Origin of the sequence: Allobosea sp. MMO-172 (assembly GCF_037147855.1) — a bacterium.
GTDB lineage: Bacteria > Pseudomonadota > Alphaproteobacteria > Rhizobiales > Beijerinckiaceae > Allobosea.
In genome coordinates this window covers 56,137-112,354 of record NZ_JBBCUM010000002.1, presented here as the reverse complement: position 1 = coordinate 112,354, position 56,218 = coordinate 56,137, and the positions used below count along the sequence as shown (strand labels likewise).

General features: G+C 64.2%; 54 protein-coding genes and 3 pseudogenes (2 of these 57 running past the window's edge). 18 read left to right on the top strand and 39 right to left on the bottom strand.

The genetic code is table 11. The features are described 5' to 3' along the window. From sdhA to WFK61_RS03755, 5 genes are all read right to left on the bottom strand, one after another. Positions 1–481 carry the start of a succinate dehydrogenase flavoprotein subunit gene (gene sdhA, locus WFK61_RS03775; RefSeq protein ID WP_336810199.1) on the bottom strand. 1,352 nt of this gene lie to the left of the window's left edge, so only the first 481 of its 1,833 coding nucleotides appear in the window; the start codon lies at positions 479–481; its stop codon lies beyond the left edge, outside the window. 4 nt (positions 482–485) lie between these two features. Continuing rightward, positions 486–878 (bottom strand): succinate dehydrogenase, hydrophobic membrane anchor protein, encoded by a 393-nt coding sequence (gene sdhD, locus WFK61_RS03770; protein WP_336810198.1) that lies wholly within the window; start codon positions 876–878, stop codon positions 486–488. A gap of 11 nt (positions 879–889) precedes the next feature. Continuing rightward, a complete protein-coding gene (gene sdhC / locus WFK61_RS03765) occupies positions 890–1,291 on the bottom strand; it encodes a succinate dehydrogenase, cytochrome b556 subunit (protein ID WP_336810197.1) in 402 nt (133 codons plus the stop codon). A 152-nt stretch (positions 1,292–1,443) separates the two neighbouring features. Then, positions 1,444–2,505, bottom strand: a complete 1,062-nt coding sequence (locus tag WFK61_RS03760) for a MaoC family dehydratase (RefSeq protein WP_336810196.1) — start codon at positions 2,503–2,505, stop codon at positions 1,444–1,446. Positions 2,506–2,581: 76 nt separating this feature from the next. Then, positions 2,582–4,294: a serine/threonine dehydratase gene (locus WFK61_RS03755; RefSeq protein ID WP_336810195.1), complete on the bottom strand. Its 1,713-nt coding sequence runs from the start codon at positions 4,292–4,294 to the stop codon at positions 2,582–2,584. 92 nt (positions 4,295–4,386) lie between these two features. Here WFK61_RS03755 and WFK61_RS03750 point away from each other — a divergent pair, with 92 nt between their 5' ends. Next, positions 4,387–5,262, top strand: coding sequence for an HpcH/HpaI aldolase/citrate lyase family protein (locus WFK61_RS03750; RefSeq protein WP_336810194.1), 876 nt, complete (start codon positions 4,387–4,389; stop codon positions 5,260–5,262). Between the two features lie 180 nt (positions 5,263–5,442). Here the strand turns inward: WFK61_RS03750 and ppa are convergent, their stop codons facing one another. Next, positions 5,443–5,979, bottom strand: a complete 537-nt coding sequence (gene ppa / locus WFK61_RS03745) for an inorganic diphosphatase (protein ID WP_336810193.1) — start codon at positions 5,977–5,979, stop codon at positions 5,443–5,445. Positions 5,980–6,131: 152 nt separating this feature from the next. Between ppa and WFK61_RS03740 the strand changes: the two genes are divergently transcribed. Next, entirely contained in the window at positions 6,132–6,854 is a 723-nt protein-coding gene (locus WFK61_RS03740) for a fused DSP-PTPase phosphatase/NAD kinase-like protein (protein ID WP_336810192.1), read from the top strand. A 2-nt stretch (positions 6,855–6,856) separates the two neighbouring features. On the opposite strand, the gene WFK61_RS03735 is transcribed toward WFK61_RS03740, so the two are convergent. The 3 genes from WFK61_RS03735 to hmuQ form a co-directional block, all read right to left on the bottom strand. Continuing rightward, complete coding sequence (locus WFK61_RS03735) at positions 6,857–8,224, bottom strand: hypothetical protein (RefSeq protein ID WP_336810191.1); 1,368 nt, start codon at positions 8,222–8,224, stop codon at positions 6,857–6,859. 232 nt (positions 8,225–8,456) lie between these two features. Next, on the bottom strand, positions 8,457–8,978 hold the full coding sequence (hutX, locus tag WFK61_RS03730; RefSeq protein ID WP_336810190.1) for a heme utilization cystosolic carrier protein HutX: 522 nt from the start codon (positions 8,976–8,978) through the stop codon (positions 8,457–8,459). Positions 8,979–8,990: 12 nt separating this feature from the next. Then, the gene (gene hmuQ / locus WFK61_RS03725) at positions 8,991–9,338 is read right to left on the bottom strand and encodes a heme-degrading protein HmuQ (RefSeq protein WP_336810488.1); all 348 of its coding nucleotides are present in this window, start codon (positions 9,336–9,338) and stop codon (positions 8,991–8,993) included. A gap of 363 nt (positions 9,339–9,701) precedes the next feature. On the opposite strand from hmuQ, the gene WFK61_RS03720 reads away from it, so the two are divergent. The 4 genes from WFK61_RS03720 (at position 9,702) to WFK61_RS03705 (ending at position 13,197) form a co-directional block, all read left to right on the top strand. Then, on the top strand, positions 9,702–10,652 hold the full coding sequence (locus WFK61_RS03720) for a heme/hemin ABC transporter substrate-binding protein (RefSeq protein ID WP_336810189.1): 951 nt from the start codon (positions 9,702–9,704) through the stop codon (positions 10,650–10,652). Positions 10,653–10,675: 23 nt separating this feature from the next. Continuing rightward, on the top strand, positions 10,676–11,755 hold the full coding sequence (locus WFK61_RS03715) for a FecCD family ABC transporter permease (protein WP_336810188.1): 1,080 nt from the start codon (positions 10,676–10,678) through the stop codon (positions 11,753–11,755). Further along, positions 11,748–12,572, top strand: coding sequence for a heme ABC transporter ATP-binding protein (locus tag WFK61_RS03710; protein ID WP_336810187.1), 825 nt, complete (start codon positions 11,748–11,750; stop codon positions 12,570–12,572). The genes WFK61_RS03715 and WFK61_RS03710 overlap by 8 nt, the downstream gene beginning before the upstream one ends. Before the next feature lie 112 nt (positions 12,573–12,684). After that, complete coding sequence (locus tag WFK61_RS03705; RefSeq protein ID WP_336810186.1) at positions 12,685–13,197, top strand: L,D-transpeptidase; 513 nt, start codon at positions 12,685–12,687, stop codon at positions 13,195–13,197. Between the two features lie 4 nt (positions 13,198–13,201). Here WFK61_RS03705 and WFK61_RS03700 read toward each other — a convergent pair whose 3' ends face one another. Next, the gene (locus WFK61_RS03700) at positions 13,202–14,152 is read right to left on the bottom strand and encodes a 2-hydroxyacid dehydrogenase (RefSeq protein WP_336810185.1); all 951 of its coding nucleotides are present in this window, start codon (positions 14,150–14,152) and stop codon (positions 13,202–13,204) included. Between the two features lie 237 nt (positions 14,153–14,389). On the opposite strand from WFK61_RS03700, the gene WFK61_RS03695 reads away from it, so the two are divergent. Beyond that, positions 14,390–14,707, top strand: a complete 318-nt coding sequence (locus WFK61_RS03695; protein ID WP_047574507.1) for a DUF2853 family protein — start codon at positions 14,390–14,392, stop codon at positions 14,705–14,707. An 80-nt stretch (positions 14,708–14,787) separates the two neighbouring features. On the opposite strand, the gene WFK61_RS03690 is transcribed toward WFK61_RS03695, so the two are convergent. Together WFK61_RS03690 and WFK61_RS03685 are read right to left on the bottom strand one after the other, a co-directional pair. Next, positions 14,788–16,092, bottom strand: a complete 1,305-nt coding sequence (locus tag WFK61_RS03690; RefSeq protein ID WP_336810184.1) for a class I SAM-dependent methyltransferase — start codon at positions 16,090–16,092, stop codon at positions 14,788–14,790. A gap of 85 nt (positions 16,093–16,177) precedes the next feature. Next, positions 16,178–16,399, bottom strand: coding sequence for a DUF1674 domain-containing protein (locus WFK61_RS03685; protein WP_336810183.1), 222 nt, complete (start codon positions 16,397–16,399; stop codon positions 16,178–16,180). Between the two features lie 116 nt (positions 16,400–16,515). Between WFK61_RS03685 and htpX the strand changes: the two genes are divergently transcribed. The 7 genes from htpX (at position 16,516) to WFK61_RS03650 (ending at position 24,460) form a co-directional block, all read left to right on the top strand. Further along, positions 16,516–17,445 carry a zinc metalloprotease HtpX gene (gene htpX, locus WFK61_RS03680; RefSeq protein ID WP_336810182.1) on the top strand — a complete coding sequence of 310 codons (930 nt, stop codon included), beginning with the start codon at positions 16,516–16,518 and terminating at the stop codon, positions 17,443–17,445. Position 17,446: 1 nt separating this feature from the next. Then, complete coding sequence (locus WFK61_RS03675; protein ID WP_336810181.1) at positions 17,447–18,811, top strand: RsmB/NOP family class I SAM-dependent RNA methyltransferase; 1,365 nt, start codon at positions 17,447–17,449, stop codon at positions 18,809–18,811. Between the two features lie 84 nt (positions 18,812–18,895). Continuing rightward, positions 18,896–20,614, top strand: a complete 1,719-nt coding sequence (locus WFK61_RS03670; RefSeq protein ID WP_336810180.1) for a heparinase II/III family protein — start codon at positions 18,896–18,898, stop codon at positions 20,612–20,614. Positions 20,615–20,715: 101 nt separating this feature from the next. After that, positions 20,716–22,308 carry a bifunctional phosphoribosylaminoimidazolecarboxamide formyltransferase/IMP cyclohydrolase gene (gene purH / locus WFK61_RS03665; protein ID WP_336810179.1) on the top strand — a complete coding sequence of 531 codons (1,593 nt, stop codon included), beginning with the start codon at positions 20,716–20,718 and terminating at the stop codon, positions 22,306–22,308. 207 nt (positions 22,309–22,515) lie between these two features. Next, on the top strand, positions 22,516–23,694 hold the full coding sequence (locus WFK61_RS03660) for a low temperature requirement protein A (RefSeq protein WP_336810178.1): 1,179 nt from the start codon (positions 22,516–22,518) through the stop codon (positions 23,692–23,694). Positions 23,695–23,696: 2 nt separating this feature from the next. After that, positions 23,697–23,975, top strand: coding sequence for a hypothetical protein (locus tag WFK61_RS03655; RefSeq protein ID WP_257733475.1), 279 nt, complete (start codon positions 23,697–23,699; stop codon positions 23,973–23,975). Then, positions 23,972–24,460: a YbaK/EbsC family protein gene (locus WFK61_RS03650; protein ID WP_336810177.1), complete on the top strand. Its 489-nt coding sequence runs from the start codon at positions 23,972–23,974 to the stop codon at positions 24,458–24,460. Before WFK61_RS03655 ends, WFK61_RS03650 begins: the two co-directional genes overlap by 4 nt. A 2-nt stretch (positions 24,461–24,462) precedes the next feature. Here WFK61_RS03650 and WFK61_RS03645 read toward each other — a convergent pair whose 3' ends face one another. After that, positions 24,463–25,266: a DUF72 domain-containing protein gene (locus WFK61_RS03645; protein ID WP_336810176.1), complete on the bottom strand. Its 804-nt coding sequence runs from the start codon at positions 25,264–25,266 to the stop codon at positions 24,463–24,465. A gap of 356 nt (positions 25,267–25,622) precedes the next feature. On the opposite strand from WFK61_RS03645, the gene WFK61_RS03640 reads away from it, so the two are divergent. Beyond that, positions 25,623–26,894: a tyrosine-type recombinase/integrase gene (locus WFK61_RS03640; protein ID WP_336810175.1), complete on the top strand. Its 1,272-nt coding sequence runs from the start codon at positions 25,623–25,625 to the stop codon at positions 26,892–26,894. 88 nt (positions 26,895–26,982) lie between these two features. Here WFK61_RS03640 and WFK61_RS03635 read toward each other — a convergent pair whose 3' ends face one another. Then, positions 26,983–28,218 carry an MFS transporter gene (locus tag WFK61_RS03635; RefSeq protein WP_336810174.1) on the bottom strand — a complete coding sequence of 412 codons (1,236 nt, stop codon included), beginning with the start codon at positions 28,216–28,218 and terminating at the stop codon, positions 26,983–26,985. Between the two features lie 126 nt (positions 28,219–28,344). Here WFK61_RS03635 and WFK61_RS03630 point away from each other — a divergent pair, with 126 nt between their 5' ends. After that, on the top strand, positions 28,345–29,265 hold the full coding sequence (locus WFK61_RS03630) for a LysR family transcriptional regulator (protein ID WP_336810173.1): 921 nt from the start codon (positions 28,345–28,347) through the stop codon (positions 29,263–29,265). Positions 29,266–29,496: 231 nt separating this feature from the next. Here the strand turns inward: WFK61_RS03630 and WFK61_RS03625 are convergent, their stop codons facing one another. The 17 genes and pseudogenes from WFK61_RS03625 to WFK61_RS03555 all read right to left on the bottom strand — a co-directional run bounded on the left by WFK61_RS03625 (position 29,497) and on the right by WFK61_RS03555 (position 47,638). Then, positions 29,497–30,135, bottom strand: coding sequence for a hypothetical protein (locus tag WFK61_RS03625; RefSeq protein WP_336810172.1), 639 nt, complete (start codon positions 30,133–30,135; stop codon positions 29,497–29,499). Further along, positions 30,122–33,223: an HsdM family class I SAM-dependent methyltransferase gene (locus tag WFK61_RS03620; protein ID WP_336810171.1), complete on the bottom strand. Its 3,102-nt coding sequence runs from the start codon at positions 33,221–33,223 to the stop codon at positions 30,122–30,124. Before WFK61_RS03620 ends, WFK61_RS03625 begins: the two co-directional genes overlap by 14 nt. 93 nt (positions 33,224–33,316) lie before the next feature. Then, positions 33,317–33,607: an XRE family transcriptional regulator gene (locus tag WFK61_RS03615; RefSeq protein WP_336810170.1), complete on the bottom strand. Its 291-nt coding sequence runs from the start codon at positions 33,605–33,607 to the stop codon at positions 33,317–33,319. Between the two features lie 174 nt (positions 33,608–33,781). After that, on the bottom strand, positions 33,782–35,932 hold the full coding sequence (locus tag WFK61_RS03610) for a beta strand repeat-containing protein (protein WP_336810169.1): 2,151 nt from the start codon (positions 35,930–35,932) through the stop codon (positions 33,782–33,784). A 52-nt stretch (positions 35,933–35,984) separates the two neighbouring features. Beyond that, the gene (locus WFK61_RS03605) at positions 35,985–36,950 is read right to left on the bottom strand and encodes a CsgG/HfaB family protein (protein ID WP_336810168.1); all 966 of its coding nucleotides are present in this window, start codon (positions 36,948–36,950) and stop codon (positions 35,985–35,987) included. After that, positions 36,947–37,492 carry a hypothetical protein gene (locus WFK61_RS03600; protein WP_336810167.1) on the bottom strand — a complete coding sequence of 182 codons (546 nt, stop codon included), beginning with the start codon at positions 37,490–37,492 and terminating at the stop codon, positions 36,947–36,949. Before WFK61_RS03600 ends, WFK61_RS03605 begins: the two co-directional genes overlap by 4 nt. 174 nt (positions 37,493–37,666) lie before the next feature. Continuing rightward, entirely contained in the window at positions 37,667–38,587 is a 921-nt protein-coding gene (locus WFK61_RS03595; RefSeq protein ID WP_336810166.1) for a LysR family transcriptional regulator, read from the bottom strand. 19 nt (positions 38,588–38,606) lie between these two features. Continuing rightward, complete coding sequence (locus tag WFK61_RS03590) at positions 38,607–39,074, bottom strand: Ros/MucR family transcriptional regulator (protein ID WP_336810165.1); 468 nt, start codon at positions 39,072–39,074, stop codon at positions 38,607–38,609. A gap of 64 nt (positions 39,075–39,138) precedes the next feature. Then, positions 39,139–41,382: pseudogene (locus WFK61_RS26110) on the bottom strand (autotransporter outer membrane beta-barrel domain-containing protein); the annotation flags it as partial. A 123-nt stretch (positions 41,383–41,505) separates the two neighbouring features. Continuing rightward, positions 41,506–42,123 (bottom strand): annotated as a pseudogene (locus WFK61_RS26105) (autotransporter outer membrane beta-barrel domain-containing protein); the annotation flags it as partial. A gap of 93 nt (positions 42,124–42,216) precedes the next feature. Further along, a pseudogene (locus WFK61_RS26100) lies at positions 42,217–43,812 on the bottom strand (beta strand repeat-containing protein); the annotation flags it as partial. A 47-nt stretch (positions 43,813–43,859) separates the two neighbouring features. Beyond that, positions 43,860–44,507, bottom strand: coding sequence for a hypothetical protein (locus WFK61_RS03580; RefSeq protein WP_336810164.1), 648 nt, complete (start codon positions 44,505–44,507; stop codon positions 43,860–43,862). A gap of 99 nt (positions 44,508–44,606) precedes the next feature. Next, complete coding sequence (locus WFK61_RS03575) at positions 44,607–45,224, bottom strand: helix-turn-helix domain-containing protein (RefSeq protein WP_336810163.1); 618 nt, start codon at positions 45,222–45,224, stop codon at positions 44,607–44,609. A gap of 53 nt (positions 45,225–45,277) precedes the next feature. Next, a complete protein-coding gene (locus WFK61_RS03570) occupies positions 45,278–45,733 on the bottom strand; it encodes a hypothetical protein (protein WP_336810162.1) in 456 nt (151 codons plus the stop codon). Further along, positions 45,730–46,197, bottom strand: coding sequence for a hypothetical protein (locus WFK61_RS03565; RefSeq protein WP_336810161.1), 468 nt, complete (start codon positions 46,195–46,197; stop codon positions 45,730–45,732). The genes WFK61_RS03570 and WFK61_RS03565 overlap by 4 nt, the downstream gene beginning before the upstream one ends. Then, positions 46,194–47,405 carry an EAL domain-containing protein gene (locus tag WFK61_RS03560; protein WP_336810160.1) on the bottom strand — a complete coding sequence of 404 codons (1,212 nt, stop codon included), beginning with the start codon at positions 47,403–47,405 and terminating at the stop codon, positions 46,194–46,196. Before WFK61_RS03560 ends, WFK61_RS03565 begins: the two co-directional genes overlap by 4 nt. Then, complete coding sequence (locus tag WFK61_RS03555) at positions 47,402–47,638, bottom strand: hypothetical protein (protein ID WP_336810159.1); 237 nt, start codon at positions 47,636–47,638, stop codon at positions 47,402–47,404. Before WFK61_RS03555 ends, WFK61_RS03560 begins: the two co-directional genes overlap by 4 nt. Positions 47,639–47,861: 223 nt before the next feature. Here WFK61_RS03555 and WFK61_RS03550 point away from each other — a divergent pair, with 223 nt between their 5' ends. After that, on the top strand, positions 47,862–48,437 hold the full coding sequence (locus tag WFK61_RS03550) for a recombinase family protein (RefSeq protein WP_336810158.1): 576 nt from the start codon (positions 47,862–47,864) through the stop codon (positions 48,435–48,437). Between the two features lie 413 nt (positions 48,438–48,850). Beyond that, entirely contained in the window at positions 48,851–49,429 is a 579-nt protein-coding gene (locus WFK61_RS03545) for a recombinase family protein (RefSeq protein ID WP_336810157.1), read from the top strand. 18 nt (positions 49,430–49,447) lie between these two features. Here the strand turns inward: WFK61_RS03545 and WFK61_RS03540 are convergent, their stop codons facing one another. The 8 genes in view from WFK61_RS03540 to trbE are tightly spaced (at most 12 nt apart) and all read right to left on the bottom strand, a layout consistent with a single transcriptional unit that may run on beyond the window. After that, positions 49,448–49,681, bottom strand: a complete 234-nt coding sequence (locus tag WFK61_RS03540) for a DUF2274 domain-containing protein (RefSeq protein WP_336810156.1) — start codon at positions 49,679–49,681, stop codon at positions 49,448–49,450. A gap of 1 nt (position 49,682) precedes the next feature. After that, positions 49,683–50,879 (bottom strand): TraB/TrbI/VirB10 family type IV secretion system protein, encoded by a 1,197-nt coding sequence (locus WFK61_RS03535; RefSeq protein ID WP_336810155.1) that lies wholly within the window; start codon positions 50,877–50,879, stop codon positions 49,683–49,685. Beyond that, a complete protein-coding gene (gene trbG / locus WFK61_RS03530; RefSeq protein WP_442896256.1) occupies positions 50,876–51,937 on the bottom strand; it encodes a P-type conjugative transfer protein TrbG in 1,062 nt (353 codons plus the stop codon). Before trbG ends, WFK61_RS03535 begins: the two co-directional genes overlap by 4 nt. Then, positions 51,934–52,623: a conjugal transfer protein TrbF gene (gene trbF, locus WFK61_RS03525; protein WP_336810154.1), complete on the bottom strand. Its 690-nt coding sequence runs from the start codon at positions 52,621–52,623 to the stop codon at positions 51,934–51,936. Before trbF ends, trbG begins: the two co-directional genes overlap by 4 nt. Beyond that, positions 52,620–53,987: a P-type conjugative transfer protein TrbL gene (trbL, locus tag WFK61_RS03520; RefSeq protein WP_336810153.1), complete on the bottom strand. Its 1,368-nt coding sequence runs from the start codon at positions 53,985–53,987 to the stop codon at positions 52,620–52,622. The genes trbF and trbL overlap by 4 nt, the downstream gene beginning before the upstream one ends. Positions 53,988–53,989: 2 nt before the next feature. Continuing rightward, complete coding sequence (gene trbK-alt / locus WFK61_RS03515) at positions 53,990–54,433, bottom strand: putative entry exclusion protein TrbK-alt (protein WP_336810152.1); 444 nt, start codon at positions 54,431–54,433, stop codon at positions 53,990–53,992. A 12-nt stretch (positions 54,434–54,445) separates the two neighbouring features. Next, a complete protein-coding gene (gene trbJ, locus WFK61_RS03510) occupies positions 54,446–55,210 on the bottom strand; it encodes a P-type conjugative transfer protein TrbJ (RefSeq protein WP_336810151.1) in 765 nt (254 codons plus the stop codon). Continuing rightward, positions 55,207–56,218: the end of a conjugal transfer protein TrbE gene (gene trbE / locus WFK61_RS03505; RefSeq protein ID WP_336810150.1), read on the bottom strand. 1,502 nt of this gene lie beyond the right edge of the window; 1,012 of the gene's 2,514 nt are visible here — the last part of the coding sequence; its start codon lies beyond the right edge, outside the window; it ends in the stop codon at positions 55,207–55,209. The genes trbJ and trbE overlap by 4 nt, the downstream gene beginning before the upstream one ends.

Genomic DNA, 56,218 nt, shown 5'->3' with positions numbered 1-56,218 from the left:
CGTGGCCGGTGCGGTCGGCCGCCGCACAGGTGCGCTGGGCCGGCGGGCCCTCGCCGAATTCGGTGGTCATGCCGCCGAAGGGACGCTGGTAGATGCGGCCGTCCTCGGTGCGCGAGAAGGGCACGCCCCAGTGCTCGAGCTCGTAGACGGCAGCCGGCGCATTGCGCACGAGATATTCGATGGCGTCCTGGTCGCCGAGCCAGTCCGACCCCTTCACGGTGTCGTACATGTGCCACTGCCAGGTGTCCTTGCCCATGTTGCCGAGCGAGGCGGCGACGCCGCCCTGGGCTGCGACGGTGTGCGAGCGGGTCGGGAACACCTTGGTGATGCAGGCGGTGCGCAGGCCGGCCTGCGAGCATCCGACCGTGGCGCGAAGGCCGGCGCCGCCGGCGCCGACGACGACGACGTCGAAGGTGTGGTCGGTGATCGGATAGGCGGTGCCGGTATAGGCCGGGACCGGGCGGGACTTGGTGATCGCCATCGGATCAGCCTCCAAAAGACAGCTTCAGCACCGCGTAGACGCTGGCGGCGCCGACGGCGATGGCGAAGAAGGTGTTGCCCATCACGGCGAGGATCTTGAGACCCTCGTTGGTGACGTAGTCCTCGATGACGACCTGCATGCCCAGCCGCATATGGACGCAGGCCGAGAGGATGAAGAGCAGCATCAGGATCGCGACGAGCGGATGCGACAGAAGCGCGACCGCGGCCGGATAGGGCCGGCCAACCAGCGCGATGACGATGCCGGTGAAAATGATCGTCAGGATCAGGTTCGAGACGGCGGTGACGCGCTGCAGCCAGAAATGGCCGGTGCCGGACTTGGCGGAGCCGAGGCCGCGAACGCGGCCGAGCGGGGTGCGCATCGAGGAATTGGACAGCATGGCGCGGCTCCTCAGCGCAGGACCAGGGCGACGATCCAGACCAGGACCGTCAGGCTCACCGAGGCGACGAGCGTGAACTTCGCCATGTTCATGCGGGTCTGCGGCTCATAGCCCTTGCCCATGTCCCAGACGAAATGGCGCAAGCCCCCGCACATGTGGTGGATCAGCGAGAAGCTGTAGAGGAAGAGCACGAGCCGGCCGAGGAAGGAGCCGGCGATCCACTGCGCGGTATCGAAGGCGGCCGGGCCGGAAGCGGCAGCGACCAGCCAGGCGGCGATCAGCACCGTGCCGAGATAGAGCCCCGTGCCGGTGACGCGATGGGCGACGGACATCGCCATCGTCCAGGACCAGCGATAGATCTGCAGGTGGGGCGAAAGCGGACGAGCCGCGGGCTTGACCTCGGCCAATATCATTCTCCGATCAAGCGGCCCGCTTGAAACGCGCGGACCCATTTGGGATCATTCTAGAGTGACTGGTTCTCTAACGAAACCGTTCCGACGCTGCAATGCGGCAGGCGCAGAACGAAGTTACAGATTCTGAAAATCGTCATTTTCTTACGAAAACCTTACCGGGGCAGCAGCGCCCAGTAGTCGAAATCGAGAATCACGCTGGAATCATACTGATCGCCGGCCTTCAGCGGGAAATCCGCGCAAGGCCGGTTCTTGGTCGCGACCAGCCTGAGTCGCAACGCGCCGACATCGCTACGCCCCGGAATCTCGGCGCTGCCCAGCACCTCGCTCCAGGCATAGACCGTGTCGCCGGCGAAGAGCGGCGCGACATGGCGCCCGCCATTGATCGCCGCGATGTGGAAGGCATTGCCGAGCCCGTTGAAGGAGAGCCCCCGCGCCAGGCTGATGACATGGCCGCCATAGATCAGGCGCTTGCCGAAGCGGGTGCCCTGCGCCGCATGCGCATCGAAATGCACCCGCGCCGTGTTCTGATAGAGCCGCGTCGCGAGCTGGTGCTCGGCCTCCTCGACGGTCATGCCGTCGACATGGTCGATCCGCTCGCCGACGGCATAATCGCTCCAGCGGAAGGTCGAGCCGGCGAGCGCGTCGTCATAGGCAGCAAGCTCGATCCGGGGGCAGCCCTCGCCGAGTTGCTCCGGCAGCACGGCCTTGGCCAGCTCCGGCACCTGTTCGGCATGGGCCGGCGTACCGGGCTCGCGCTTGCGCACCAGAACCCAGCGCGCATAGCTCAGCACGATCTCGTTGTGCTGGTTGCGGCCGATCGAGCGGACATAGACGATGCCGGCATCGCCGGCCGAGGTCTGCTTCAGTCCGATCACCTCCGAAGTGGTCGAGAGCGTGTCGCCCGGATAGACCGGCTTGAGGAAACGCCCGTCGGCATAGCCGAGATTGGCGACGGCATTGAGCGAGATATCCGGCACCGTCTTGCCGAAGACGATGTGAAACACGAGGAGGTCGTCGACCGGCGCGGTGGGGTAGCCAATCGCCCCAGCGAAGGCATCCGAGGACTGCACCGCGAAGCGCGAGCCGTAGAGCGCCGAGTAGAGCGCCGCATCGCCGGCCCGCACCGTGCGCGGCGTGGCATGGACAATGCTGTCGCCGAGGTGGAAATCCTCGAAGAAACGGCCGGAATTCGTCTTAGGGCTAGAGCCGGGCATGCATCGCCTCCTGATCGCAGGCAAGTTTGCGTTGCAACCAGGGGCCGCGTCCAGCCCCGACGAAAGCCGAGATCGGTCAGCCAACGATAGCAGCAAGCTTCGTCAGGTCGACATTGGCGCCGCAGACGAGAACGCCAAGCCGTTCGCCCTTGGCAGGCTTGTAGGCGCCGCAGAGCAGCGCGCCCAGCGCCGCCGCCCCGCCCGGCTCGACCGCAAGACGGAAATCGCGCCAGAGCACGCCTTGCGCCTCGGTGATCGCGGCATCCGGCACCAGAGCGACGTGATCGACGCTGTCCCGGGTCACGTCATAGACGAGCTGGCCGACATTGCGGGCGCCGAGCGAATCCGCCGCCACCGACGCGACCTTGACCTCGACCGGCCCCTTGGCGTCGAACGCCGCCTGCAAGGCGCGCGAGCCTTCGGGCTCGACACCGACGACCTTGACCTTGCTGCCGGCGAACCAGCTCGCGATGCCCGAGATCAGGCCACCGCCGCCGACCGCAACGAGCACGGTATCGAGATCGGGCTCCTGAAGGTCCCATTCGCGGCCGAGCGTACCCTGACCGGTAATGGTCTCCGCCGCCGCGAAGGGATGAATCTTGAGCGCGCCGCTCTCAGCGACGAAACGGTCGCAGGCCGCCTGGGCATCGTCATATTGCGCGCCGCCGACCACGACATCGGCGCCGAAACGCTTGATCGCCTCGATCTTGGCGGCCGGCGAAATCTCCGGCACGAAGATCGTCGCCTTCACGCCACGCTTCATCGCGGCATAGGCCACCGCCGCGCCGTGGTTGCCGCCTGACGCGGCCGAAACGCCCGCCGCCGGCACCGGCAGCGAGAGCAGATTGTTGAAGCCGCCGCGCGTCTTGAACGAGCCGGCATGCTGCAGGCATTCGAGCTTGAGTGAGATATCCGCCTCGGAACCGAAAGCGCCCGCGCCCAGCCGCATCACGGGCGTGACACGGGCATGGCCGGCGATGCGCGCCGCCGCTTCCTCGATCATCGGACGGGTGACGGGGCGTGCGCTCATGACGATATCCTGCTCAGGCTCGGACACTGGACGATAGGTCCAGATCGCAATCGGAAGCCCGTGGCTATCGCGTCCCGGCGGATCGGGGAAGGGCCGCCCGCGCCCGGCGGCAATGTGCCGGGCGACGACCAGCGCCGCCAATGCGTCGAGCAGGTCGTCGGGTGCGGCTCCTCTCGGCGGGCGGGCACCGGCTGTCTCCGCCGGAATGTCAGCTGCAGCCAGCAGGCTCCGGCGTTCGGCCAGCCCCTCGGGATTGACCACGCCCTTGATCTTCTTGGGGTGAAGCAGCGGCGCGCCCCGCATCGTGCGGAAGGCAAGCTCGGGATGGATCTCGAAGACGCGCGCGCGCAAGCCGGATTCGGATCGCAGCAGGCCGTCGATTTCCCGAATCTTCGGAAACAGGTGAAAGCCCTGTTTGGAGACCTTGCGCGGCGGATCGGACGCCGCGAGTGCCAGTGCGCAGGCCTCCCAATAGTCGGTCGCCTCGACCGCCCTACGCGCGGGGATGGAGAAGACCGAGGACTGCCTGTCGCCGAGCAGCGCCCGCACCGCCTGCTCGGGGCCGCGTCCAGAACCGTGCACACGGTCCGGCAGGCCGATCGGCATGTCCACCGCGACGAGGTCGGGCACGATCTCGCCCGCGAACAGATCGGCGAAACGCGGCACCACCCGGATCAGCGGCGCGTCCGCTCCCTCAGTGGAAGCGATGGCGGCAATCCAGCCGCCCTTGCAGCCATCGACGCCGGCAAGCCAGGCCATTCCCGTTTCCTCCGCCTTTCGCAGCGCTGGTATTGCAGCTGCGTTGGTCTACTGTGCGGCGCAGCACAAGCCGGCCCGTGTCAGGAGAGACCATGAGCACGATACGCCCCCGCCGCAGCGCCCTCTACATGCCGGGTTCGAACGCCCGCGCGCTCGAAAAGGCCCGTGAGATCGCGGCCGACGTCCTGATTCTCGATCTCGAGGACGCCGTCGCGCCCGATGCCAAGGCAACGGCGCGCGAGCAGGTCTGTGCCGCCGTAAAGGCCGGCGGCTATGGCCGGCGCGAGCTGGTGATCCGCGTCAACGGCGTCGGCACGCCCTGGTTCGCCGAGGACCTCGCCGCCGCCGCCGAGGCGAAGCCGCAGGCGATCCTGATCCCGAAGGTCTCCGCGCCGGAGACGCTGCACGAGGTCGGCAGCCAGCTGAACGGCCTCTGGGCCGATCCCGCCATCGCGGTCTGGGCGATGATCGAGACGCCGCTCGCCATCCTCGATGTCGAGCGCATCGCGCGGGCGGTGCGCGATCCCGTGGCGCGGCTCGCCTGCTTCGTCATGGGCACCAACGACCTCGCCAAGGAAACCCGCGCCCGCTTCGTGCCCGGCCGCGCGCCGATGTTGCCCTGGCTGACCGGTGCCCTGCTCGCCGCCCGCGCCCACGGCATCGACATCCTCGACGGGGTCTATAACGACATCAAGGACGAGGCCGGCTTCCTGGCCGAATGCGAGCAGGGTCGCGATCTCGGCTTCGACGGCCGTACCCTGATACACCCCTCGCAGGTCGCGGTGGCCAACGCCGTCTTCGCGCCCGACGAGGCCGAGCTGACCAAGGCCCGCGCCGTCATCGCCGCCTTCGACCTGCCGGAGAATGCCGGCAAAGGCGCGATCCAGCTCGACGGCCGCATGGTCGAGCTGCTGCATGCAGACATGGCCCGCCGCACTGTGGCGCTGGCTGAAGCGATCGCGGCGTAGACACGTGTCATCCCGTGCGCGGAGCAGCGCGTAGCGGTGCGCCGCAGACACGGGACCGTACGACGAGAAGGCGTCTCGCAAATAAAAAGGCGCCCCCTGCACGAGAGGGCGCCCTTTCCTGAAAACGGTTCCGCATCCGCGCAGCAGCACTCACGTGCCGCAGCGCGTGCGGGATGACGCTCAGGCCTTCTCGGCCTTCGCCCGCTCGATCCCCTCGACGATCAGCTTCTTGGCCATGGCGGCATCGCCCCAGCCCTTGAGCTTGACCCATTTGCCGGGCTCGAGATCCTTGTAATGCTCGAAGAAGTGCTGGATCTGGTCGAGCGTGATCTTCGGCAGGTCGGTGTAGTTATGGACGTTCTCGTAGCGCTTGGTCAGCTTCGGCACCGGCACGGCGAGGATCTTCTCGTCGCCGCCGGCCTCGTCCTCCATCAGCATCACGCCGATGGGACGCACCGCGATATAGGAGCCCGGCACCAGCGGGCGCGTATTGGCGACGAGCACGTCGCACGGGTCGCCATCTTCCGAGAGCGTATGCGGGATGAAGCCGTAGTTCCCGGGATAGCGCATCGGCGTATAGAGGAAGCGGTCGACGAAGAGCGTGCCGGCCTCCTTGTCCATCTCGTACTTGATCGGCTCGCCCCCGATCGCCACTTCGATCAGGACATTGACTTCTTCGGGCGGGTTCTTGCCGATGGAGATGGCGTCGATGCGCATGCTGGAACCTGTCACTTGGGAATTTTGCCGGGCCTTATGCAAGTTCGCGGCGAAAAGTCCAAGCCCTTCCGGCAGGCTTGGTCATCAGACGATTTGCGCATGCGTCCCCGCGCTGCTATCGGGCGCCCCATGAAAAGCTGCGAGATCAGGCCGTGCTGAGCCGCCTGCGCCCCGACGAAGAGCGCTATGCCCGCCGCATGGCCCGGATCGCGCGCTGGGACCGGCCGATCGAAGGCCGCGGCCAGCGCCTGCGCGCCTGGGCCAATATGCTGCTGGTCGACCACGGCATTTTCCGGCTCGCCTATCTCAACGCGCACCGCGTCACCCCGCGGCTCTGGCGCTCGGCCCAGCCGGCGCCGGGCCAGATCGCGGCCTTCGCCCGCAAGGGCGTCAAGACCATCGTCAACCTGCGCGGCGGGCGCGAGCACGGCTCCTGGCCGCTCCAGAAGGAAGCCTGCGAGCGCCACGGCATCAAGCTCGTCGATTTCGTGCTGCGCTCGCGCGGCGCGCCGGATCGCGAGACCATCCTGAGTGCCAAGGCCTTCTTCGAGAGCCTCGACGAACCGGCCCTGGTCCATTGCAAGTCGGGTGCTGACCGGGCCGGCTTCTTCTCGGCGCTCTATCTGCTCGTCCATGAAGGGCGCCCGCTCGACGAGGCCATGCGCCAGCTCTCGCTGCGCTACGGCCATTTCCGCTTTGCCAAGACCGGCATCCTCGACGCCTTCTTCGAGGCTTATCGCCGCGAAGGCGAAGCGAAGGGCATCGCCTTCCTCGATTGGGTCGCCACGGTCTACGACCCTGAGCGGCTCGAGCGCGAGTTCAAGCCCGGGCTCTTCTCCTCGCTCGTCGCCGACAGGCTGATCCGTCGCGAATAGGTTCAGCGCGTCGCGCCGGAGGCGGCAAGCCCGTCCGACGGCACCTCGACGGGGCCGTCGAGATGCAGCCAGATGAAGACGGTATGCGCCAGCGTCCGCAGGATCGAGATGGCGCCGATCGTCAGCAGCAGTTCCGGCGACAGCGCGCGGAACCAAGCCATGGCAGCGATGATCGCGACCAGTGCCGCACCATTGATCGCCACCTGCCAGAACGGACGGCGCGACAGGGTCGCCGCCTCCTGCAACGGTGCCAGCACGGCAAGGCCGATATAGAACACCGTCAGCAGCGCGACGACTTCGCCCAGGTTATGCCACTGGGTGTCCATCAGCCAGTCGTCGGCCACCAGGGCTGCGACGGCGATGACCCCGAACAGCACGGTCGCACCGGCCGTCAGGCCGAGCGTCATGACCCGCGCCCAGAAGCGCCGGCGGCGGCCCGCAAGAGCACGCAGGCGGTTCAGCACGATCGGCACCGAGACCGTGCCGAACATCTGGGTCGGTACATCCAGCAGGCGCATCGACAAGGCGACCTGTGCCGCCAGAACCGTGTTGCTGGCATAGGGCAGGGCCATGAGCGGCGCGACCGCGAAGCCATAAGCGAGCAGCGCCGACGGCAGCAGCGCACGTGGCGCATCCCGCCAGCGCCTCGCGGCCTCGGCCAGACTGCGCCATGACCACAGCGCCGGCTGGACCAGAGCCCTGACGGCGCCGCGCCGGCGCCGGAACAGATAGGCCGCTGCCGTCACATGCCCGAGCGCATCGGCCATGAACAGGGTCAGCGCCTTTGGCCCGAAGACCGCGATGAGAAGCAGCATGATCGCCGGCTGAACCATGGCCTGCACGACATTGCTGTTGCCGATGGCGCGGAAATCGCCCTCCGCCGTGGCCTCGGACCAGAGCAAGCGCAGGACGGACCGCGCCGCCAGCGAAACCAGGAAGAAGAAGGCGACGGCGGGCGCGACCCAGCCCGCATCGGCAAGGCCGATCAGAACGGCGGTCGTCACGACCAGGAAGACGGCGCCCACGGCCACCGCAAGGCGGAAGGCGAGGCCGAGCCGCGCGCGATCGCTGCTCTGGAAGAACACGGCCTCCAGCCGCAGCAGCGAGGCGATCGAGATGAAATTCGCAGCGGCGGAAAACACCGCGAAGGCGGCAAAGACGAAGGGCGGGCACAAGGCCGCCGCGATGATCAGCCCCCAGACCGAGATCAGCCGTGCCTGGATGAAGCGCAGGCCGAGCAGGATCGCAGTGCCCAGATTCGCGCGCAGGGCCGGGGCTCGCCGCGCCACGAACCTGCGCCCGGCCGCGATGGTGAGCGCCGGGCGTCGGTGCGGCAGGAGCGCGCGCTCCATCGTGACATGAGCGGCCATCTCGACTCCCATCATGGAACCGTCGGGTGACCCGTCACTGGCGATGTCGGCCTCGATTTCCGGGGGCTTTCCCTCGCGAGGCGCGCTCATGGCGGACAGGCCTTCTGTCGGGAAGGCTGCGCCCGCATGGTTAACGATCGGTGAACTCTACTCATGATCCGTCATCGGTGGCCGCATCGCGCGGCTTTACGCCACGCGATGCATGAACGGCGCACCGTGTCGTTTTTGGGGCTCAGGCGAAGGTTGTCTTGAGCGCCTCGAACCGCGCCAGCTGGTCTGCCAGCAGTTCGCGCGCGGCATCGCGCCGCACGAAGACCTTGAACATCACCTCGCCGGTGCCGTTGAAGAACTGCACCGAGCAGGCGCGCCGGCCCTGCGCCGTCGAGCGGTCGACCAGATAGATCGCCCGGCAGTTCTCGGCCTTGATATGGCCGCCGATCGGGCTGTCGCCATGGATATTGTAGTAGCCGTGGCCGAAACTGCCGACCGGCAGAGAGCCTTCGCATTCCAGCACGATATCGGGCGTGTGCATCAGGAAGAGCACCGTGCCCCAGGTGGCGAGCTCCTTCCAGACGTCCTCGAAGCGCTCGGGCGCGACGAGCTGGCGCTGCGCCTCGGGCAGAAGCTCGAGCACGGCGCGCGTCGAGACCTTGGCCTCGCGGGCGACGGCCTCGATCAGGCCGTCCGGCTTGGCGGCGAGCAGGGAGCGCGCATGCTCCATCGGATCGCGCGCGATGGTGTCGGCGGTCGTCATCGGCTTAAGACCTCACTCGGCCGCCTGGAGGGGCAGGTGCGGATTGGTCTCGCTCAGCACGGTCTCGAACCCCTCGAACTCGGGATGGCCGAGGAAGATCGGCTTCGGACGCGGCTGGCCGGCATTGCGATGCGACTCGCGGAACTGCTCGGACTTGGTCCAGGCCGTGAAATCCTCCTTCGAGGCCCAGCTCGTATGGGAGGAGTAGAGGGTGTGATCCTCCTTCTCCGGCCCCTTCAGCAGGTGGAAGGACAGGAAACCCGGCATCTCGTCGAGCCGGCTCTTGCGCGAGGACCAGACCGTCTCGAAGGCGGCTTCCTCGCCCTTGACGACCTTGAAGCGATTCATGGCGATGAACATCGAAAAACCCTGCATCTGACGCGCCGGAAAACGGCAAAACCAACGACACCGCCGAAGCGGACGGACAATCGCCACCTCGTTCGGCCGATTCCTGAAAGAGGGCTCGGCCGGGACTTGCACTGGGTCGGCGATCAGCCGTCCGGCGCGGCCGCTGCCTTCACGGCTTGCGGCAGGTTGCGATGCCCTTGACCCCTTGTAGTAAAGGCTAATATCAGCGTCAATAATACCACCGAAGAGTTTCTTGTTTTGAATAATTAAAAACAAGATCTACTTTGAATGGAATCATTTTAAACTGGCCGACGCCTTCTTGTCTGAAGATGTACAGCAAGAATGCGGTTTCCCGCGCCTGAATGGAGTTGCGATATGTCTGGCTCGCGCATCACCGAAGCGCATCGCGGCCTCCGGCAGCCGAACCGCCGCGCCTTCACGGCGGCCCTCGCCTCGACGGCCCTGGGCCTCGGCCTCTCTCCCACCCTGCCGGTGGCCGCACTGGCCCAGGCACCGGACCGCATCGTTGTCGCCGGCGGCGTCATCACCGAGGTGATCTATGCGCTCGGCCTGCAGGATCGCATCGTTGGCATCGACTCGACCAGCCAGTTCCCGCCGGAGGCCCTGAAGGAGAAGGCGAATGTCGGCTATGTCCGCGCGCTTTCGGCCGAAGGCGTGCTGTCGCTGAAGCCCACGCTGATCATGCTCATCGACGGCGCCGGCCCGCCGGACGCGGTCTCGCTGCTCGCCGAATCCGGCGTGAAGATCGCCCGCATCAATGACGGGCTGACCCCCGAAGGCGTCACCGCCAAGATCGCCGCGATCGGCGCCGCGATCGGCGCAGGCGCCCCGGCCGAGCGGCTGGCAGCCCAGACCAAGGCCCGTTTCGAGGAGCTCGCGACGCTGCGCTCCGGCATCGCGAAGAAAAAGCGCATCCTCTTCCTGCTCTCGCTGCAGAATGGCCGCGCCCTGGTCGGCGGCCGCAACAGCTCGGCGGACGGCATCATCGCGCTCGCAGGCGGCATCAACGTCGCCGACGCCATCGAGGGCTACAAGCCGATGACGGACGAGGCCATCGCCGCCGCCGCACCCGACATGATCCTGATGATGCGCAACAGCAGCGCCCACAACGTCACGCCAGACGAACTCTTCGCGATGCCCGCCTTCTCCCAGATCCCGGCCGCGACCGGCAAGCGGCTGGTCCATATGGACGGGCTCTACCTGCTCGGCTTCGGTCCGCGCACGCCGATGGCAGCGCGCGACCTGATGGCCGCGATCTATCCGGAAGCCGCCATTCCGCCGCTCAAGACCGCCGCCGCCCCGTGACCCTCGCGGCACCGTCCCCGGCCATGGCCACGACGCATCTGACGACGCTGATCGCCGGCCGGCGCCGCACCGGCCTGCTGGCTGTCGCCGGGCTCACCCTGGCCTGCCTGTGCCTCACCATCGTCGCCATCGGCCAGGGCGCGATCGCGATCGCGCCGGGCCGCGTCGCCGAGATCCTGATGGCGCGCCTCACAGGCGATACGAACCTGCTCGAAGGGCGCGACGTGCTCGTGGTGCTCAACATCCGCCTGCCGCGCGTGCTGCTCGGCCTGCTCGTCGGCGCCGGGCTGGCGGTGTCCGGCGCGCTGATGCAGGGCCTGTTCCGCAACCCGCTCGCCGATCCCGGCCTCGTCGGCGTGTCGAGCGGCGCAGGGCTTGCCGCGGCAGCCACGATCGTCCTCGGCGACCGCTTCCTCGCCGGCACGATGATGAAGCTGCCCTTCGCCGCCCTTCCCTTCGGCGCCTTCTGCGGCGGCCTGATCACCACGCTCGCGCTCTATCTGATCTCGACGCGCGGCGGCCGGACCTCGGTCGCCACCATGCTGCTTGCGGGTGTGGCGCTCGGCGCCATGGCGGGCGCCCTCACCGGCCTGCTCTCCTTCATCTCGGACGACCGGCAATTGCGCGACCTGACCTTCTGGTCGCTGGGCAGCCTTGGCGGCGCAAGCTGGACGAAGCTCTCGGTGGTTGCGCCGATCATCCTGCCGCTGCTCCTGCTGATGCCGCTGCTGGCGCGCGGCCTGAACGGGCTGATGCTGGGCGAGGCCGAGGCCTATCATCTCGGCATCCCCGTCCAGCGCATCAAGGCGCTGGCGATCCTGCTGGTCGCGCTGGCTGTCGGCGCGAGCGTCGCCTCGGCCGGCATGGTCGGCTTCGTCGGCATCGTCGTGCCGCATCTGATCCGGCTCTCGGTCGGCCCGGATCACCGGCTGCTGCTGCCGCTTTCGGCGCTGGGCGGCGCGATGCTGCTGGTCGGCGCCGATATCGTCGCCCGCCTCATCGTCGTCCCGGCGGAGCTGCCGATCGGCATCGTCACCGCCACGATCGGCGCGCCCTTCTTCCTCTGGCTGCTGCTGCGCCGCACGAGCCTGATCGATGTCTGAAGCGAATCCGATCCTCTCCGGCCATGGCGTCAGCTTCCTCGCGGGCGGCCGCAAACTCGTCGCCGATGCCAGCCTTGAGCTGGCCGGCGGCACGACCACGATCCTGATCGGCCCGAACGGCGCCGGCAAATCGACCCTGCTCAAGCTCCTGACCGGCGAGATCAAGTCGGCCAGCGGCGAGATTCGCATTGCCGGCGAGCCGCTCCCGGCGGTTCCGGCCTGGCGCCTCGCCTGCCTGCGCGCGGTCATGGCCCAGCATGCCCGCCTCGTCTTCCCCTTTAGCGTCTACGAGGTCGCGAGCCTCGGCGTCGACGGCATCGGCCGCGCGCTGACACGCCAACGCCGCGAGGCGATCGTCGCCGAAAGCCTCGCCGCGGCCGGCGTGATCGATCTCGCCGGCCGGCGCTACCAGACGCTTTCGGGCGGCGAACAGCAGCGCGTCCAGTTCGCCCGCGTGCTCTGCCAGCTCGAGGCCGGCCGCAGCATCGCCGAGCGCCAGGTGCTCTTCCTCGACGAGCCGATCGCCAGCCTCGACCTCTGCCATCAGCTGGCCCTGCTCGACATGGCCCGCAGCATCGCCGCGCGCGGCGTCGCGGTCCTGATCGTGCTGCACGATCTCAACCTCGCGGTGACCTATGCCGACCATCTCGTGGTGATGGATCAGGGCCATATCATCGCGCAGGGCCCTCCGGCGCAGACCCTGGACGACGCCCTGCTGCGCCAGGTCTTCAAGGTCGACCTGACGCTGAGCCGCGCACCCGCCCCCGGCCTGCCCTTCCTGCTGCCGCAGCAGCATCGGGCACGGCCAGCGGCGTAAGGAGCCGATTTACCGGCGATTCATCCTGAATCGCCGCTTCACCATATCGCTCAACCCGCGCTTCACGGCTGCGGCGCCACAACTCCCGCAGTTTCCAGCGGGAGTTCCGACCATGCTCAGACATGTCGCCCTTGCCACCATCGCCTTGTCGGCCGCCGGCACGGCCGCGCCGCCCGTAGCGGCACGCGAGGTCGTCGGGATGCGCGACGGGCGCTTCGACCCCGGCACCATCGTGATCCGCACCGGCGAGCGGAAGCTCTATTTCGTCACCGCGCCCGGCGAGGCGATCCGCTACACCGTCGCCGTCGGCAAGGCCGGCAAGCAGTGGCGCGGCGTCAAGTATGTCGAGGAATTGCAGGTCGATCCCGCCTGGAGCCCGCCGGCCGAGGTCAGGCGCGACAACCCGCGCCTGCCCGACGTCATTCCCGGCGGCTCGCCCCGCAACCCGATGGGCGCACGCGTCATCGGGCTCGGGCCGACCGGGCAATACGCCATCCACGGCACCAACATGCCGAACACGATCGGCACCGCGGCTTCCTATGGCTGCTTCCGCATGCACAACCAGGACGTGATCGACCTCTACGCCCGCGTCCGGATGGGCACGCCCGTCGTCGTCCTGCCCTGATACGTCAGAGCGCCACGGCCGAAGGCATCGCCCGGCCGGCAAAGAACGCTTCGAGATTGCCGAGCAGCGTCCGCAGCTGGGCTTTCTTGGCATCCTGCGAGCTCGCGGCGATATGCGGCGTCAGCACGACGTTGTCGAGCTTGCGCAGGCGCTCCGGCACATGCGGCTCGGCCGCGAAGACATCGAGTGCCGCACCAGCAATGCGTTTCTGTTCGAGAGCATCGCAGAGTGCATCCTCGTCGATGACGAGGCCGCGCGAGATGTTCACGACATGGCCTTCCGGCCCGAGCGCATCGAGGACAGCTTCGTTCACGGCATTGCGCGTCTCGGCGCTCGCCCGGACGGCAACCATGAGCACATCCGCCCATTCGGCGAGGCCGAGCAGGCTGTCGTGGAAGCGGTAGCCCAATTCCGGCTTGGGTGAGCGGCTGTGATATCCGACCTCCATCTCGAAGGCCGCTGCCCGGCTCGCGATGCGGCTGCCGATGGCCCCGAGCCCGTAGATGCCGATCTTCCGGCCCGCAAGGTCCGGCGTATTGGCCACCGGCTCGACGCCCCGGCGATTCCAAAGGCCTTCCCGGACGAACCGATCGCCTCGCCCGATGCCGCGCATGGAACAGAGCATCAGGCCGACGGCGAACTCCGCGACGCTGCGCGCATTGGCATCGGCGGCATTGCAGAGCCTGATGCCACGTGCCTTGGCCGCAGCGGCATCCACACCCTCCACGCCAGTGCCATAGCAAGCGACCAGCTCGAGCTTCGGCAAGGCGGCCATCAGTGCGTCGTCGGTCCGCAGCCCGCCATAGGTCACCAGCGCACGGGCCTCGCGCGCCTCGGCCGGGAGGCTCGCCGCATCGCCGCCATCGACCGGCCCGATCACCGTATAGCTTTGCTTCAGGCTCGCAATCGCGTCGTCGGCGAGGCGCGGTATCATCAGAATCGTCGGCTTGGTCATATCCATCCAGCGCATGCTGCGTGGCAGCACCGCTCCCCCTCGAAACAGGTCACAACGAACGCGGCGCCCGTTCCCGGCACCGCGCATTTCGGCGTTCTACCAAAGATTGGGCGAAGTGGTTCCAAAATCTGGAAATCGCCTGCGTTGCCCTCTCGCCCACCGCGCAGAACCGCGTTAACCTCCGCCCGCGACACGTAACCACCCGTACGCTCGTGCGGGTCAGGAAGGGGCTACCAGATGGATCATCTTGCCGACGTGAAGAAGTTCGCCAAGAAGCCGCTCAACGAAGCGGCCTTTGCCGGCATGTCGAAATCCTACGCGCTTGTGATGAGCAAACCCGACACCCGCTACGTCGCCTGCTCCGATCCGGCGGAACTCGATCGCGTCCGCGAGAATTTCCTGAAGAAGAAGCTCGGCCTGAAGTCCGGCGATCTCGACGGCTCCGTCAAGGCGATCTGCGAGCACATGAAGGCCGACAAGACCAAGTCCCGCCTGACCTTCTACTACCTGCTGGCCGAGCATCACGGAAAGCTCGACCTCTTCGTCAAGAAGTAAGACCTCGGCCCGGCTGCGCGCCGGGCGACCTTCCCGACATTGGAGAAGACGGGAGGCCGGCTTGCTGCCGGCCGAATCCGTCAGGCGCGATAGAGGTCTGCGCGCGTCAGCGGCAGGCCGGACGAACCCTTGCGCCGCTTCGAGACCAGCGTCTGGTTGACCAGCGCCCCGCCGCGCTCGAAGGCGAGCGAGCAGCCCGCGAGATAGAGCGACCACATCCGCGTCCGCTCCGAGCCGATCTCGGCCTCGGCCTTGGCCTTGTTGGCTTCGAGCCGCTCCCACCACAGCCGCGTCGTGCGCTGGTAATGCTCGCGCCAGCCCTCGACATCGTGGACCTCGAAGCCATGGCGTTCGAGATTGGCGATCGACATGCCCAGATGATCGAGCTCGCCGCCCGGGAAGATGTAGCGCACCAGCGCGCGATACTCCGCCGGCATCTTGTTGAAGGCCTTCTCGGTCTTCTTGGCGCGGCGCGAGATGCAGTGATGCAGATAGAGCCCGCGCGGCCTGAGCAGCCGGTTCACCGCCTGGAAATAGGAGGGATGGTTGCGGATGCCGACATGTTCGAACATGCCGATCGAGGAGATCTTGTCGAACTCCCCCTCCATCTGCGTGAAATCCTTGAGATGGAGCGTGACCTTGCCCTGAAGCCCGAGCCTCTCGACCTTCTCGCGTGCCAGGGCGAGCTGTTCCTCGGCCAGCGTCACGCCATGGGCCTCGACGCCGTAATAGCGCGCGGCATGGCAGACCAGCGCCCCCCAGCCGCAGCCGATATCGAGGAAGCGGTCGCCGGGCTGCAGGCGCAGCTTGCGGCAGATCATGTCGAGCTTGTCGCGCTGGGCGCGTTCGAGATCGCCGTGATCCTCGGTGAAATAGGCGCAGGTGTAGACCATCTCCTCGTCGAGGAAGAGCCGGTAGAAATCGTTCGAGACGTCGTAATGATAGGCGATATTGGCCTTGTTGGTGGCCGGCGCGCCGTCGCGTGCGATCTCGTCGCCCTTGCGATGGCTGACGGCGGCCTCGGCCGTGCCGGGCGCGAACAGGAAGCGCCTGACGACATCGAACACGGCGCTCTTGGGGATGTTGCGCGCGAGCTTGCCGACCTTGCCCTCCGGCCGCGCCGTGGCGAGGTCGAAAATCGAACCGTTCAGGATCGCGATCCGATCGGCGACATGCAGGTTGAGCAGCGTGTCGAGCTTCGGCTTGCGGATCAGTGCCGCCATGACGCCGGCATCGGCGATGCCGATGGCGAGCCCGTCCGCCGGCCAGGAGGCCGGGACCATGCTGCCGTCCCAGAGCCGGAAGCCGAGCTTCAGGCCGAGCTTCTCATGCGCCTCGGCAAGAAGGCGGCGCAGGGCCGCGAGGCGCTTGTCATTGCTGTCCATGAGGAAAACCCGCTGCTGTCGGGCAGCTGTTTGAACGCAAGCCCGCGAATTGGCAACTTTCGGAGCTTATGCGCGCCCTAACGCCTCAGAAATCGCTGGCGATGCCCTTCACTTCCCAATCGTCGTAGCGCACCGGCTCCAGCCCGCCGCGCCCGTTGACCTCGCGCTGCCTGGCGACTTCGGCGGCATGGGCGTCGATCGCGGCGCGGCGCGCGGCCGCTTCCGCCAATGCGCGCTGCGCGGCAGGAGACAGAACCTTGGTTTCCGAAGCATCAGCCGGCCTGTCCTGATCGGTCTTCTCGGGCATGTCGGCGCGTTTCCTTGCAGGATTCTCTTGCAGGATCGGGATTGTCCTCACCACATAGGACACGACGCCCGCAGATGCGAGGGCTTGCGCGGACACGCGCTTGAGAAGGGGTTTCGATGAATTACGTTCGCACCGGCATGTTGATGGCGGGCCTGACGGCGCTGTTCGGCGCGGTCGGCTATCTGCTCGGCGGCGGGGGCGGCATGCTGATGGCGCTCGGCTTTGCCGCCGTGACCAACCTCTTCAGCTACTGGAATTCCGACCGGATGGCGCTGGCGGCCCATAACGCCCAGGAGGTCGACGAGCGCAGCGCGCCCGAGCTCTACGGCATGGTGCGCGATCTCGCCGCCCGCGCGAACATGCCGATGCCACGCGTCTACCTGATCCAGGAGGACCAGCCCAACGCCTTCGCCACTGGCCGCAACCCGCAGAACGCGGCAGTGGCGGCAACGACCGGCATCCTGCGCACGCTGACCTATGAGGAACTGGCCGGCGTGATGGCGCATGAGCTGGCGCATATCAAGAATCACGACACGCTGACCATGACGATCACCGCGACCTTCGCCGGTGCGATCTCCTCGCTCGTCACCTTCGGCATGTTCTTCGGTTCGCGCGACAACCGCCCGAACTTCATCGTCCAGATCCTGCTCTCGATCCTCGCGCCGATGGCAGCCGCCCTGATTCAGATGGCGATTTCGCGCTCGCGCGAGTACGAGGCCGACAAGCTCGGCGGCCAGATCTGCGGCAATCCGGTCTGGCTGGCCGACGCGCTCGCCAAGATCGCGGCCGGCGTTCAGCACATCCCCAGCGAGACAGCCGAGGCCAAGCCTGCTACGGCGCACATGTTCATCATCAATCCCCTGACCGGCGGCGGCATGGATAATCTGTTCTCGACTCACCCTGACACCGGCAATCGCATCGCCGCCCTGATGGAGCAGGCGCGCGCACTGGGCATGGGCCGCGGCAATGCCGGCGCAGGCTTCACCGCCCAGGCCAGCGACAGCCCGTGGAGCAATTCTCCGCGCCAGCCGGGCCCGTGGGGCTGAGATGGCCGCTCAACCCTCCTCACGCCGCCCGACCCAGCCGGAAGCGGCAGCGCAGCTCGACGATGCTCCGGGCCTGCCGGCCCGCCGGCTTGCTGCCGCCGTCATCGACGAAATCCTGCGTGCCCGCGTCGCTCTCGACGAAACCCTGGAGCGGATGCTGCCGGAATCCGGGCTCGACTCGGCCGATGCGAGCCTCGCGCGCGCCATCGCCGTCACGGCCTTCCGCCGTCTCGGCACGATCCAGCAAGCGATCGATGCGCGGCTCGACCGTGGCAGCCCGCGCAAGTCCGGCCCGTTCGAGCCCATCGTGACGGCAGCTGCCGCCCAGATCCTCTTCCTCGACGTGCCCGATCACGCAGCCGTCGATATCGCGATCCGCCACCTGCACGAGGACCCGCGCTCGGCCCGTTATGCCGCGCTCGGCAACGCCGTGCTGCGCCGCCTCGCCCGCGAGCGCGACGCCGTTCTCGCTGAAGCGCAGGCCGAGGTCTTCGGCGATACGCCCGACTGGCTGGTCGAAAGCTGGTGCACGGCCTATGGCGAGGACACCGCCGCGGCGATCGCGCAGAGCCATCGCGAGGAGCCGCCGCTCGACCTCTCCGTCAAGACCGACTCCGCCGGCTGGGCCGAGAAGCTCGACGGCATCGCCCTGCCGATCGGCTCGGTGCGCCTGCGCGAGCGCCAGGCCATCGCGGGCCTGCCCGGCTTCGACGAAGGCGAATGGTGGGTGCAGGACGCCGCCGCCGCCCTGCCGGTGAAGCTGCTTGCGCCAAAACCCGGCGAGCGCATCGCCGATCTCTGCGCCGCGCCCGGCGGCAAGACCGCCCAGATCGCGGCGGCTGGCGCCAATGTCACGGCGCTCGACCGCTCCGGCCCGCGCCTGCGCCGTCTCAAGGCCAATCTCGCCCGGCTCGGCCTCTCGGCCGAGGTGGTCACCGCCGATGCCGCGAACTGGAAGGCGGAGCCCTTCGATGCTGTCCTGCTCGACGCCCCCTGCAGCGCGACCGGCACGATCCGCCGCCACCCGGACGTCGCCTGGACCAAGTTGCCTGAGGATCGCGATCGTCTCGCCGCCCTGCAGGCGCGCCTGTTCGATGCCGCCGCGGCATTGACCAGGCCTGGTGGACGGCTCGTCTACTGCACCTGCTCTCTGGAACCGCAGGAAGGCGAGGAGCAGACGGCCGCCTTCCTCGCCCGCAATCCCCAGTTTCGTCGCGAGCCCGTTCGCCCCGAGGAAATCGGCGGTTTGACGGAAGCAATCGACGCGAACGGCGATATTCGCACCTTGCCGCACCAGTTGCAGGGCGAAACCCCGCGCTTGTCGGGATGGGCGGGATTTTACGCAACCCGCCTGATCAGGCTATGACGGGACCGGGATTCGCGCGGCGCGCCGCCGCGCCCGGGCACGGAGTCGACGGGGGATTTGAGCGGGTGGGCTGAGCGACGGGGATTGGCCCAGGCCGCGATCGGACGAGCGGCCCGGCGGACCCGTGGCCAGTTCGTCGGCGCGACCCGCAGGCTCTGGCCCTTTGGCCGCAGCGGCGCGACCCGCCTGCTCTTCGCCCCGCATGACCTGCGCACGGCCGACCCGACCACGGCCAGCGACTTCTACGCAGGCTATTATGCCTTCGCCGGACGCATGCTGCGCAGCCATGGCGAATCGCCATTCGACGCCACGCCACCGAGCGACGCCTGGGCCGAGGCGCTCTACGGTTTCGGCTGGCTGCGCCATATGCGCGCCGCCGATACGGCCATCGCCCGCGCCAATGCCCGCAGCCTCGTCGAGGATTTCATCACCCGGCGGCGGGACCGGCACGACATCGCGCGGCGCCCGGCCGTCGTCGCGCGCCGGCTGATCTCCTTCCTGTCGCATTCGCCATTGCTGCTGGAAGGCGCCGACCACGTTTTCTACGAGCGCTATCTGCGCCATATCTCGCGCCTCACCGACCGGCTGAGCCTGGCGCTGGCCGGCGCCGTCGAAGGCGCAGACCGGCTGAACGGCCTGATCGCCATCGCCTTCGCCGCGATCTGCCTCGATGGCCAGGATAGCCGCCGTCGCCGGATCGAGACCCTACTCTCCGAGGAGCTCGACGAGCAGATCCTGCCCGATGGCGGCCATCTCTCGCGCAATCCGCGCCTGCTGATCGAATTCCTGCTCGATCTGCTGCCGCTGCGCGAGACCTTCGCCGCCCGCGGCCTCGAACCGCCGCGCGGCGTGCTGACCGCGATCGAACGGATGATGCCGCATCTGCGCCTGTTCCGGCATGGCGACGGCGCACTCGCCCTGTTCAACGGCATGGGCACGACCCCGCCCGACCTGATGGCGACGCTCGCCGCCTATGACGATGCCCGCGGCCGCCCGACCGAGCACGCCGCCTATTCCGGCTACAGCCGCCTTTCGGCCGAGCGCAGCATCGTCGTGACCGATGCCGGCGCGCCACCACGCGGCGCCTATTCGGTCGAGGCCCATGCCGGTTGCCTCGCCTTCGAATTCTCCAGCGGCGCGCAGCGCATCATCGTCAATTGCGGCGCCAGCCGCTTCGGCCCGCCCGAACTGAAGCTCGCCGCGCGCAGCACGGCCGCCCATTCGACGCTCGTCCTCGATGATCGCTCCAGCGCCAATTTCGGCATGGTGCTCGGCGAGATGCGCGTCGTCTCCGGGCCCCGCGATGTCCGCGTCGCCCGGCAGGATGGCGCGGGCGGCGCCGAATGGGTCGCCAGCCATGACGGCTATCGCCGCAGCCTCGGCGCGACCCATACCCGCCGCCTGACTCTGGCCCGGGACGGGGCGGCCCTTGCCGGCGAGGACGAGATCGCCCTGACCGGCACGCGCCCGGAACTGGGCGCCGCGCTGCGCTTTCATCTGCATCCGAATGTCCGCGCGAGCCTCGTCCGCAACGGCAGCGGCGCGCTGCTGGCGCTCGCTTCGGGCGAGGTCTGGAGCTTCGAGGCCGGCGGGCTGACCATCGCGATCGAGGAGAGCATCTTTCTCGCCTCCTCCGACGGGCGCCGTCGCACCGAACAGCTCGTCGTCGCCTTCGATGCGGTCGCGAACCCGCGCGCCACCTGGCGCCTCAGCCGGATCAGCGCCGCCAATCCCCGCGCCGGCAAGACGGTTGCCGCCGCGATCGCCGAGCGCGAGGCCGGGGAACCCGCACCCGACGCGTGACGGTTCTGCGACGGCGGCTTTTGCCTTTTGCAACGCAGCATGATAGCCCGCGCGCGTCTGCCGAAACTGCCTTCCTGCAATCAAAGCCGGACCTGACCCCGATGCCGAATGAGCTTCGCCGCGTCGAACGCGCGCTCCTTTCCGTTTCCGACAAGACGGGGCTGATCGACTTCGCGCGCGCCCTCCACCAGCTCGGCATCGCGCTGGTCTCGACCGGCGGCACCGCCAAGGCGATCGCCGATGCCGGCCTGCCGGTCTCGGACGTCTCCGATCTCACCGGCTTCCCGGAGATGATGGACGGCCGGGTCAAGACCCTGCACCCGAAGGTCCATGGCGGCCTGCTCGCCATCCGCTCGCATCCGGAGCATCAGGCCTCGATGCTCGGCCACGGCATCCAGCCGATCGATCTGCTCGTCGTGAACCTCTATCCGTTCGAGGCGACGGTCGCCGCCGGCAAGGCCTATGACGACTGCATCGAGAACATCGATATCGGCGGCCCCGCCATGATCCGCGCCGCAGCCAAGAACCATCACGACGTCGCCGTCGTCGTCGAGCCGGCGGATTACCCCTCGGTGCTGGCCGATCTCGAGGCCCAGAAGGGCGCGACCACGCTGACGCTGCGCCGCAAGCTCGCCCAGAAGGCCTATGCCCGCACGGCGGCCTATGACGCGGCGATCTCGAACTGGTTCGCCAATGAGCTGGGCGACACCGCCCCGGCCTTCCGGGCGCTCGGCGGCGCGCTTGCCGAGACGATGCGCTATGGCGAGAACCCGCATCAATGGGCCGCCTTCTATCGCACCCCGGAGAACCGCCCGGGCGTCTCGACCGCGCGGCAGGTCCAGGGCAAGCAGCTCTCCTACAACAACATCAACGACACCGACGCCGCCTTCGAATGCGTCGCCGAGTTCGTGCCTGAGGCCTCGGCGGCTTGCGTCATCGTCAAGCATGCCAATCCCTGCGGCGTCGCCGCCGGCGGCTCGCTGCTCGAAGCCTATGAGCGCGCGCTGGCCTGCGATCCCGTCTCGGCCTTCGGCGGCATCGTCGCGCTGAACCGCAAGCTCGATGCGGTTGCCGCGAAGAAGATCGTCGAGATCTTCACCGAGGTGATCATCGCCCCGGATGCCGACGAGGAGGCGATCGCCATGATCGCCGCCAAGAAGAACCTGCGCCTGCTGCTCACCGGCGGCCTGCCGGATGTCCGCGCGCCGGGCCTGTCGCTGCGCACCGTCTCCGGCGGCTTCCTCGCCCAGTCGCGCGACAATGCCGTCGTCGACGACATGGAGCTCAAGGTCGTGACCAGGCGCCAGCCCAGCGAGCGCGAGCTCGCCGATCTGCGCTTCGCCTTCCGCGTCGCCAAGCACGTCAAGTCGAACGCGATCGTCTACGCCAGGGACCTCGCCACCGTCGGCATCGGCGCCGGCCAGATGAGCCGCGTCGATTCCTCGCGCATCGCCGCCTGGAAGGCAGCCGAGGCCGCGAAGGCGGCAGGCAGTGCGGAGAGCCTCGCCAAGGGCTCGGTGGTGGCGTCGGACGCCTTCTTCCCCTTCGCCGACGGCCTGCTCGCTGCGGCCGAGGCCGGCGCCACGGCCGTGATCCAGCCGGGCGGCTCGATGCGCGACGACGAGGTCATCAAGGCCGCCGATGAGGCCGGCCTCGCCATGGTCTTCACCGGCCACCGCCACTTCCGCCATTGACGGCGGCACAGGCCGCGGGACAGGCTGGCTCCGGCTGAAGCCTTCTGGAATCCAGCGCTGTCATCCCGGGCGAAGCGAAGCGCAGACCCGGGATCCATGCCTGAACCTTGATCGGAAGCGCTCCGGCATGGATCCCGGATCGGCGCCGCTCCGCGGCTTGTCCGGGATGACGACGCGCTTGGGATCAAAGGTTGGGCGAGGCATGAGATGACGCGAAATCCCAAGCCCGGCGCGCTGCTCAGGGAGCGCGTCGAACACCAGCATGCGCGGGTCAGCTATGTCGAGCTGTTCTTCGATCTGGTCTTCGTCTTCGCGATCACCCAGATCTCGCACACGCTGCTGGAGCATTTCAGCGCGCTCGGCGTAGCGCAGGCCGCCTTCCTGCTCGGCGCCGTCTGGTGGATCTGGATCTATACGAGCTGGGTCACGAACTGGCTCGATCCCGAGCGGCCGCCGGTCCGGATCCTGCTTTTCGTCCTGATGTTGCTCGGGCTGGTGATGTCCTGCTCGCTGCCGCAGGCCTTCGGCTCCGGTGGGCTCGTTTTCGCCGGCGCCTATGTCGCAGCCCAGCTCATCCGCTCGCTCTTCACGATGGCGAGCCTCAGGGATGCCTCCCCGGCGAATTATCGCAACTTCCAGCGCATCAGCATCTGGCTGTCGATCTCGGCCGTGTTCTGGCTGGCCGGCGGGCTGAGCGAGGGCAATCTGCGCTTCGGCCTCTGGCTCGTCGCGCTCGGCATCGAATATGCCGGCCCGGCCCTCGGCTTTCGCGTGTTCCGTCTCGGCCGTTCCGAGACCACCGACTGGAATGTCGAGGGCGGCCATCTTTCCGAGCGCTGCGCGCTCTTCATCATCATCGCGCTCGGCGAATCGATCCTGATCACTGGCGCCACCGCCGCGAAACTGCCGGTCACACCCGCCAATCTGACCGCCTTCCTGAATTCCTTCCTGAGCTCGATCGCGATGTGGTGGATCTATTTCCATATCGGCGCCGAGCGGGCGAGCCACCATATCGCCCGATCCGACGATCCCGGCCGGATCGCGCGGATCGCCTATACCTATCTGCATGTTCTGCTGGTCGCCGGCATCATCCTCGTCGCCGTCGGCGACGAATTGGTGATCGCCCATCCCGGCGGCCATACCGACGCCAAGACGGCGATCGCCGTGCTCGCGGGCCCCGCCTTCTACCTGCTCGGCAATCTCCTGTTCAAACGGGTCACGGCCGGCTGGTATCCCCTTTCCCATCTCGTCGGGCTCGGCCTGCTCGCCGTGCTCACGCCGGCCTGGAGCGTGCTGCCGCCCCTGGGCTTCAGCCTGGCTGCGACCGCGATCCTGATCCTGGTCGCGGCCTGGGAAGCGATCTCGCTGCGGCCGAAGGAGGCCTGACCATGCACACCATCAAGGTCATCGGCATCGGCTTCGCCCTGCTCGGCATCCTGCTCGTCCTGGCGCCGCGCCTCTCCGTTTCGGCCGGGCGGCCGATCCCCTTCGCCGTGAAGCTCTTCCTGCCGCTCTGGTTCGCGGGCGCCCTGATCAATCTCTGGATCGGCGTCGCCCGGGCGGGCTATACCGTGATGGAGGAAGCGCCGATCTTCCTCGTCGTCTTCGGCGTGCCGGCAATCGCCAGCCTGCTGATCCTGTGGCTGACCTCCCGAATTGCCCGATGAGCCTCGAATCCGTCCGCGCCTTTTTCGCCGAGCACGCCCCTGACATCACGGTCATCGTCACCACCGAGAGCAGTGCCACCGTGCCGCTCGCGGCCGCGGCCCACGGCGTGGAACCCGGCCAGATCGCCAAGACCTTGTCGCTGCGCATCGGAGACGAGGTCGTCCTGGTTGTTACGCGCGGCGACGCAAGGCTCGACAACAGGAAGGCCAAGGCGGCGCTCGGCGGCAAGCCACGCATGCTCGGGCAGGAAGAGGTCGAGGCCCTGACCGGCCACCCCGTCGGCGGCGTCTGTCCCTTCGGACTGGCGACGCCGCTCAAGGTCTATTGCGATGTCTCGCTGAAAGCCTTCGACATCGTCGTGCCCGCCGCAGGCTCGACCCATAGCGCCCTGCGGATCGCGCCCGAGCGTATGGCCGAACTGACCATGGCCGAATGGGTCGATACCTGCCAGGAACCGGCGCAGGAGGCCGCCGCGGCAGAATAATCTCAGCCCTTCGTCCGCGCTATCAGCTCCATCGCAGCGGCCGGATTGCGCACCTTGTCGCCGCTGATGACATAGAGGAAGACGTCGCGCGCCTCGGCCTTCGCCGCTGGCCCGACCGTCTCGAGCCCTTCCGGCACGCCACCTTTGGCCCAGACCTGCGCGGCCTTGGTCCAGCGATCGAGGCCCGCCTCGGCATAGCCCTTCGGCTCGGCTTCCTGGGTCCCCATGATCCGCGCATAGACGAAGGGTGCCGTCACATCGGCAATCTGCGTGTAATCCGCATCGGCCGAGGTGATGGCCGCCACGCCATATTCACGCAGCAGCGCGACGAAAACCGGCGAGCGGAAGCTGTCATGGCGCACCTCGACGGCATGGCGCAGTTTGATCCCGTCGAGTTCCTTGGGCAGCAGCTTCAGAAAGGCCTCGAAATCGGCGGGATCGAACTGCTTCGTCGGCATGAACTGCCAGTTGATCGGCCCGAGCTTATGCCGGAGCTCGGTCAGCCCGCTGGTCAGGAATTTCTCGACCGAGGGCCCGGCCTCGGCCAGAACCCGCCGGTTCGTGCAGAAACGAGAGCCCTTCAGCGCGAAGACGAAATCGTCCGGCGTCTCCTCGCGCCATTTGGCGAAGCTCTCCGGCTTCTGTGAGCCGTAATAGGTGCCGTTGATCTCGATCGAGGTGAGCTTGCTCGCGGCATATTCGAGCTCGCGCTTCTGCGGCAGTCCGTCCGGATAGAACGCCCCACGCCAGGGCTCGAACACCCAGCCACCGATGCCGATATGGATCTTGCCTGCTGCTGCGGCCATCACGCCCCTCCGAATACCGGATCGATCCTGCCTTCGCGGATTGGAATGCACCACCCGTTTTCGGACAAGCCCCAGGACGATAGGGCGTAAAGTGGACTGAATCTGTCAGCAGGAGCCCTGCGTGCCCCGGCCCTGTTTTGTTGGCGTTTTTGTCTTTTCGCGCCCTTGAACGCAAAAACCCGCCGCTGTTGCGGCGGGTTTTTGGTTATTTGGTTGCGGGGGCCAGATTTGAACTGACGACCTTCAGGTTATGAGTTTGCTAAAAGCGTTTTTCGCGGCGATTTCCCGGCCTGCGAAACCACCCGACAGAACCACACAAGCAGCTGATATAATTGATTTTTATACGATTCCGTCATATGCTCTTTCACGACTGGGAGCGAGACTATTTCCTCCTGAATGATTCCGATTTGATTCCGGAGATTCCGGCGTTCGCAAGGTGTTCCATGGCCAAGATCACGAAACGTTCTGTTGATGCGGCAACCCCGACTGACAAGGAATTCTTCCTCTGGGATGACGAACTGAAGGGCTTCGGTCTTCGCGTCTATCCATCTGGGAGGAAGATGTACCTGGCGCAGTTTCGCGCGGGTGGACGCCTTCGCCGCGTGAACATCGGGTTGCACGGTGCGCTGACCCCTGACCTGGCGCGGACGGAAGCTATGAAACATCTGTCCGAAGTGCGCTTGGGCGGCGACCCGGCCAGTGAGCGCGATCGCCGAAAAGCGTCACCGACGTTGAAGGAGTTCGGCAAACGCTTCCTCGATGAGCATGTCGCGTCGCATTGCAAGCCGTCTACGCACGGCGAATACAAGCGCTCGGTCGAGTTGTTCATCAATCCGAAGATTGGGTCTCATAGGATCATCGACATCACGCGAGCCGACGTCGTCAGCCTACATCAGGCGATGAAGGCGACCCCCTATCAAGCCAATCGGACATTGGGGGTGCTTTCGGTTATGTTTACCGTTGCTCATACATGGGGCGTTCGAACCGATGGCGTGAACCCCTGCTGGAAGGTGAAGCGCTATAAGGAAGTCAAGCGGGAGTGCTATCTGACGGAAGACGAGTTAGCGCGCCTCGGTGCAGTCCTGCGCGAATCCAATAGCGAGCGTGAGGCGGTTAATTGCATCACTTTGCTTCTGCTGACGGGATGCCGGCTCGGTGAAATTCAGACCCTGAAATGGGAGTATGTCGATTTCGCTCACGGTCTGCTGCGATTACCCGATTCCAAAACTGGCGCGAAGCTCGTGCCGATCGGGCAGCCAGTCATCGACTATCTTAAATCCATCGCGAAAGTGTCCGGCAATCCCTATGTCATCACCGGTCACGTCGATGGGCAACACCTGACAGATATGCAGAAACCATGGCGCCGGCTACGCAAACGTGCCGGGCTCGATGGGCTGCGCATCCATGATCTGAGGCACTCGTTTGCTTCTGACGCGCTTCAACTCGGACAGGACCTGACGATGATCGGAAGGTTGCTCGGACACACACAGGTGCAGACGACGGCCCGTTACGCGCATCTCAAGACAGATCCGATCCGCAAGGCAGCAGACACGGTTTCTACGGCAATTGCAGCAGCTCTAGCGCAATCAGCTAAGGATCGGGACGATACAGATCAGCAAGCGGCATAGCCTGCAGCTCCTGAAACCATCGTCTGACAAGCGCCGCGGCTCAAAGCCGACACTGTACGGTTGTCGGTAAATCGCTTACTCGTGGCAGCTAGCGCCGTGTCCCGAACGCCAGCATCGCGCCCGCTGCCAGCATAAGCGAGACCATCAAGCTGACACCGAGCCAGTCCGCATGATGCCAGACGTAGCCGCCCGCGACACCCGCGACACTGGCGCCGAGGTAGAAGAAGATCTGATAGAGCGCGGTCGCCTGCGCGCGGGCGCGCCGCGCTGACCGTCCCACCCAGCCGCTGACGACGGAATGGGCTGCGAAAAACCCGCAGATGAAGACGCAAACCCCTGCGATAGCGAGCGCAGCGTTGGTGGAAGAGCTCAGCGCCACCCCGATAATGGCGATGCAGAGTGAGGCAAGCAGGACCCCGCCGGAACCGAACTTCTCCGTCAACTCGCCGACCTTCGTCGAGGTGATGGTCGACATCAGGTAGACCAGGCTCAACCAGCCGATCGCGGCCTGGCTGAGGTTGGTGGGCGCACTCATCAGATGAAAGCTGATGTAGTTGAAGAAGGCGACGAAGCTGCCCATGATCAGGAAGCCGGTGATGAAGAGCGGGCGCAGGACCGGATCACGAAGATGCATCGCGAAACCCGCGATCGCATTCGAGAGCGAAAGCGGACGGGCCTCGAAGTTGCGCGAGGCCGGTAGCAAGCCCCACACCACCACGGCGCCGATCGCAGTCATCAGTCCCAGACCGGCGACGGCTTCGCGCCAGATGCCGTAATCGGCCAGAACGCCGACGACCAGACGTGACAGCATGCCGCCCAGCGAGTTGCCACCGATCATCAGCCCCATCGCAAATCCGACCTGCTTCGGTTCGATCTCCTCGGCGAGATAGGTCATGTTGATGGCCGTGATGCCGCCCAGGACCAGGCCGATGAGGCCCCGCATCACGAGGAACCCCGTCCAGTCCATCGCAAACGCGGAGAGGATGCTCAGGACGCCGGCGGACAGCATAGACCCGACGAGGACCGGCTTGCGACCCAGCGCGTCGGAGAGCGGCCCCGTGAAGATGAGGCCGATGGCGAGCGCGATGGTGGCGACGGAAATCGCCAGGCTGCTTTCTGAGGCAGAGACGCCAAAGTCTTTCGCGACTGTGGGTAAGGCAGGCTGCAGGCAGTAGAGGATCGCGAAGGCCGAGAAGCCCGAACTGATCAGCGCGAAGGACACCTTCGCGAACAGGCGCGTGCCCCGCCGGATGAATTCCGGCGTCGCTTCTCCGACGAAGTTCATATCGACCGGTGCGGTCAGAGTGGCTGCATCATTGCTCATCTTGCAGATTTTCTTGCCGACACGGCATTTGGTTCGTGATTGCCTGTCGCTATGCCAGATTTATTGATATGCAGAAATTCGAAAGCGGATATTGATGCGATAACAAGATTCGAAGGGTGGTGGTCGATGGACCTCAAGCAGCTGCGCACTTTCATCGTGGTTGCGGAAAGTGGTTCACTGTCGCGCGCCTCCGACCGGCTTCGCCTCGCGCAACCCGCGCTTTCGCGTCAGATCAAACTGCTGGAGGCGGAGGTCGGATACGATCTGTTCAGCCGGTCCAGCCGGGGAATGGTACTGACACCCCACGGAGCGGCACTGCTTGAGCGGACGTCAGGATTGGTCAACCAACTGGACAGAGCGATCGATGATGTACGGTCCATGGGAAGCGAGCCGGCCGGGCAAGTCGTCTTCGGCTGCATCCCGTCGGCGAGCTACATGGTCGCCGGGCGGATCGCGATCCGGGTCGCTCGCGAACTTCCCAAAATATCCCTCCGTATCCTTGAAGGCTATGCCGGACATCAGATCACCTGGCTGCAACGCGGAGAAGTCGACCTCGCGCTTCTCTATGGACCGGCATCAGACCTGCATCTGCGGGTCACCGAAATCATGTTCGAGGAGCTGGTGCTGGTCAGTCCGCGGGACAGCGGGCCGGAACGCGAGGAGATCGGCATGGCGGATCTGGGCAAGCTGGATCTGGTCCTCCCCAGCCGGCCCCATGGGCTGCGACTGGTCGTCGAAGCGGCCGCGACGCGCGCATCGACTGTGCTCAATGTCCGATACGAGGCTGATTCCTTCGTCGTTCTCAAGGAGATCGTCGCCGCGGGGTCAGGACATACCGTGCTGCCGCTCTCGGCTTTCTATCGCGAGCAGCAAGATGGCCTCTATCAGATCACCCGGATCGCTCGACCGCGCGTTTCGCGTCAGCTCATCATGGCTTTGCCGTCAAACCGTGGCGACAGCCGGGCCACCGAAGCTGTCCGCGATCTCGCACTGGATGAAATCGCCAGGATGGTTGCCAGCGGTGAATGGCGGGCGGTGGCAAAATAGCACTCCCTCACACGGGCATTCGTTCGCGCCGTCCTCGTCCCGGAAGTCCTCGGTCGCCGGAACTAAAGCCGAGCTTGGTGTCAATTCCATCAAATAGAATCCAGGACAAATCCGCCGGCGCGCCGTGCCGGCTTTGAAGCAGGCGGCGTCACCGGCCGCTTCAATATCGACAGTAGACCCAAAGACGGCCGCCTCACCAACCCTCAGCGATCGCCGACAGTAATTTTTCGTCTATGGCCAAGCGAGTAGGGTATGGGCCACCTCGATAACGTGACCTGGAGTGCAGGCATGCGTGGTTCGGAACCGGAGGGGCTTGCCCATTGCGACAGGCGCGTCGAACTCTGATTGGAGCCCGATACCGGCGGCTCGAAGCGCGAGAACTCTTTTGACGCCTCGCCTTGCGACATCCGTTTTCGCATTCATTACGTATCCCAGCATCATCGCGAGCGGCAAGCCGTTGGAATACTGGCCGCTCACGAAGCGGACGAGGCCTTCATCGACATATTCGCCGACGAGGGCTCGTATCCCGGTTTTGTAAGGGACATTCAGCCGCTTGCATTCGCAGGCCAGGTAGACATCCTCATCGTCACCAATGGTCAGCACGAAATCGATATTACTGGGTGCAGAGACGTTTCCAGCGGCGTCTTCGGCCAACAACGTATACTGGTAGATGATCCGACCCGGCACCTTCTTTGTACGGATCAATGACTGAACGAGGTGCTCCGTGATGTTGTCCTCGTGCGTCATTGCATTCTTCTTGGATTGAAGCGGCGCTATACAGACGGGCCAGGCCATCTCGACCGCGTCGGCCACACGCTCCTCAAGACCGCGAAAATGCGGGAGCCATGCATTGAGGTCACCGGTCAGCATGTTGACCACCGGCGTGACTCTCGCGGGCCACGGCGGCCGTAAATTCAGCCGCAATCTGTTCTGCGTCCGCCAATGCCGTCGATCGCAGCCAATGGCGAAGCTGCATCGGCTTGACCAGATACATGTCGCTTCCGATCACGAAGCGCAGGTCCGGCACCATTTGTACATTTCCCGGCAGGCGCACCGGCAGATTGGCCTGGATCGACTGAAGAAACGGCGCAACCTCGGAAGAGGCCTGCTCACGATACTCTCCATCCTCGGAGGAGATCGTCAGTTTCAGAATTGCGACGTCGCCGGACCTGGCAGCGAGCGATGCCTGAATCGGCTTCCGAAAGCTGGGCGCAAGGGCCTCGCAGAGCATGTGGGCGTAGTCGGCCCGATGCTCATATCTGCTGTTTGCCCAGATTTTCTGCAGTCCCGCGCTGCGTCGGGGCTGCATGGCGGGAATGATGTATCGGAAGGTGTCCTCGATCAACGCGATTTCATGCGCGTCGAGACCGTAATAATCGAAGACCAGGCGGTCGATATCAGCGAGTGGATCGGATTGCAGGGGGAGCAATTCGTTGGCATTCGAGATTTCGCGGTCGATCAACTTGACAATTTGATCCTCAGCGACGGCCGCCCTTTCAGGATCAGGCATATTCCGCGCGGCATCGAACGGAAGTTTGAGCAGTTCACCCTGATGCACCTTGGCGCGATCAGCACCGAGATTGGCAGTATCGTGGAAATAGAACCAGGCTGCCAAACTGCTGTTCAGCACGGCCGTCATCACTTTCGCGACACGCTTTTCCGTTTCAGGAAAGGCAATGGCCTGAATCGAATGCTGGAAGACCAGGTGTTGCTCGCAATAGGCCGCGCGAACGCGACCAATGGAGCGTTCGACACCCTGGGGAATCAGGATGTGGGGGCCGGCAAAACCTTCGGCAAACCCGGCACGATGAACGGTTGATGTCGACCAAGGGGCGGTTTCGATGGTCGGAAGAGCGATCGGTCGAAAAGCGCGGGCATTCAAGAACGGGAAGAGGGTGACGACATCTGCCGTCGTGGTGTCGTAGTCAGGATCGCCCAGTCGATCCTCCTGAGCGGGCTTGAACCCTTGACCAATGATCCAGTCCTTTGCGCGATCAACATCGGCATGGGCTTTGCTGATCTCCTTGTACTCCCTGACGAATACGTTGAGCGCAGGGATCGTACGCAGATATTGCAGCAGCGTTTCCTCCGGACCACGCGTCCAGAGCCGACGTTTGAACAAAGTGGGATCTTCGCCGACAAGATCGGAACGGAAGCGAAGGCGATCCGCACGCGACAGGCTCATCATCCGCTTGAGGCGTAAATTAAGGTCGGCTTTCGGCACCCAGTATTCGAAGCGATAGGGAGATTGCGTACCCTGTGTCGGCGCGTAGAGAACGAACGCAGTCGGCCGTTGGGCGCCATCGAATAACTGGAAGCAAAGGTCCGACAGGTTGATGATCCGGTGAACTCTTGCCTCACTGAGAAGCCGTCGCCGCGCGTCCTGCGTTTTTTGTGATGTATTGTGCAGAACGCCCATCGCCGGCAGCAGGAACGCAACGAGCCCATCGGGCTTGACGACCTTCAAAGCCTTCCAGACAAACCCCCATGCGATGTCCTTTTCAGGGTCAGGGTAGCCATTTGCCTTTGCCCATTTCTGAGCCGTCGTGACCTCACCGCTCCGTCCATTCCAAGGGGGATTCCCGATGACGGCATCGAAGCTTGGAACGTCCATTGCTCCAAAGAAATCGGAGGCTGGCAACAATGTATCGCCGTAGAGGGACGGCAAGAGCTTTCCTGCCTTCAGCAGCGCCGGCAGATCGGGTGGATTGGATTGCTCCAGCAGCGCGATGTAGAGCGAGAAGGCTGCGACGCGAACAGCCGAGGGATTGATGTCACCACCGTGCAAACGCCGCGCAATCGATTTCAGTTCGTTCCAAGTCGCATGGCGCTTGCTTTTCGCTCGGCAATGATGCGCCACAAGGCGCTGGAACAACCGCACGAGAAAAATCCCCGACCCGCATGCCGGATCGCAGAACACGCCCTTGGCCCGCTGCTCGTCGGATAGATCGTCCCAGAGCTGATTGACGACGACGTCCGCCAGAAACATCGGCGTATAAAAGGCGCCATCCGCGCTCTTTTTCTCGGCCTCTTCCTTCAGGAAACGATCATAGACGGCACTGATGAGGCCGATCGACATATACCGGAAATCGTAACCCCAGAGGCGAAGCTGACCGGACGCCATTTCCTCCCGCCCGTGCCGGAAACGTGCCAGCGTCCGCAGGTGTCGCACTGCGAGCCTGGGAGGCGTAGCATCCCCTGTCTCGAAGGCGCAGGGTGCGTTGAACAGGTTGCCGTTGAAGGCTTCCTTCAACCAGACGAACAGCGTTTCGAAATAGACAGGCGAGTCCGCTTCCAGCATTTCTCCCAGACTGGAGCAGGTCTTGTCGGACGCATCCTGAAACACGGCCTCCTTAATGATCTTTCGATCTTCCAGATAGGCGATGAACATCGTCTGCATCAGCAGCGCCTGAGCGGCTTCCCCGCCGAGGTCGCCGCGCATATCGCGGAACGCTTCCAGCAGGTTTGACAGCAGAACACTATCGACGCGATTGTCCGGGTCGAAATATTGGTCGTTCTCGAACCAGAAGCGCCCTGATTCCGTGGAATCGATCAACTCACGAAGTTTCAACGCGTCTGACAGGAGCGACAGCGTCGTAATCAGACGGGGATCGCTCCGCTGGCCCTCCTCGCGCTGGAAGGGTCTCTGGACGAGGGAATAGGCGACAAGCTCATCATCCTTCAGGACGAGCAGAAGGCTCATCAGACCCTGGTTCCAGAGTATTCGATGAAGTTCATCGATACGTGCCAGCGAGGCGTCCGGGTCGCTCAGAAACCCGATCGTCGGAACGCCCTCGATACAAAAGACAGCGGCAAGTCCGAGATCCGAAAGCGCAAAGCGGATCGCATCGGCATGCGGCCCCTGCTCCACATCGGATGGAGAGGTGTAAAATTCAGGCGCAGTCCGGCGATCGAGTGCGAGAGCCTCTCGCCAATGCGAAGCGAAGCTATTCGCCATGCCTCACCTCCCCAACCCCGCCGAAGCAGCACCATGTACCGCACAAACAAGAACAAATCAAGAACATTACAGCTGCGCGATGTGGCTGAGCGGTCATTCGTCCAACTCCAGCACCCCTTGCGGGTCGCCGGCAAATTTGCCGGCCCGCGCGGCACCACGAGGCTTCTTCCTTGCCGGCTCGAGCTTTTCGAAGATGGGCGCGTAATCGATGTTTCGGCTGGTCATCTCGGCAAGGAGGCTGGCGATCACGGCCAGATGTACGGGGATCTCACCGCTTTTCTTGTTATTGGACACCGAGTTCGGCTTCATACCCATAAGTTCCGCAAAGCGCCGGACGGTCAGCCCCGCCTTATTCAATTCGGCGATGAAGTCGTCGTATTTCACAGCGCCATCCACCCATGATTTAATGAGCATATCACATAAAATCATGTGCCTGCAATCGAGGCGGCTCAACCGAACAGGGAAACAGGAAGAGCCGCCATGCCGAGGCGGGGCATGGCGGCTCCATCGGAAGGCGCCGGGGGAGTGCGGCGCGGCGACGCCTCCGATCATGGACGATCAGCGGGTGCCGATCGAATTCAGGGCGTGGTTGCCGATGGCCATAGCCGCGGCAGCATTCCCGCCAATCAAGAGGTTGCCGGTATGAAGGCCTGCGGTTGCGATCGCCGGTGTTGCATCGACCACGGTGGCCGTCACGGCGCCGTTATTCGTCTGGCGGTTGTTGACCATCACAAGATGCGGAGCAGCGCCGCCGCTGACGGATGCCGCGTTGAGAGCCGTGTTGCCGTAGGCCGCGGCATTCGCGCTGTTTCCGGCAACACCAAGGCGCGTGCTGTCCGTGCAGTCGCAGTTAAGGGCAATCTGCGATCCGCTACCGATCGTCCGCGCGGTGACGCTCCCCTGGTTATCCTGGACATTCGACAGCATGGCGGTTGCCGGCGTGGAATAGCTGGCACTCATCAGCATCGGAACATCGGGACTACCCTCGCCGCCAGCGCCGATCCCGGAGGAGATCGTCATCCGGTTCTCGACGGCATTGCCACGTGCGAGCGCGGTTGCGGTGTTGCCGCCGACCGTGATCGACGAGCCCAGTGCACCGCCACTTGCAAGATTGAGGACCGTGATCGAGGACGATTGAACCGTGGCCTGGTTGGACTGGTGATTGCCGAGGGTAACCCCTGCTCCGAGCGCACCGGCGGATTTCACGGTGAGATCATTGGCGGTACGGTTGGCCGTCGCCTCCGATGCGGTCCGATTGGAGTTCAGGATGTAGGTCGAAGCCTCGATCGCACCAGCATTTGCGGTTCCGCCAAGACTGCTTTCGGCCAGCGCATCGACCGAGCCGCTGGCGCTCTGATCATTGAAGATGACATGGTCGCCATAGGCGGCTCCGCCCCAGACGCCGGCATAAACTCCGCCTGCGATCGTCGCGGCCTCAATGACCAGCGTATTGCCGACGTCGTTCATGCGCGCCACTGCGCCATTCTCGTTGCCCGACACCGACAGGGTAGCCCGGTTTGCGATGGCGGGCGTTACGAGACCGAGATGCGACTGCGCCTTCAGATCGCCGCTTGCGGTCTGGGACGAGGACAGTGCTGTCGCGACGTAGGGAATCTCGTAGCCTCCGTCGATGGTCGCGGCCGAGACGGTCAGTGCATTGGTTGCTGCGTTGCCGAAGATCCGAGCCGTCTGGCTGTTGCGATCGATCGAAACGGCCGCATCGCTCAGCGAGGTTCCGACCGAGAAGGCGTAGCGGCCATCGGCGGTGGCAGACATGCCCGGCCCCGCCACACCATCGCGGCCACCGACATCGAAGCGCTGCATGTTGGCGATGACGAAGGTGCCGCTTGCACCGATACCTTCAGTCAACTCGCCCGCCGTGGCGCCATAGCCGGTGCCGCCATGCACAAGGGTCGCCGTTTCAACCGCGAGTTCATTACTGGCGCGATTGCCGACTGTCATGGCCTCGACAGTGTTGTTCAGGATCGACACCCTGCCGTTCGACAGGGAACCGCCGATGGTGACGACCGCTCCGCCGGGTGCGGCCGCAGTCCCGAACCGGGCATCGGTACCGGCTTCGCTCATCTGGTGATTGTTGATACCCGCGACGGTCGCGATGTGGGTCGCCTTCAGAGCGAGACTGTTCGACACGTCGTTGCCGAGCGCAGTGGCCGCAAAAGCATTGGCATCGACGCCGATCATCGCGTCCAGGACGTCGTCCGCGACGCCGACGGTCAGAACCGGCAGGATACCTTCGGCAAGGATGGAACCGACGCCGAGCGTCTGCGTGCTGGCGATGTTGAATGCGCCATTCACAAAGACGCTGCCGTCAGCCGTGTAAGCAACCGGCCCGACGACCTCGTAATAGGGATATTCGCCGGATGTCGTGGGCTGGACTACGTCGATCGCATTGCGTTCGATCGTCATCATCTGCTGCCCGGTATTGCCGATGGCGGTGGCGCGCCGGTCGCCAGCCGTGATCCGAGCGTCTGACGACAGAAGCGATCCGCCGTTGACGATGACGCCGCCGGCGCCGGAATTGTCGATCAGCGCGTGGATGGCGGGTGAGGACACCATCTGCTCGTTGATCAGGTTCTGATGGCCCGTCGCGCTGATGTCCGCGGCTGTCACCGCAGTGGCGGCAGCGAGAAGAGCGAGCGCGGCTGTGCCGGACATCAACAGGGCATTTCGGGAGAGAGGCTTAGACATGAAGGGCTCCTTCTGGGTGCAAAATGGTTGGAGGTCGGTCGGGAGGATGCGATCACGGAGGCGAGTAACGCGTAGGCGGGAGATCGAGATTTCGCGGCGTAACTGTCGACGGGCTGTTCGCAGCGATCACCAACCCGGCCTGTCCGGGCGAACTACCAGGCTGCTTTCGGGCGAGGCAGGCTTCCGGGTCAGTCTTCAAAACCGAACCAACCAGTCGCAGGGTCGCCTCTTCGAGCGTGGCGCGGATGCCGAGCTGCAGCGGCTCCTGGCCCTTCGCGCCTAGATTGATGTCGAAGAGGTCTGACCCGAAAAAGCGGAACGTGCCGACACCGATCTCGTAGCCGACATATTGCTTGGTGAGGCTGATGGTCTTTTGAACGATCAGCGAGCGCGTATCGACGATACGCAGGTCGACAGCGACCGACTGGGTAAAGGTACGCGCCTTGGGTCCGACATTGTTCATGCCGATCTCGGCGCCGCCGGAGTGAAGATTGTAGTTGAGCTCGGTGATGCCGCCGATGATGAAATAGTCCGAGCCGATGATCGACCCGCCAAAATACGGCATCCACTTCACCGGCTCGCCGGCTTTACCCGGCAGCCTGTGCGTCTCTCCGTCGCCGAGCTGGCGCTTGTCGGTGTAGATCAGCTCGCGCTCCGCCACGGACGGATCGAAACGTTCTGCGAGACGCACACGGCCGCCCAATTTGCCGAGCGCCGAATAGACCATCAGGGCACCGCCCTGGGTGATGGCGTTGCCTTCGACATTGGAGAACTTGCCGGTATAATCCTTAACGTCACCGACACCGATCACCGGCGCCTTTCCCTTTCCGGCCAACCCGCCACGGTAGCATGCAAAAACGGGATCCATGGGCGTGCGGTTGTCACGCGCGGCGGGGCCCACCGGCTGTGAAGCCTCCCCGATGGCGACACGCTCCGTCTGAACGGACGCGCAGGCGGTGAGACCTGTGGTCAGAAGAAGCGCGGCCACAGCGCGAACTGAGAGGACACGCCGCATCATTGGCCGTCTCCAAACGTGCAGCCTGCGCTGCCAGCGATACTGGCCGCTTGCGAACCGCTGTTAGTCTGTGACGAGTTCAACGCCTGATCGGCCGCCCCATGCACTGAAGCCGAGGTGCCGCCAACGATATGGGAGGAGACCGCGCCGGAATTGCCCTGCGCTGCCTGGCTTTTGCCGCCATTGAGAAGCGTCGTGGCATCGTTGCCCGTCGCCACCGAGGACGCGCCGGTGACGGACGGCGAGTTGGCGAGCGCGGTCTGACTGTCGGAGTTGCCCGTTGCGTTTGCCGTAACGCCGCAATTGTACTGGCGACCGATATTGGTGGTGTAGCTCGGCGCGTTGTAGTAGCCGGAGCGCCGTTTCTCCAGGAGGTCGAGAATGACCGCCTGATTGACGCGGTCAGCGGTGGTCCTGAACTGCCAACCATAGCTTTCGCCGTAATTGTTGGCGGCGGCCGGCACGACGAGGCCCGCAGACAAAATGAAGATGGATGGAATGCAGCCTTTCCGAAGCGTTCGGAGTGCTTGGTGGCGATTGAGCATGGTGTTGTCCCCTTGAACCGGCCTCGTGCCGCGTGTTCTTCGGGGATGATTAGTTGATGGCTAAAAAGGCTCTTCGCAACAAGTATTTAGCGTCATAGCGCCGTGGCGACGAAGAAGAAACAGACGGATAGAACGCAGTAGAGGCGCAGTTCTGTTCGACCGCGCGTCAACCGCTCACGAAACGGCGGACTCCTGCGGTGACAAATCCGGAAACTGAGAGCGTAATGTCTCGAGAAAGCTCTTGAGCGCTGTCTTGCGGTTCGAGGGAGACCAGCAGGCGAAGAAGTCTAATCGCTCGCAGCGGCCATCGTCGCGGATCTCGCGATAGACGACGCCGTCGCAATGGACGCCGGTCGCACCCTCGAGCATGAGAAGCACGCCGAAGCCACTACGGACGAGCGTGAGGATGCGGTCTAGAGCAGCCGCATGATAGATAACGGACGGGAGTGGATAGAGGCTCAGACGATCGCAAAGCCGCTGATGCAATTCCGGACCAGGTCCTTCCTCCGGCAAAAGGATCGGCGTCGAGACGAGATCACGCCAGCCGATGGTAGAACGCATGGCTAGCGGGTGTTCTGCCGGGAGCGCAGCGACGATGCGTTCGGACCAGAGGCCGAGCCACCGATCCGGCCAGGGCGCGGAGGCCCCTGTGACGATGGCAATGTCCAGATTGCCGCCGCGCACACGCTCGAGAAGATGGGAGCTGTCACCATCGACGACACGCAGATCGATGGTCGGGAAACGGCGCATGAACTCGGCGAGCAGAATGGGCATGTGACCCGTGGAGGGGGAGGCCTGCATCCCGATCGTTAAGCTCAGGCGATGACGGACACTCTTACTTTTGAGCTTTCGGGCCAGAGTTTCGGTGTCGTCGCGAACACGGCGGGCGACCGCGAGGAATTCGAGGCCCTCAGGCGTCGGGCGTGTCCCGGACCGGTCGCGCTCGAACAAGACAACGCCGAGCCTGGTTTCCAGCGTCTTGATGCGACGGCTCAGGATGGACTGCCGTACGCCCAGGGCGATTGCGGCCTGACGCATGCTGCGATGCTCGGAGACGGCAATTGTCCACTTGAAATCACGAATCTCGATATCCACTCATGCTCCCGGTCCGATATCAGGACGGTTTCCTTTTCGCCTTCCGGCCAAGCCCATTCGTCTTGGCAAGCCTGGAGCGCATGATGGAATAGCCCGGCGCCGTCATCGGATAGTCGGAAGGTAAACCCCATTTCTGGCGGTATTCGTCGGGTGTCAGGTTGTAACTGGCCTTGAGGTGCCGACGCAGCGACTTGAAGGGCTTACCGTCCTCAAGGCAGATGATGACATCCTTCGTCACGGAGGACTTGATCGGGACCGCCGGCTTCGGAAGTGTCAACTCGCTCTCCACGACAGACCCCGCTTTGACCGCGAACAGCTTTAGCAGCGTAGTGTGAGTGTCGACGATCAACTGGGGCAGATCGGCATGCGGTACGTGGTTGCAGGCCACGTAAGCAGCGATGATCCGCGCAGCGGCAGAAAGACAGGTAGACGATGCCGGCTCTCCGAAATTGTTCCCCTTTGGCGGGATGGCGGTGCTTGATCCCATGAGCGCTCCCCTTGTTCCTGGTCGCCGTCACCACGATCAGGGTGACGGCGCAGAACGTCTGTTTTCAGAACTTCACGTTGAGGTTTCCACGAAGGCCCTGGCTCTGCATCCCGTTGGCGAACTGGCCGGTATAGGAGATGCCGAGCGAGATATTCGGATTGAGTTTGGTGGACAGGCCCACATCGACAAGAGCCGCATCCTGTGCGATGGGCAGGCCGGCGATGCCGAAGGGATCGGAGCCTGCGAGTGTAAAGGTGCTGGCTGGCGTGGTGTCGCCGAGAGCGTGCCGCCAGGCGACAGAGCCGGTGGCGGTCAGCGTATAGTCGCCGACCGCGAAGTCGGTCGCCGCACGCAGGCCCAGCGTCGAGAAGGTGACGTCGGTCGAGCCGCCTCTCGCCGTCAGCGCAGCAAGACCGCCCTGTTCGGTGAAGCCGCCCGTTCTGAGGCTCACATGCGCGAGGCCGGCGAAGGGTTCGAACGATACCGAACCGACATCGATGCGATAACCGGCCTCGCCGAAGGCCTGGAACAGGCCGGCATCGTATTTGGCCGTCAGCCGGTCCGAGAAGCCGGTGAAGCCGACACCCCGGCTGGTGGTCACGTCGTTCCAGCTATAGGCCGTGCCGAAGCGCAGACCGAGACTACCGACCTGCGTGCCGCCATAGGCGCCGACCGTATAGCTGTCGGCATTGCCCGACGAACCACGCTCGTTCACGCCGTAGGTGGAGCGACCATAGCCGGCGAGCACACCGAGGCGCCAGGTATCGAAGACCGGAGCGTCGGCGCCGGCGACAAAGCCGCCGACATTGTGGCTCATGGCGGCGGCATTGCCGTCACCATCGACATTGCCCCAGGCTCCGTAGCCGTTCGACCAGAAGGTCAGGCCGTCGATACCGTAGCTGGCCGAGGCCATTGACGGAGCGCCGACTGTCTCGAAAGCCGCGCGGATGCGATCGATGGCGGCGCTGCGCACGAAGCGGCTATCCTCGACCATCGCTCCCTTGATCGAGGAATGAACCTCGCCCGAGAGCTGGTTGAAAGCCGAGCGCGCCTCCGCATCGGTCTGGATGCCCGAGAGCGCTGTGCGCAGGGCATTGCCAGCGGGAAGACTTTGCAGTCCGCCCGCGACCGCGATCTGGTTCGGTGTCGTGGCCGCACTGGCAAAGGAACGCGTCTGCTTTGCATCGAGATAGACGCTGTTGCCATCATAGCCGGCCACCAGCGAGTAGAAGGCCGATACCGTCGTGTCGCCGGTCACCACATAGGTGCCGGTCACCCCACCGGTCGCGGTCAACACCGTGTAATGGGCATTGAGCGCGTAAGGAGCGGTCGAGCCATACTTCGAGACATTGAGCACAGCGCCGCTGGCAAGCGTTGCCGTCCCCGTCACCGCGATCAGGTCCGACGTGCTGCTGCCCGGCACCAGCTCGGCCGCATAGGTCGAACCTGAAGCCTGGCTGTAGTTCCCAGCCACCGTCAGCGTGCCGGGGCTGTTGCCCGGAGAAACCATCGAACCGGCCTGCGCCACGATCCCACCGACCGTGCCAGAACCAGACAGCAACGCTCCCGTCCCGGCCGTCACCACCGATCCGGCGAGCGAGCCATTCACCTTCAGACCGCCCTGCGACAGCGTCGTCGCACCCGTGAAGGACGAGGAGTTCCCCGTCAGTTCCAGGACGCCCGCACCAGTCTTGGTGAGTGAACCCGCGCCGGTGATGCTGCTGGCGAAACTGGCATTGGTCGCCTGATCGAGGACCAGAGCGGCATTGTTGGCGATACCGCCCGTGCCGAAGCTGGTGGCCGAACCGGTCAGCGTGCCCGACGCGATCGTCGTGCCGCCGGTGTAGGTGTTGACGCCAGAAAGCGTGAGATTGCCCGAACCGGCCTGCTTCACATCGCCCGAACCGGAGATGATGCCGGCGAAGGTGATCGCATCGGACCGGTCGAAGACCAGATGGCCGGCTCCTGCTCCCAGATAATCGGTCGCGATATTGCCAGTGATCGAACCTGTCGTTCCACCATTACCGATCTTCAGCGTGCTGCCCTGCATCCAGGTGCCGCCGCTGAAGGTGTTGTTGCCTGTCAGCGTCAGGGTCATGCCGCCGCCGATCCCGAACCGGCCCGTGCCGGAGATATCACCGGCGAAGGTCAGGTCGGCGCTGCGGTAGAAGGCGAAGTCACCGTTGTTGACAACGTTGCCGGCGATCAAACCGGTCGAGCCGCCATTGCCAATGCGTAGGGTGCCACTCGAGATCGTCGTTCCGCCGCTGTAGGTGTTGTCGGCGATCAGAACCAGCGTGCCGAGATCGGTCTTGTCGAGACCGCCCGAGCCGGTCAGCACCGAGCCGATGGTCGCGGTCATGGCGCTGCTGCCGGCAGTGCCGTCGCCGACGCGTACCGTGTTGGAGCCAGAGAGCAGTTCGACCGCACCACCGGTGACGACATAGCCATCGGTCGCAAACTGCAGGCCCGACACCTGTACCTGACCGGCGGTGTTGTCGACCGTCACCGTGCCGGCGGTTCCGCCGAACACCGCGAAGGCGCCGTTGGTATAGGGCGCATTGAGCGTACCATCGGCCAAGGTCCAGTTGTCGCTGCTAGCGCCGCTGGCCGCCCGAGTCCAGGTGCCGGAACCGCCTTCGATCGCGCTGTTGTTCTTGATGCCGGCGCCGCCATCCCAGAAGCGCAGCGTCAGGCCCTGCGTGTTGATCAGGTTGACCTGATTTGCGACCGAGGTCTGGACATAGTTCACCGACCCGTTCGGCGCCGTCCCGACCACCAACCCATTGTCGGTCAGGGTCCCGTCATAGCTGATGATCCGGTAGATGCCCGCCCCATAGGTGCCGCCCGCCGACTGCGTGACGTTGAGCGTGCCGTCCAGCGTCAGATTGCCGTGGACGATGGTGTGATCGTTCAGGCTGCCACCGACGACACCGGCCTGGCCCAGTTCGTAGTTCAGCGTCGAATTCGCCGCCAAAGCCAGGTTGCCGTTGATCGTCAGCGTGCCGGGGCTGTTGCCGGGCGCCAGTACGCCATCGGTGATCGACACCGAACCGCCGATCGTGCCCGAGCCGCCAAGCACACCGCCATTGCTGACCGAGACCGTGCTCGATGCATTGCCCAGCGTCCCGTTCACCGACAGCGTACCACCGGTCACCGAGGTCGTGCCCGTGAAGGAACCGCTGCTGCCGGAAAGCAGGAGCTTGCCCGATCCCGCCTTGGTGAGCGTGCCGGTGCCCGAGATCACCCCGTCAAAAGCCGAACCGTCGGCTCGGCTGAAGATTAGCGCTCCGTCATTGGCGATATCGCCAGCAAAGGTGCCGACCGATCCGCCGTTACCGATCTGCAAGGTCGCGCCAGATGCAATCGCGGTCGTGCCGGTGAAGCCAGATGAATCTCCCGTCAGAATGGTCGTACCAGCGAGGATGCCAATCGTTCCGTTGCCCGAAACCCCGGAGCCCAGCTCATAGTTCGACAACGTGTGATTGAAGGTGAGCTTGCCCGTGCCGGCGCCGAAGACGATGCCGTGCGCCGCACTGACGCCGCCGGCCGCCACCGCAGTATCCCCTGCCTTGGCGCCGATGGCGAGCTCGCCCGCCGAACCGGCGTTATAGGCGATCCGCAATTCGTTGGCCGCAGTGAGTGACGCGCCGTCCTGCACTACAATGATGCCGTTGCCGTAAGAACCGGCATAGACATTGCCGAGGAACGTAGCGTGAGCGATCGTGGAAAGGGACGTACCTGTCCCTGTGAGCAGCATGGTGCCGGTGGTGCCGGTGTCGACGCCAACAGCGATGACCGAGGCCGTGGCCGTAGCACCGTCCGATAGCGTTAGTGCTCCGTTGCCGGCCGTACCGTTACCGTTGCCGCCGACATAGATCAGCAGGTGCCCATCCATCACCGTTCCGGCGCCGGTCACCGTCAGCGATGCGGAACCCGCTGCCGCGCCTTCGACATAAATGCCGTCCGCCTCCAGGCGCGCACCGTTCGAAACGGTGGCGGTTGCGTCCTCAAGGCTGAACCAGCCGTCCGCAGTGACCCAACTATCAGGCGTTCCCGGATGCTGTGTCCCGACCAGTATCATGGAATCAGCGCCCGCTACCGTAGTGACGCTACCGCCCTTCAGGTATAGGCCTCCCGCGACCGTTTCGAGCGTCGCGCCATTCTGGATGGAGAGCGTGCCAGTCGATCCTGTGCCGGCCCCGAGCATCATGCTGTTCGTTGCCGTCAGCTTGCTACCGCCGCCGGAAATGCTGATGTGTGCTGTACCGCCGCTGCCTCCAGCAGCATCGAGACTAGCCGCCGTGACGGTTGCTCCGTCGCTGACCGCAAAGGTCGTGGCACCGAGATACCCAAGGGACAAAGTGTCAGCCGTCAGCGAGGAGCCGCTGCCGGTGACAGTCATATTGCCGATGGCTCCTGCCGAATTCGCTGCCGTGACCAGACCGGTGACAGCAAGCGAACCGCCGCTCTGGACCAGAACCGTGCCGGACGCTCCGTTATTCGCACCGATATCCATAGAAGCGAAGCTGGCCGAGCCGTGATCGGAAAGCGTCAGCGAGCCCGTTCCCGAAAGCCCGACATAGACGTGACGATCGCTGATCCATTGCGAGCCGGTCCCCGATACAGTCACGGTACCGTTGGTGTTCGCCTGATTGCCGATATAGCTGGTCGAGCCGATTGTGCTTAGCCGCGCCCCGCTCAGAACCGAGACATCGCCCGAAGCCCCCGTATTCATGGCCACCTGGAACGCGCCGAAATTGGCCGCGCCGCCATTGGACAGCGTCAGGTGACGATACCGCTGTAGCCCACATTCACCGGACCCGTCGCCGTCCAGGACGACGCAACGCCATCGATCGTCGCCGTGCCTTCGCCGGAAGCCATGCGGCCCAGATGCAGATCGCCACTGGTCACAGCGCCGCCACCGGAGACGTTGACCGCGCCGGTGCCATACGTGCCGAGGAGAATACCGTAGCTATTAGCCCAGGTACTGCCGGTGCCGGCGACACTGACCGTGCCGGTCGATCCGGCGGCATCACCAACCGCATCGTATCCAGAGACCGTGGACAAAGTTCCGCCGTTCTGGATCGTCAGCGTGGAAGTCGTGGCGGTCGAGCCAAGGGAAACAATGCTGGCGACCGCACCCGCAGCGCCGATCACCGGATTGTTCGAACTGTTGTCGATGGTAACCGTATCCGAGGCGGTCGGCACCGCACTGCCCGACCAGTTGCCCGCCACGAACCAGTCCGCACTGGTGCCGCCGCTCCAATTAACACTGGCGCTAAGCGCCGGCGCCGTTAGCGCCGTCGTCGAAATAAGAAGGAGAGGCAAAAGCAGGGAGCGTCTGCCGCATCGTTGCGCGACATTCCCTTCCACTGTCTTACCCTGTGCCTGCGATGAATTGCTGCGCGCACGCCCCGTTGCCCCCGTCATGATACTACCCTCGTTTTGTTGTCTGAGTCCGCCGACGCCTCCGCGGCAGACTGTGAGAATTGGAAATTGTCCGGTGTCTGCGGCTTAGCCTGCAGCGCCTCACTCGCGTCGCGGCTGGCGCGGCAAATGAAAGACGCCGGTCTGTGGTTCGCCTTCGCCGCCCTGCTCGCGGTAACCTCTGATCTTGTTGCGGACTGTCCGCACCGACACACCGAGCACCTCGGCCGTGTGCGTCCGATTGAAATGATGCTGCCGCAGTGTCGCCAGGATCAGGCTGCGTTCGACATCATCCAGCGTATGACCGACCAATTGGGCGACGAGCCCATGCGCCGTGTTCGACAGATGTCTGCCGCGATCCAGCGCAAGATGGCAGATGATGTGATCGAGCAGGAGTTCGTCGCTGGCTGTCTCTACCGTGACCGCGCCGGACCGTCCTTCAACCGACAGGATGAAAACGCCTCGTGAGTCATCGATCCGAACCACCGCATGGTGACCGACCAGCAATCGTGGATCGACGGTCTCAGCCATCCGGCAGACCGGCTCCTCATAGGAGCGCGATGGGTCATAATAGAGATTTGCGAGATCGCGGCAGATGGCGGTGAGGCGCGTCCTTGCAACAGATGCAAAATCTGCGACCGAATGCGCTGCCTGCAAGGGGTGCTCGGTCGCGGCCGCCTCGACGGAGCCGCGTTTTCCGAACGGCTTGAATACCCGCAAGGGGTTCTCCCGCCCGGCTTTGCCGCGACTTTTCCCGAAGATTTGATGTGTTGTCATGGCGCGCCTGCCAGAAGCACGAGCGCCGTTGAGACCAGTGACACCACAAGCACGATGCCGCTTGCGAACGGCACACCAGCGATTCCGAAGCTACCGGCAACCGCTGCGAAGCCGGCCACTGCACCGCAGAAGACTCCGGAGACGGATCGCAGTTCCACCATTTTAAGACCAGACAAGGTCTCTTGCGACAGCTTTCCGAAGACGACACGCAGGCCCGACAGCACCCAGAATCCAACGACCCAGATGACCAGGAGATCAGCAACGACCGTGAACAGGCAGGACGAGAGCAGGACCACCACAAGCACCAACGTCATGGCGATCACTGCGTACGAAAAGAAGCGTAAGCGCCGCGACAAAAGCAGATCCCGTTCATGCGACAGTAATTCCGCCCTAGCGCGCCGCGCTGCGGGATCAGTGTTGCGTTGGACGAGCTGGCGAAGGTGCATCCTCATGAGGAGCGCCCTCCGAACCAGGCATCGACGAGCCTTGCGTAGCTGGCCCACCACTGCCGGATCACCGAGCCGTGCCGCCAGGCGATCCCTCCAATGTCTTCGATTTCCGTTCGGCGATACGCGCCGACCTCATCAGCAGATGGGAAGAAAAAGATGTCGTCGAAGCCGGCGATCAGCGCCGTCTCGTAGACACGGAGCGCTTCACCGCTCGTCTCCGGTGAACGCCCGAACTCCAGGCTTGTGACGATCTCTTTTGCACATGTCCGGCAGTGGTGAAGTTGGGACCAGGGCGTGTCGGTCTCGGCATTGAGCGGCTGGATACAGGATAACCTGTCGATCAATCGACGCGAGTTGGAAACCGATTGCGCGGCAGATCTTTGCGCGAGCCTCTCAAGCGAGACATCCGCCCTCACGACGGAAGTCCCCTGCACCACACGCCAGCTTGACGAAAAACCTGGCATCATAGGTGCAGACCTCCGCCATAAGAGGCCTGTCGGGCAGTGAGGTCGAGCTGCGCCTCCGCTTGCGCAAACGGCCGCGCGATTGAGGGCGCGGCGACATGATATCCCTGAACCCAACGCGCACCCGCCCGGTGGGCGAAAACGAGATCGCGCTCGTCTTCGATCCCTTCGACGACGACCTGACCCGCCAGGCAATTGCAGAGATCAACGAGGCCGACGAGAAGTTCACCGCCGAAGACTTGCCCCACGGCTTCCCGCAGAAAGAGGCGATCGATCTTGATGATATCCGGCCGCAGTGCGAGGCTCTGCGCAATTGAACTATGACCGGCACCGAAGTCATCGAGCGCAACCTGGCAACCCAGATGCTTGAGCCGCGCGACAAGACGCTGCGCCACCTCCATGTCGGCAAGGAGAGCAGTTTCCGTAATTTCAATCACGAGTCGCGCGGCCACTTCCGGCGCGGCGGCAAGCTCATCGAGAACGGAAACCCAGTACTCGTCATCGACAACGCTCTGAGCGGAAACATTGCAGCCGATCCGCCCGCAGGGATTGGCGCGGAGCGTTTCTATGGTTTTCAGAACGACGAAACGGTCGAACAGGCGCGACAGCCCGAGCGCCTCAATAGCGGGCACAAATTGCCCCGGAGACACCACCTCCCGCCGACTGTCAGCCGGAACAACACGCGCAAGAGCTTCCCAATAGAGGAGGTCCTCGCCATCGGCGGCGCGAACGGGCTGGAAAGCAAGGGCGAGACGGCCATCATTCATTGCCTCGAAGGCCGAGACGGCATCCTTCATCAAGGAAAGAAAGGTGCAGCGAGCAGACTCGCTTGCGAGCAAATAACAACCGTCCGGCGGGGCCGGCGCATCTTCATTGGCCACTGACAAGGCGAGGAGAATTGAATCGCCGTCGATGACGGCAGGATCACGCCCCAGCGCGACCAGCAGCGCTTCACTGCGGCCGCGAAGTTCAGTCAATCCCGAACCACTGTCGGGAGAGATCCTTAAATGGGCTCCATCGCATTCAACGTCGATACGCTCATCGCCAAGAGCCGCTTGGGCACGAAGACGCAACTCCGCCATCGCCGCATCGGCAGCACGCCGCCCGCAGGCAGCGGCGACGTCGAAATAGTTGCGGACGAAGATGCAGAGCGCGGGTGCGGAGCCGCTCTCCCAGTGCGCCGGCGAAGAGAAAAGCACACCGACCGTCATTCGGCGCCACCCTTCAACAGCTTCGCCGATACGCCGTGCGCCCACCAGCCGGCCAAAAGACCGAGAAGCGCAGCGGCAAATACGCCGACAGCGAGCCTGATCTCCCCAGCCAGGAAAAATCCGACAACCCCGCCAGAAACCGCCGCGGCACCGGCCAGGACAACAGCCTCAGGACGCGGCGCCCCCTGCTGCTCCACTGATTCTTCGACAGAATCATGCGGCGTTCTGCGCATAAGGGGTCCCTTGTGTATCTAAGCATAAACAAGGAACGTGGCCGTCAAGGGGCACGAATTTTGTAAGTATTTTCAATGGCCGCGAGAATGCGAGCTGCGAGCAACGAAAGGGACCGGTTTTAGTCAACACAAACGGAGAGGCGAACCTTGCTGAACGAGGCGGCTAACGTCTCTGGCCCTTGGGTTTTTCGTGAGTTTTCATCGCCGCTCCTCGAGGCGAACGATGCTAAAGATTGGATATGCCCGTGTATCAACGGAAGAACAAAACTTGGATTTGCAGGTGCGCGCACTGAAAGATGCAGGATGCAGGAAGGTTTTTATGGATCATGGCGTCTCGGGACAGCAAGCCCAGCGCCCCGGTCTTGATCAAGCCCTGGCGCATCTAGTTTCCGGCCAGCAGCTGGTGGTGTGGCGACTTGACCGGCTCGGCCGCTCGCTCATCAACCTGATCACGCTCCTCGACGATTTGGGGAGCCGCAGCATTCGTTTCCAATCGCTCAACGAAAACATCGACACAGCGTCGTCTGGAGGCAGGTTAGTATTCCATATGATGGCGGCACTTGCCGAATTCGAACGATCTCTCATAAGCGAGCGCACGCGAGCAGGGATGGCGGCCGCGCGAGCCCAAGGGAAGCGCGTAGGGAGACCGTTTGCGCTTAGCCAGGACGATTACAGCGAGGCACGACGTCTCATCGAACAAGAGGGCCTACGTGTCGATGATGTCGCTCAAATCTTCCAAGTCCATTCGCAGACATTGCGGCGGATGATGCGGCAAGACAACCATCCATTGCAGCGCTGATGCCGACACGGAGTGCTGCGGCCGCCCCTTCGGAAAACAGCCCATCGATGGTGAACGCCAACGAGTCTGGCTAACTTTCAAAACGTTGTGTCAACGGTGCACAGTACCCCCTGCTGATGCTTTGTCAGGAGGTGATTTGCCGCAGCGCCTTGTGCGATCAAGCCTTGATTTTTCAGGTAAAACCGTAACAATATAAGCTAGGTTTGATGCTGTGATTTAAAACAGCCGGCAGCATAAATCTAAAGAAACTTAGTACACGAAATAACGACAGAGGCGTGGAAATCAACCAGAAGCGTCGGGATCGATCAGTAAATTGAGTTGAGGCGGGGGGCAATCTGTTCAATTCTCACTATTGTTCTGTCGTGTTCCCATGTGCCTTGAACTGACTCGCCTCCCACCTCTGGAGGCGAGTTATGAAAAGAGTGGGGTATGCTCGGGTGTCAACGGAGGAGCAAAATCTCGACCTGCAATTGAGCGCATTGAAGCAGGTCGGTTGCGTACGCATTTTCACGGATCAGGGAATTTCGGGGTTGCAAGCCCATAGACCGGGCCTTGATGAAGCCATGGCATTTTTGCGCCCCGGACACGAACTGGTGGTTTGGCGACTCGATCGCCTCGGGCGCTCGCTTATCAATCTGATCAACTTGATTGACGACCTTGGGCAGCGAGACATTCGCTTCCGCTCCCTTAACGAGAATATCGACACGTGTTCGTCGGGCGGGCGCTTGGTCTTTCACATCATGGCGGCCCTCGCGGAATTCGAGAGAAGCCTGATCAGCGAGCGCACCCGCGCCGGTATGGCAGCCGCCCGAGCGCAAGGTAAGCACATCGGGCGGCCGATATCGCTCACCGAGAAGGACTATATTGAAGCGCGTCGACTCATCGAAATGGATGGTTGGCGCGTCGATGACGTGGCGGGACACTATGGTGTGCATGCCCAGACCCTTCGACGGCTGCTCAAGCAACACGAGTCAGAGCAACACGTACACTAAACCAGCCTTTGATGCCGTCTAATCCAAGGCAGGCTCCACCGACCGCCGCATCTTCGAGAACGCGCGGTCGGTGGCGATAAACCGCTCCAGCATGGGAACAATCAACCTGACAGGATCGGTACCGGTCTGGCCGGCTTCCCGCGCGAGAATATTGGCATAGGCCCTGAGATCGCGATGCAGGCTGGCCGGCAATTCCACCGTCACCTTCACCGGCTTGTCGTCAGCGATCGGCCCGAGTTTCAGCTTGGCCATATCAGCCTCCATAGGGTTCGAGAACGAGATCGCGCGTGACGAGGACACGCACTGGGAAGCCGGGACGGATCGCCAGCGTCGGAGCGATGTCAAGCTGGCGGCTGAGCACCTTTTGACCGGCATCGTTGACGCTGTCGGCCGCTCCCTGCCGTAGCGCGCGCAAGATCTCGCTTTCTTCGTTCGATGAACCGAGCTGCGTGCCGACGCCCAGCAGGGTCGAAAGAACTGCGGCCTTGAACAGCTCGCCCCAATGATAGTCGACACCGTCCTCGAGGCCAGCATAGCCTTCCGCATCGGCTCCCGGCTGACGCTCCAGAACGATTGAACGCCCATTTGGAAAGATCAGCCGATTCCAGACCAGCAGGATCCGGCGCTGACCGAAACCAACTCCGCTATCATACTGACCGACGACGCGAGTGCCCTGCGGGATCAGCAGGACTCTGCCCGTCGGGCTGTCATAGACATTCTCCGTGACCTGGGCTGTGATCTGGCCGGGCAGATCGGAACGGATGCCTGTGATCAGCGCAGCAGCAATTACCGCTCCGGCCTGAAGGACGTTCGCTGACGCTGGCGCGATAACGCGATCGGAAGAAACCGTGCGCTTGTCCGGCATCTGATTCAGGAAGGCGAGCTGTCGATCCTGCGCCGTAAGTGTCGAAGGCTGCGGACCGAGACCGAGGCTTGCCAAATCACTCAAAGGCGCTGGAGTCGTTGCTGCGGAAGCCGGTGGCGTACCCTGTGTCACCGGTCTGGTCTCTGTAGGCGCAAACAGCTTCGCCAGCCGCGCCGCCTCCATTTCCTGCTTGCGCCTCTGCTCGTCGGGATCGACCTCCGGCTTCGCTTCCGGCGTCACCGGGTTGAGGATCGGACGACCGAGATCGCCCGGAAGCGCCGGGCCAAGCTTCGGCACGCCGGTATAATCCTTCGGCAGCCCCGCCAGACCATCCGGCGTGGTGCGGTTGTCCGTATTATAGAGTTCCTGGCCACCACCCTTGATGTTGAGCTGAAGGGCATAGATCAATGCGGCGCTCAGACCGGCCGACGTGATCACGCCGAGTGTTACCAACACGCGGCGTGACAAACGCGTGACGCGCGGCGGAGCGGGACGCAGACGCATCGAAGAGACAGGCTCGCCAGTGAGAGGCAGAGCTTCGTCCTCGAAGACGGCTCCCTTTTGTGTATCGGAACCGGCCGTCATGACGTGCGCCCATCTGTGCGGGCGATGCGGACGCGCTTCTGGTTTCTGTCCGCTCCGAATTTGAGTTCGGCGGCGGCAAACAACCTGTCCACGATCATGTAGTTGCCCCGCACCCGGTAGTTCACCAGTTCGGACGTATCGCCCTCCGGTCCGACGACGAAGAGCGGCGGCATTTCGCCTTGCCCGATCCCCCTCGGGAACTCGATATAGACCTGTTTTCCGTCATCGAACGCGCGAAGCGGTCGCCAGGGCGCACGGTCGCCCGAAACGTCGTAGCGGAAATTCACCTTGGACAGATCGACGCCAGTCGAGATCGGCTGGGCAGCCAGCGCCTCGGCATTCTGGCGCCTGAGCGCGATAAGCTGGTCCTGCGGATACTGCCAGGAAACCGATGCCATATAGGTCCTCTCGGTCGAGCGCAACTCCATGTGATAGGTGCGCAGATTGGTGTTGATGACGAGATTGGTTATCAAATCGGTGCGGGTCGGCTTGACGAGGATATGCACCTGTTTTGCAGCACCCGATCCGCTTTCGGTATCACCGATGATCCAGCGCACGGTGTCGCCGGCGGCGACAGGGCCGGAGCCGACCAGCGTTTCGCCGGGCTGGAGCGCGATGTCGGTGATCTGCCCGACGGCGGCATAAACCTGATAGAGCGCGCCGGCCGTGAACGGATAGACCTGCATGGAATTGATGAAGCCGTCGCGCACCGGCTGGACGCGCGCCTGCTCATTGGCCTGGTTGACGCGCGCGGTCGGATCCTTGGCTTCAGGCCGCTGTTTGCTGCTGTCGACCGGCTTCAACTGGCCGGGAAGCGGCAGCGGCTTGGGGAGTTCGACGACGCGCACGGGCGCCGCCGGGTCGGCAAGCTGCATGGCGGCAACCGGATCATCATAGCTGATCTCAGGCGGCTTGTTCATGGAGGCGCAGCCGGCCAGATGCGTGGAGGACAGCAGCGCGAGCGCGAGCGCGGCTCTCCGGAAAGCCGGTTTCGCGGGATTGAAGAAAGCCGGTCTTCCACCATTCATGGTGGCGGCTGTGTGGAAGACTGGCATCATTGTCCAAGTTCCTTCGACCAGTTGATAGCGTTGACATAGATTCCGAGCGGATTGGCCCGGAGTTTTTCGGCATCGCGCGGCGGCTGCACCACCACGGTGAGGATGGCCGACCAGCGCGCGGTGCTGGCGAGCGCGCCGTCCTGATAGGTGCGCTCGGTCCAGGCGACGCGGAAGCTTTCGGGCGAAGCGCGAATGACAGAGGAGACGTCGACGGCGACCTGCGTTTTGCCGACCTTGGTGAAGGGGTCGTTGGCGCGGGCATAGTCGTTGAGTGCTACGGCACCGCCCTGCGTCGTGAAGTCATAGGCCCGCAGCCAATTCTGCCGCACGATCACCGCGTCGGATGGAATGGAGCGCACTTCCTCGACGAAACGGGCGAGCTGGAAGGCGATCTGGGGATCGTCCGGGCGATAGTCGGCCGTTGCCGGTGCGATCGCCTGCGCCTGTCCGAGCTTGTCGACCTGCACGACCCAGGGAACGACCGAGCCGTTCAGCGACTGCCAGACGAGGCCCGCTGACAGGCCCGTCGACAGAAGCAATGAGCCGAAGGCCATCAATCGCCAGTTCTTCGCCTGCACGCGGGCGGACCCGATGCGTTCATCCCAGGCCTGGGCGGCGCGCTGGTATGGTGTTTCAGGCTCGGGTGACTTGCCGTAATGGGTGGATGGTCGTGAGAAAAAACTCATGGCTTGTCGCTTTCGGAGAGGTTGACGGAGGAGCCGCCGCCGTGGCTGTCGCCGGATTTGACCGCTTGGGCGGCGGTCTGGACGCCGTGGGACATTTTCTGGGAACGCTGCATGCGCTTTGCCCAGGCAGGGGGCGTCGATGGAGCGGAGGACGCGGCAGTGGCCGATGGCGCGGATGTATCGGTCTCATCGCCGTTACCGGTGACCGAGCCGCCGGTTGCCTCGAACGCCGAGCGAGCGCCGGCGCGATAGCTGGCCTTGACGCTGTCGGCGGCTTTTGAGGCAGCGCGCTTGAGGGGAGAGACCGCCGCCTGGGCGCCGGCGCTCGCGACACCGCCGAGACCATTGGCGACACCGGATGCGCTGGAACCGGGCGCGGCGCCCAGGCTGTAGGCGGCAGAGGCGCCACCGGCGAGCGTTGCACCGCCACGCGCCGCGGCGGCGGCGGCACCGCCCGCAAGCGCACCCGCGCCGGTGGCAGCTGCGCCGATTGCCGCACCTCCGACCACGGCCATTCCACCTGCAGCCAGCCCGGCACCCACGGCAGAACCCGCACCAAGCTGGGGTCCACCGGAGACGAGGCCGTTGGCGATACCGGGTCCGAAAATGCCGAGGCCGAGCAGAGACAGGGCCGCGAGCACGATCGCCATGGCGTCATCGATGGTCGGCGCGTTGCCGCCAAAGCCACGCGTGAACTCGGAGAATAACGTCGAGCCGATGCCGATGATGACGGCCAGCACCAGCACCTTGATGCCGGACGAAATCACGTTGCCAAGGACGCGCTCCGCCATGAAGGCGGATTTACCGAACAGGCCGAAAGGGATCAGCACGAAACCGGCAAGCGTGGTCAGCTTGAACTCGATCAGTGTCACGAAGAGCTGGACGGCAAGGATGAAGAAAGCGAGCAGGATCAGCGCCCAGGCGAACAGCAGGCAGGCGATCTGGATGAAGTTCTCGAAGAACGAGACCCAGCCCATCAGATCGGAGATGGATTCGAGCAGCGGGCGGCCGGCATCGAGGCCGGTCTGCGCGACCTTGCCGGGCCGCATCAGGTCATCGACGGAAAAACCGGTTCCGGAGGCTTTCAGGCCGAGACCTGCGAAGCTTTCGAAGACGATCTTCGCCAACTTGTTCCAGTTGCCGATGATCCAGGCGAAGACGCCGACGAAGAGCGTCTTCTTGACGAGGCGGGCGATGATGTCCTCGTCGCCACCCCAGGACCAGAACAGCGCGGCCAGCACAATATCGATGACGATCAGCGTGGTTGCGATGAAGGCAACTTCCCCGCCGAGCAGGCCGAAACCTCCATCAATATAGCGGGTAAAGGTCTCGAGGAATTTGTCGATGACACCGGTCCCTTGCATGGTCAGCGGACCTCTTCGCTGGACGGGACGGCGGTGGGAGCGACACGCTCGACCGGCACCGCCGGTGCAGGCGGTGTCGCGGGAGCCACCAAATCGCGAGCCTTGCTTTTATCGACAGCCTTTTCCGCATCGCCGGATGTGTCCGATGACGGAGCGGTGCGCATAAGCGGCCCGCCCTTTTCCTTCGACTTGATCTTGCCGAAGAAGCGCTCACGATTGTCGATCCAGAGTTGAAGGCAGATCGGGTCACGTAACGCGAATTCGCCTTTGTCCCGGCAATAGCGCAGCAACTGGCGCTGGCTGTCGGCAATGGCCCGCTCGCGTGGCGGTGGATCGATCTTCATACCCTCGGACGGCGATCCGTCCATCATTCCCATGGCAGCGACGGCGACGGCAAGGCCGGCAAAGGCGATGGCTGCGACGCGGGTATACGTTCTCGTTTCCATCACGCGCGCTCCTCAATTGCCCGGAAACATTTTGGCGTTGCCCGGCTGATAGCCGGCGCCGGGGGTCAGGAAGCGGCGGCGTTGTTCGCGTCCCTGCTCGGCCGCGGCGGCACGCTCGGCATCTGTCAGCGCTTGCGCGCGCCCATTGGCGGCAAGCACCGCAACGAGATCGGACAGTTGCTGAGACTGGAGGGCCAGAAGCTGGTTGCCGGCCTGAGTCGCCTGGAGGGCGCCGGTCGCCGACTGGCTGCGGTTCACCAGTTCCGACATCTGCTCCTTGTTGCTGTCGATATTGCTGACAACACCAGCCTGAACGCGCATGGCGTCCTGCAGACCACCGACCGTGTTCTGCCAGCGCGACTTCGCGTCCGCGACAAGCTGCTGATCGGATGCCGACATGGAGACGTTCGCGTATTTCTGATTGAACATCTGATCGACCTTCTGGACGTCGAAAGCGATGTTCTGGGCCTGCTTGAGCAGCGCCTGGGTCTTCTGCACCGACTGCTGCAACTGCTGCAGCGAAGAGAACGGCAGGCTCGCCAGATTCTTCGCCTGGTTGATCAGCATCTGCGCTTCGTTCTGGAGCGAGGTAATCTGGTTGTTGATCTGCTCCAGCGCCCGTGCCGCCTGCATGACGTTCTGCGCATAGTTGGTCGGGTCGTAGACAATATCGAAGGCGGCCACCGGGATGATGGAAGCGGACAGAATGCCGACCGGCGCCGCCATCAGGGCGATGGCGATACGACGGGCACGCAGGCGCGAACGGAAGCCGGTCATGGCTGAACCTCCAAGGTGATGACAGGGGAGTGAGACGCAGCCGCTGGATCGGGTGCCGGCCTGACCGGGTCGGGTGCGCGCGACGCGATGTTGGTGAGATTATCGGCAAGATCGGCGGCCCAACCGAGGCCATTGGCGACAAGCCATTCGCGCAGGAAGCCGTCAGCGTCAGACCGCTCCTGTACGGCGGCGATCAGCGCCTGGTGCTGGCGCGAGGACGCGGCGCACAGGCAGAGGGCGACCTCGCTGAGACCGAGCTCGAACAGGCGGTTGCCCCGCCGCGACTGGCAATAGTAGTCTCGCTTGGGTATGGCGCGGGCGAGGATTTCGATTTGTCGGTCGTTCAGGCCGAAACGACGGTAGATCGCGGTGATTTGCGGCTCGATGGCGCGCTCGTTGGGCAAAAGCAGCCGTGTGTGGCAACTTTCGATGATGGCGGGCGCTATCGGGGAGCCGTCGATGTCCGACAGCGACTGCGTGGCGAACACCACCGAGGCGTTCTTCTTGCGCAGTGTCTTCAGCCACTCGCGGAGCTGGCCCGCGAAACCGTCATCGTCAAGCGCAAGCCAGCCCTCATCGATGATGAGCATGGTCGGCGCACCGTCGAGCCGGTCTTCAATTCGGTGGAACAGATAGGCAAGGACCGCCGGCGCGGCATCCGTGCCGATCAATCCCTCGGTCTCAAACGCCTGGACCGTGGCTGTTCCGAGATGCTCAGCTTCCGCATCGAGGAGCCGCCCCCAGGGTCCGCCGACACAATAGGGTTTGAGAGCCTGCTTGAGATCGTTGGACTGCAGGAGAACGCAGAAACCGGTGATGGTGCGCTCGTCCATTGGCGCGGTGCTGAGCGAGGTCAGCGCCGTCCAGATATGCTCCTTCACCTCTGGGGTGATCTCGACGCTCTCACGGATCAGGATCGACACGATCCAGTCTGCGGCCCAGGCGCGCTCCGGCACGTAGTCGATATATTTGAGCGGCTGGAGCGAGACGGAGGTGTCCGATCCATCC

Bases quoted from the DNA above. Each gene is read 5' to 3' on its own strand.
- sdhC (WP_336810197.1), bottom strand. From the start codon at position 1,291: ATGATATTGGCCGAGGTCAAGCCCGCGGCTCGTCCGCTTTCGCCCCAC.
- WFK61_RS03560 (WP_336810160.1), bottom strand. From the start codon at position 47,405: ATGACGGTCGGTGTGCTTTTCTCTTCGCCGGCGCACTGGGAGAGCGGC.
- htpX (WP_336810182.1), top strand. From the start codon at position 16,516: ATGAATTACGTTCGCACCGGCATGTTGATGGCGGGCCTGACGGCGCTG.
- WFK61_RS03720 (WP_336810189.1), top strand. From the start codon at position 9,702: ATGTCTGGCTCGCGCATCACCGAAGCGCATCGCGGCCTCCGGCAGCCG.
- trbG (WP_442896256.1), bottom strand. From the start codon at position 51,937: ATGATGCCAGTCTTCCACACAGCCGCCACCATGAATGGTGGAAGACCG.
- WFK61_RS03650 (WP_336810177.1), top strand. From the start codon at position 23,972: ATGAGCCTCGAATCCGTCCGCGCCTTTTTCGCCGAGCACGCCCCTGAC.
- WFK61_RS03685 (WP_336810183.1), bottom strand. From the start codon at position 16,399: ATGCCCGAGAAGACCGATCAGGACAGGCCGGCTGATGCTTCGGAAACC.
- WFK61_RS03625 (WP_336810172.1), bottom strand. From the start codon at position 30,135: ATGCTGACCGGTGACCTCAATGCATGGCTCCCGCATTTTCGCGGTCTT.
- WFK61_RS03735 (WP_336810191.1), bottom strand. From the start codon at position 8,224: ATGGCCGCTCATGTCACGATGGAGCGCGCGCTCCTGCCGCACCGACGC.
- WFK61_RS03545 (WP_336810157.1), top strand. From the start codon at position 48,851: ATGAAAAGAGTGGGGTATGCTCGGGTGTCAACGGAGGAGCAAAATCTC.
- WFK61_RS03565 (WP_336810161.1), bottom strand. From the start codon at position 46,197: ATGATGCCAGGTTTTTCGTCAAGCTGGCGTGTGGTGCAGGGGACTTCC.
- WFK61_RS03645 (WP_336810176.1), bottom strand. From the start codon at position 25,266: ATGGCCGCAGCAGCAGGCAAGATCCATATCGGCATCGGTGGCTGGGTG.
- WFK61_RS03630 (WP_336810173.1), top strand. From the start codon at position 28,345: ATGGACCTCAAGCAGCTGCGCACTTTCATCGTGGTTGCGGAAAGTGGT.
- WFK61_RS03600 (WP_336810167.1), bottom strand. From the start codon at position 37,492: ATGCTCAATCGCCACCAAGCACTCCGAACGCTTCGGAAAGGCTGCATT.
- purH (WP_336810179.1), top strand. From the start codon at position 20,716: ATGCCGAATGAGCTTCGCCGCGTCGAACGCGCGCTCCTTTCCGTTTCC.
- WFK61_RS03660 (WP_336810178.1), top strand. From the start codon at position 22,516: ATGACGCGAAATCCCAAGCCCGGCGCGCTGCTCAGGGAGCGCGTCGAA.
- WFK61_RS03550 (WP_336810158.1), top strand. From the start codon at position 47,862: ATGCTAAAGATTGGATATGCCCGTGTATCAACGGAAGAACAAAACTTG.
- WFK61_RS03760 (WP_336810196.1), bottom strand. From the start codon at position 2,505: ATGCCCGGCTCTAGCCCTAAGACGAATTCCGGCCGTTTCTTCGAGGAT.
- WFK61_RS03555 (WP_336810159.1), bottom strand. From the start codon at position 47,638: ATGCGCAGAACGCCGCATGATTCTGTCGAAGAATCAGTGGAGCAGCAG.
- WFK61_RS03755 (WP_336810195.1), bottom strand. From the start codon at position 4,294: ATGGCCTGGCTTGCCGGCGTCGATGGCTGCAAGGGCGGCTGGATTGCC.
- WFK61_RS03590 (WP_336810165.1), bottom strand. From the start codon at position 39,074: ATGGGATCAAGCACCGCCATCCCGCCAAAGGGGAACAATTTCGGAGAG.
- ppa (WP_336810193.1), bottom strand. From the start codon at position 5,979: ATGCGCATCGACGCCATCTCCATCGGCAAGAACCCGCCCGAAGAAGTC.
- WFK61_RS03655 (WP_257733475.1), top strand. From the start codon at position 23,697: ATGCACACCATCAAGGTCATCGGCATCGGCTTCGCCCTGCTCGGCATC.
- trbF (WP_336810154.1), bottom strand. From the start codon at position 52,623: ATGAGTTTTTTCTCACGACCATCCACCCATTACGGCAAGTCACCCGAG.
- WFK61_RS03690 (WP_336810184.1), bottom strand. From the start codon at position 16,092: ATGGACAGCAATGACAAGCGCCTCGCGGCCCTGCGCCGCCTTCTTGCC.
- WFK61_RS03635 (WP_336810174.1), bottom strand. From the start codon at position 28,218: ATGAGCAATGATGCAGCCACTCTGACCGCACCGGTCGATATGAACTTC.
- WFK61_RS03610 (WP_336810169.1), bottom strand. From the start codon at position 35,932: ATGTCTAAGCCTCTCTCCCGAAATGCCCTGTTGATGTCCGGCACAGCC.
- WFK61_RS03695 (WP_047574507.1), top strand. From the start codon at position 14,390: ATGGATCATCTTGCCGACGTGAAGAAGTTCGCCAAGAAGCCGCTCAAC.
- WFK61_RS03605 (WP_336810168.1), bottom strand. From the start codon at position 36,950: ATGATGCGGCGTGTCCTCTCAGTTCGCGCTGTGGCCGCGCTTCTTCTG.
- WFK61_RS03715 (WP_336810188.1), top strand. From the start codon at position 10,676: ATGGCCACGACGCATCTGACGACGCTGATCGCCGGCCGGCGCCGCACC.
- WFK61_RS03705 (WP_336810186.1), top strand. From the start codon at position 12,685: ATGCTCAGACATGTCGCCCTTGCCACCATCGCCTTGTCGGCCGCCGGC.
- trbL (WP_336810153.1), bottom strand. From the start codon at position 53,987: ATGCAAGGGACCGGTGTCATCGACAAATTCCTCGAGACCTTTACCCGC.
- WFK61_RS03750 (WP_336810194.1), top strand. From the start codon at position 4,387: ATGAGCACGATACGCCCCCGCCGCAGCGCCCTCTACATGCCGGGTTCG.
- WFK61_RS03640 (WP_336810175.1), top strand. From the start codon at position 25,623: ATGCTCTTTCACGACTGGGAGCGAGACTATTTCCTCCTGAATGATTCC.
- trbJ (WP_336810151.1), bottom strand. From the start codon at position 55,210: ATGACCGGCTTCCGTTCGCGCCTGCGTGCCCGTCGTATCGCCATCGCC.
- WFK61_RS03620 (WP_336810171.1), bottom strand. From the start codon at position 33,223: ATGGCGAATAGCTTCGCTTCGCATTGGCGAGAGGCTCTCGCACTCGAT.
- WFK61_RS03700 (WP_336810185.1), bottom strand. From the start codon at position 14,152: ATGACCAAGCCGACGATTCTGATGATACCGCGCCTCGCCGACGACGCG.
- WFK61_RS03580 (WP_336810164.1), bottom strand. From the start codon at position 44,507: ATGACGGGGGCAACGGGGCGTGCGCGCAGCAATTCATCGCAGGCACAG.
- WFK61_RS03570 (WP_336810162.1), bottom strand. From the start codon at position 45,733: ATGAGGATGCACCTTCGCCAGCTCGTCCAACGCAACACTGATCCCGCA.
- WFK61_RS03675 (WP_336810181.1), top strand. From the start codon at position 17,447: ATGGCCGCTCAACCCTCCTCACGCCGCCCGACCCAGCCGGAAGCGGCA.
- hmuQ (WP_336810488.1), bottom strand. From the start codon at position 9,338: ATGTTCATCGCCATGAATCGCTTCAAGGTCGTCAAGGGCGAGGAAGCC.
- hutX (WP_336810190.1), bottom strand. From the start codon at position 8,978: ATGACGACCGCCGACACCATCGCGCGCGATCCGATGGAGCATGCGCGC.
- WFK61_RS03710 (WP_336810187.1), top strand. From the start codon at position 11,748: ATGTCTGAAGCGAATCCGATCCTCTCCGGCCATGGCGTCAGCTTCCTC.
- WFK61_RS03535 (WP_336810155.1), bottom strand. From the start codon at position 50,879: ATGACGGCCGGTTCCGATACACAAAAGGGAGCCGTCTTCGAGGACGAA.
- sdhD (WP_336810198.1), bottom strand. From the start codon at position 878: ATGCTGTCCAATTCCTCGATGCGCACCCCGCTCGGCCGCGTTCGCGGC.
- WFK61_RS03540 (WP_336810156.1), bottom strand. From the start codon at position 49,681: ATGGCCAAGCTGAAACTCGGGCCGATCGCTGACGACAAGCCGGTGAAG.
- trbK-alt (WP_336810152.1), bottom strand. From the start codon at position 54,433: ATGGAAACGAGAACGTATACCCGCGTCGCAGCCATCGCCTTTGCCGGC.